The sequence below is a fragment of the Pisciglobus halotolerans genome (assembly GCF_900113675.1).
Classification (GTDB): Bacteria; Bacillota; Bacilli; order Lactobacillales; family Carnobacteriaceae; genus Pisciglobus; species Pisciglobus halotolerans.
The window spans coordinates 1-57671 of record NZ_FOQE01000004.1 but is presented as its reverse complement, the minus strand read 5'-3'; the positions used below and the strand labels follow the sequence as shown (position 1 = coordinate 57671).

Here is a 57671-nt window from a genome sequence, read left to right as displayed (position 1 = left end):
CCAGACGGCAAAGATGAGAAATCCATCGTCTCGATCAGCAGCCGTGAACCAAAGTCAATCGTACGCTTAGAAAATACACCTGTATCACTCGTAAAACGAAAAGTCTGCCCCAATAAGGTATATGTCCATGTTGACTCGTCGCTCTCTGCATGAGGCTTATTTGTATAATAATGATCTGCCATAAGTTCCTTCCTTTCTTTTTGGTCTCTTTGAACGCAGCTTTCATCGGTTGGCAATTTATTTCTGCAAGAAGTGCTTCGTCTCCTTCCAGCTGGTCACTCATCAACCAAGAATTGAAGCATTCTATATTTAATGTTGATAGAATATTTTAAAAAGCTGCTATGAACTTTCTTTTGGAACCTTCACCAAAAATCATAACATAAGAACTGAAAAAAAGGGATATGTGCCATTGCTGACCCATACCCCTTTATCGTTAAACGTCCTTGAGAAATTATTTAACTTCTACAGCTCCGCCAACTTCTTCGATTTTAGCTTTCAATTCTTCTGCTTCTTCTTTAGAAACATTTTCTTTGATTGGTTTTGGAGCTTCGTCAACTAATGCTTTAGCTTCTTTCAAGCCTAAGCCAGTAGCTTCACGAACAACTTTGATAACTTTGATTTTAGCTGAACCAGCAGAAGTCAATTCTACTGTGAATTCTGTTTGTTCTTCAGCAGCAGCTTCACCAGCGCCACCTGCTACAGCTACAGGAGCAGCTGCAGTTACGCCAAATTCTTCTTCAATTGCTTTTACTAAGTCGTTTAATTCTAATACTGTTGATTCTTTTAAATCAGCAACGATTTGTTCAATGTTTAATGCCATTGTTTGTTTCCTCCATTATGTTCTATTCTTTTTTTTATTTTAACTTGCTTTTGGTGCTTGATAGAAGTTCGCTTTAATTAAGCAACTTCTTCTTTTTGGTCTGCCACAGCTTTGACTGCAAGTGCAGTGTTGCGGACAGGAGCTTGAAGTACTGATAACAGCATAGAAAGCAATCCTTCGCGGTTTGGTAGTTTTGCGATAGCTTGGATTTCATCGACTGAAGATACTTTACCTTCAATAACGCCGCCTTTGATTTCTAAAGCTTCTGCATTTTTTGCAAAGTCTGCAATAATCTTAGCTGGTGCAACGACATCTTCTTTACTGAACGCTACGGCTGTAGGTCCTTTGAATACATCGTCCATACCTTCGATACCAGCTGCTTTAGCTGCACGAGACAGGATCGTGTTTTTGATGACTTTCATTGAAATTCCTGCATCACGTAATTGTTTACGTAATTCAGTTACTTCTTCAACCGTTAATCCACGGTAGTCAACCACAACAACGGATACTGCTTCTTTAAAGCTATCTGCTGCTTTTTCAACTAGTACTTGTTTCTTAGCAATTGCTGCTTCACTCATTGACGTTTCACCTCCTGATCATTTGGCTGGAATTTCCTATTTTCTTTTAAAAAATAAAAAAACCCCATGTCACCTTAGACATAGAGAGAGTGTGTATGCGAACATATCATCCTCGGCAGGACATTAAGGCTGCGCCACCTGCTGTCTTCGGTAATAAGTTAATTCTATTGACTTAACCTAGAAGAGTGTATCAGTTATCCTCTTCCAGGTCAAGCATTTTTTTATGTTAAATTAGAAACTAGATGGATCTACTTTCACGCCAGGTCCAAATGTTGAAGTGATGGACAAGTTTTTGATGTAGATACCTTTAGAAGTTGAAGGTTTAGCCTTCATTACAGTGTCTTGCATTGTTTTGAAGTTTTCAACTAATTTTTCTGCGTCAAAAGAAACTTTTCCGATTGGAGCATGCAAATTACTTTGTTTGTCCACACGGTAAGTTACTTTACCAGCTTTGATTTCGTTAACAGCTTTTGTTACATCCATTGTAACTGTACCTGTTTTAGGGTTTGGCATTAAACCTTTAGGTCCAAGGACACGTCCAAGACGACCAACTTCACCCATCATGTCTGGAGTTGCAACGACAACGTCGAAGTCCATCCATCCACCATTGATTTTTTGAACCAAGTCAGAATCACCAACGTAATCTGCGCCTGCTTCTTCTGCTTCAGTCGCTTTAGGACCTCTAGCAAAAACTAAAACTTTTTGTGTTTTCCCTGTTCCGTTTGGAAGAACAACTGCACCACGAATTTGTTGGTCAGCTTTTTTAGGGTCAACGCCTAAACGATAAGCAACTTCAACAGTTGCATCAAAGTTTGCATAACTGATTTCTTTGATCAAAGCTACAGCTTCTTCTACTGAATAAGCTTTTGAGCTATCTACTTTTTCTAAAGCAGCTAAATACTTTTTGCTTTTTTTAGCCATGATTTATTTCCTCCTTGAATGTGGTTGTAACGGTTTAACCTCCCACTTACTTCCCGCATGAGATACATGCGAGGAGATACTGAGAAGCTTTGAAAGCAGATTAGTCTTCTACAACAAATCCCATGCTTCGAGCAGTACCTTCGACCATTCTCATTGCAGCTTCTACATCTGCAGCGTTAAGGTCTTGTTGTTTTGTTTCTGCGATTTCTCTAACTTGGTCACGAGTAACAGTAGCCACTTTTTTCGTGTTTGGTTCGCCAGAACCTGTTTCAACGCCTGCAGCTTTTTTCAACAAAATTGCAGCTGGTGGTGTTTTTGTTACGAATGTAAATGAGCGATCTTCGTATACAGAAATAACAACTGGAATAATCATTCCTGCTTGGTCGGCTGTACGTGCATTGAATTCTTTACAGAACCCCATGATGTTTACTTGTGCCTGACCTAATGCTGGACCTACTGGTGGAGCAGGACTTGCTTTACCTGCAGGGATTTGCAATTTTACGACATTAACAACTTTTTTTGCCACGAGACATACCTCCTTGATTTAGTCCGTGATGTGGTTTAATGGGGTTAAGATTTCCCCTTCCACTTATGTTGTGTCCAGACGAGTTTGCCTAAACACACTAAAATATCTTATCATCATTGGCTTCAAAGTGCAACAACTAAAATCAGTTTTCGCTTTTTTGTTTTTAGCTGCCGTCCACTGAAAGTGAAAACTCCAGTTATTTTCACTTCTTCTGCCCTTCACTCGGCAGTATTCATCCATATTGGTTTCATTTCTGCTTAGCGGGACTGTCTTTGATTCATTTTCTCAAATCAGAGCGGTATTTGATTGGCTCTTGTTCTTCTACCTTTAGCTCTTCATCCTTTGGTTCTTCATAGACTGCAGATTGAACAGGACGGCTTTTCTTTTTCCTCGCTTTTTTCGGTTTTCGATTTGACGTTGATCTTTTGCCCCATCTTAAGAACTTGAATAAACCATAAAAAGCACCCGCTATGACAGCATAAACAATGAAGAAAACGATAAAGCCCCATAATCCTGCGACAGCATCAGCAAACTCCATATTGCCGCTCTGTGTGACAGCTTGCTGGATCTCAATTGCAAATACAAATACAACCATTAAGATAAAGGCAAAAATAAAAGCAATGATCGTCGTACTGAATTTCAATTGTTGAATGATCTTGACCAATACAAATAAAGCAAAAAAAGTCAGCATACCAATCATACCCACAACAAAGAAATGCAGTTCTTTGTCAGACATCGCAACGCCAACCCAAGATTGCATAGCATCATGAATACGATTCATTGCTTCCGACAATAGTGAAATCATTTCTCTCATTCTTTTTCACTCGCTTTCTATTTCTATTGCGCTTATTATAATGAATTTCCCTTTCATTTACTAGCGAACAAAACAGCAAACTATCAATGCAACAACTGTCCTTCTATAATAAGAGATGAGACAATCAAGACAATTAGCCATCCATTGAAAGGAGCAGCAGCTGATGTGCACTTTAGGATTCCAATTACATCCCGCCGCAACCTATCGTTTTGTATTTGCGGGCAATCGCGACGAAGCTTATGATCGTCCGACAAAAGCTATCCACTTTTGGCCAAACAAACGTCAATTGATCGCCGGTCAAGATCTTCTTCATAAAGGAACGTGGCTCGGATTGACTAGAAGCGGTCGTTTCGCTGTCGTCACGAATATTCATGCACAACAAAAAAAACAAGGCTTTCAAAGGCAAACTTCAAGAGGAAATTTAGTCAAAAGCTTCTTGACTGAAACGGTTTCAGCTGAAGACTTTGGCAAAAAGCTAAAAGAAACGCGCCAGCAATATGCTGGATACAACTTTCTGTTTGGAGATATTCAAAGAGACAAGTTGTTTCATTACAATAATCTAGAAGACAACTTAACATCGGTGTCGCATCATGTCCACGGTATCAGCAATGCTTCTTTGGATACCCCTTGGCCAAAACTTGAAAAAATAAAGGCTGGAATCGCAAATTTAAATAAGACCGATCCTCAGCAAGATGCTGAGTACTTATTTCAACTGCTGCAAAACAACGAAAAAGCCGCTGATGAGCAGTTACCTAAAACAGATCTTCCAATCGAACTTGAACGAGAAGCGTCCTCTATATTCGTTCGTTCTCAAAAATATGGCACAGTCAGTTCATCTGTGATCCTGATCGATCAGCAGTGGAATGTGCTTTTTAAAGAAAAACGATTCGACCAAGATGGCGAAATAGAAGAAAACACCTATACTTTTCGCTTAACCGATACAACAGAGATACTCTGAATAAGGGCATAAAAAAAGAGCTGATTTCAGCTCTTTTTTCGCTACTTCTTCTGATTCATTTAAAAATATTACAGTTTGTCTACTTGATCAAATTCAAGCTCTGTGCTGGTTTCACGACCAAACATTTCCACATTGACTTTGATTTTGCCTTTCTCATTGTCAATCTCAGTGACCTTACCGGACATTCCATTAAAGGCGCCTTCAACGATCATCACTGTTTCCCCTGCTTCAAATGCAATATCTTGATGACGAGCGCTCATTCCTAAGCTGCGGAGAATCGTCTTGACTTCTTCCGGCAAAAGCGGAGATGGTTTGCTCCCTGCTCCATGAGAACCAACAAAACCTGTCACGCCTGGTGTGTTTCTTACGATATACCAAGCTTGATCTGACATGATCATTTCCACGAGTACATAACCAGGAAAGATTTTTTTCATGATTACTTTTTCTTTTCCAGTTTTTGTCGTTTCATGTTCCTCTTCTTCAGGAACCACTACTCGAAAAATATTTTCTTCCATTCCCATGCTGCTTGCACGCGATTCAATGTTTTGTTTGACTTTATTTTCATATCCAGAATACGTATGCAACACATACCATTGTTTTGGACTTTCAACTTGTTCCATTGTACACTCTCCTTAAAAATCGGCTTCGATTAAAGCACTTTTCAGCATAATAAAAAACCCTCTTATCATCTAAGAAAGGTTTCGTACACATCTATTGGTTCTATTATAGCACTTGTCAAATCATTGCGCTAGTTTTAATCAGTATTATCTTAAATCAACAGATCCAACAGCGTTGTTAAGACATAATCCACAGCGAAAAAGAAGACAGCAAAAAAGGCTACAACCGAGAAGACAGTTGGAATGTGTTTGCTCATTTCCTTTTTCGTTGGCCAAGTAACAACTTTCATTTCATGGATCACATCACTAAAAAAGTTTTTCATTTTCCCCATCTTCTTGCTCCTTTTTCTGATCAGTCATGGTATCTATTTCGTTTCACGATGCAGCGTATGTTGGTTGCAATATTTACAGAATTTTTTGACTTCTAAACGTTCTGAACGGTTTCCTTCACTTGTTCGTGCTTGGTAATTTCTTGATCCGCATACTGAACAAGCTAAAGCAGTTTTTTTCGTGCTCATTTTTTCTTCACCCGCACTTTCTTCAAAACTAGCATGTCTTACCTAATTTACCATTGTCGCCCATTCGTGTCAACTACTCAAAACATTTTGTTCACCTTCATTTATGAACAAAAAAGAAAAAATATCGAACGAAACTGTCTTGTGTTTCTTTATCTCACCTAAATCATTGACTGTGATGGCGAAATCAGAAATACCTAAGTCAATACCATTTTTTCTTTCGACAGCTTTCGTTTTTTATCTTCTGATAAAATCAGAAGATAAAAAACGACATAATTTCCTGACTTGTTCTTCACTTTGAACTTTCAGGAGCCGTTAGACTTGTTCTTGAAAAAATTCTTATAGTCTTTGTTCAATTTCTGTTAGGCGTTTGCCAAGCCAGACTGTCTACTTCTTTCAGAAAAGGAAAGCCCTCCTTAAACTGATGCTCTTCACGCAAAGGGACAGAAAAAGCGGAAATAACTGCATGGTCTATTATTTAGTAGTCATTTATTTAAGTTCCTTTTCTGATTGTAGAAACAGCTATCAACTTCATCTATTGTTTTTCTCGAATATCAAAGGACTCGATCGGTGCTGGTCCTCTCATCGTATCTCTTTTTACATTTAAGCCGCCAAGTTCATCTACTTTGATTTTCCAACGAACAAGACGAATCTCACCATTTTGGATTTCGATAGCTGTGATGATCGTTGGATAGACACAACAACCCGTATTAAAATAAGGCAGATCTTTTTCTTTTGGAAATTTAAAGCGATGGGTGTGCCCACAAATCAGCATCATCTTATTCTTTTTGATCCATTTGCTGAAGTTTTTTTCGATTTTATGTCGCTTTGTCACATTTTTTACAGGACTAGAGGGATTCCGAATACCAAATCCATGTAGGAAACGCCAGAAATATTTCAAAGACAGCATCGTAAAGAACCAAAACTGGTCATTAGGCGCATCTCCTTGATGTCCATGCACCGTTAAAATTTCTTGGCCTGTTTCTTTGTGCTTCAGCACTAATCCTTCGATGGGTTGAAGCCCTTTGAGAAAATCAAAAAAGACCTCGCTATATTCGTCATAGTTCGTATAGTAGTTTTCTTCCACATACTTCTGATTTTTTAAGTAAATGTCGTGATTGCCAAATAATCGGATCAATCTGCCCTTGTCAAAAAACTTCTTTATGACATCAAAGACTTCAGGGTGGGCATTTTTAGTATATTTGAAATCAGCGTACTCCAGCAGTTCGTCCCCGTCGCCTGCTTCAATATAGACAAAATCATGTTGATAGTAATATTTCAAGGCATGCAGATAGATATTCCGATTTCGTGCAAACTCATCAGACATGTTGCCATTCCCTCGATGGACATCGCTAAAGAAGACATATTTTGATGTATTGTCAAAGTATTCTGTTCTAGCGTTTTCATAAACATTTGTTAATCGTCTGTCCGTAAACATTTGCGCCACCTCTTTTATTTAACTGCTAGCCATCTTCCTAGCTGCAGATTTTGCTTGATTGCTCCCTACTACTAGTATACGTCATCTGTTTCCGTTACAAAAAACAATTGCCTTCTGAATCATTTGGTTCTATAGAAGAAAGCCAAAAAATAGAAACCGTCATCATTATTAGCGACGACTTCAAATGTCCTTTCACTTGGAAAATGGGTAGGCCTCATTTGAAGCTTGAAAATCTGGAGACTGGACCCCCATACAGCTCCTTGGCTATTATCAGACAAACCTGTCTTCCTGATTGATTTTTTTCAAAGCCCAATATCAAAGAGGACAATACCAAAAAAAACCGCAGCCGCACTCTCTCTTAACAAATGTTACGAGAAAGATCAACCACGGTTTTTATTTTTTGATTATGCCTTAAACAACAAACTAGTGGCAAGCAGAACAACTTCTGCACTACTGAAAGTCACAATATTTTTAATAGCGATCACAAAGGTCTTTTCTTTTATTTGTTCTCGATTAAACAGAGTCAAGTTTTTTCGAATCGGAATGATCGTCAGCAAGATCAGCAGCATGACAGGATGCAGCCAACGGAACAAAACAGCTAACATAATGATCGCATAACAGCCATACACCAACCCGTTAAACAATTGGACAGCTCTTTCCTTCCCAATGTAATAAGGCAGCGTATAACGGTGATTGGCAATATCCTGCTCTAAGTCACAAGTATTGTTCGCCAACATGATATTGGCGATCAGAAAAACGGTTGGCAAAGAAACAAACAAAATCACCAGCAAGGCCGCTAAGTCACCGGTTAAGGTAAACTGCATTCCATGAAAAGCCAGATCTAGCAGCATACCTTCTCCACCATTGATAAATACAGCAATGAAAAAGATCCCGAAGCCCATTGTTATGCCAGAAACAGCTTCTCCTAAAGGCATCCGCGAAATAGGAACAGGCCCAAAGGTATAAAAAATGCCGATCAAAAAACACAGTCCACCCATGAACAACAATAGCAAGCTTGTTCGAATCACCAGTACGATCCCTAATAAAGAAGCCAGCGTTAGCATGCCGAGAATCAAACGGATCACGGTTCTTTCAGCAAGCTGTGTTTGACCAATGATATTGACTTCTTTCTTATATCCCTCCGCTTTTGCTTTTTGATAATCCATCAAGTTATTGATAGCCGTCGTCGTCATATCAAATGTCAACATAGCCGCAAAAAAAATCAAGGTATTAACTAGGTCAAAGGTGTCAAAATAGTAACAGGCAAACAACGTCCCCAGCAAAAATGGAAATAAACTGGCCAGTTTAGTCTGAATTTCAACAAGTTTTAAAAATGTTTTTACTGACATACTCATTCCTCGTTCATTAAAATGAAATCGTCATTGGTTAGCTTGAAATCCTTCAAGCCGTCTGAAAGATAGACTTCCTTGTCTTTTGTTACAAAGATGGCATCCACTCCATCCAACTGGTTGACATAGACCAATCCATCTTTCAAGCCTTTTGCAAATAACGAGGTAGACAAACCATCGCCATCGATCGAAGTATTCGTTACGACACTCACTCCTGCCAATTCATTATCAAAAGGATAACCTGTTTTAGGATCCATCAAGTGATGATAGTTGACACCATCTACTTCTAAGAAACGTTCATAAATACCAGAGGTTACGATTGATTTATTTGTGACAGGCAGCGATCCTATGATTGTCCCGCGTTCTTCAAATGGGTCTTGAATCCCCACATGCCACTTTTCGCTCGTTCCCCGCGGACTGTCGCCCATCACAAAAATATTGCCGCCTAAGTCAACGATTGCTGTATCTACATCGTGATCCTTCAACACCTGTACTGTTTCATCTGTGATAAAACCTTTAGCGATCGCGCCTAAGTCCAATTCCATGCCTTTTTCAGGTAAGTAGACTGTTTTTTCCTCATCATTTAATTGAACTTTACGATAGTCGACGAGCGCCAAAGCTTGGTCGATCTCGGACTGTTCAGGTTTACGAGCATCTGGAAAGCCAATATGCCATAATCTAGTGAGCGGTCCGATCGTTAAGTCGAAACTGCCATCCGTTTTTTCACTATACGCAACAGCTGACTTGATCAAATCATATAGATCTTCCCTCACTGCTACCGGTTCTTTACCAGCAGCATCATTGATCGTTCTGATTTCAGAACTCTCTTGCTCTTCATCGACAGTAATAAAATCCGCCAACTCTCGGATGCGATCAAATGCGGCATCGACCGCCGCTTCTTTATCTTGATTATAAACCGTCACCCTTACAACCGTTCCCATCAAAAATTCTGTTTCTTCATAAGGATCATCTGCCAGCGTTCGTTTTTCTTCTCCGCTTTTTGATTGACAACCGCTCAAGAAAAAGACAGCAGCAGATAAACAACAAATAAATGCAGCTAAACGTACTTTTTTCATAAAAAAACTCCTTATATAAGTGCTGGATACACAAGATTGAAAACAGGTCTTAGAAAGGATTCTAAGACCTGTTGATTCTATACGTTAGTATAACTGAAAGAATTGCTAGAAGAAAGCTTTCATTCGTCAGTTTTTTTAGTTGTCGATTTCAATTGTTTCTGTTTTGCCTTCTTTAGCTGCGTCGATCAATTGTTGTGCGTATTTAATGAAAGATTCAGAAGAATGTGTTGCACCTGAAACAACGTCCACTTGAGAAGGATCTTGTGTTTCTTCTAATTGAGCGTTCAATTCTGGAATGTAGTCAGCTGGGCCTGTACCAACTTTTTCAGACATTGCTTTTTGGTAATCTTCATCTTCAGATTTTAGATCGCCATTTTCATTTACATAGTCATAGTTAGACTCAGTGATTTTGCCATCGCTTACTGTCATTTCATACACAACGCGCCAGCCATTTTCGTCTAAGTTCTTTTCTTCTAATTTATATGAGCCGTCTTGCAAATCTCCAGCAGCTGCTTGATCGCTTGATGCTTCAGATGATGCTGCGCTTGATGCTTCAGAAGTTACTGCGCTTGATGCAGCACTAGATTGTTCTGTTGCTGGTTCGTCTGAGTTTCCACAGGCAGCTAAAACAAAAGCTGAAGCGAATAAAGTCGTTGCAAATTTGACCCCTTTTTTGATTTCCATCTTAATAATACCTCCAAAAGATTTTATTTTTACCGCCAACGTACTGATAACATTCGTCTGCGATATTTTTTACAAGTTCAGTATACCTTTTTAAAATGCGATTGTCTATATATTCACAAATATTTTTTAAAAAAATATCTTTTTATACTTTTTATGACTTTTTAAGATCCAAAGATGGATACATTAATATAGGAAGAAACGAGGCTGTTTCAATCTCTCATTGTTTTTTCATTTATAAAAATTCTTGATAGACTAGACAAGTAATAATGGTTTATGTATAATAAAACCACAGTTAATTGTGAAAAGATTATCAAGTATTTAAATATTGTTTTCACAAGTTACGTTTATTTAGTTTTTTTATTAGGTTAGCAATTATAAAAGGAGTGTACAACATGGCACAAACAAATATTGTTGTTGTTGGTGGAGGGTTTTCTGGTGTTTCTGCAGCAAAATTACTTTCCAAAAAATTAAAAAAGAATACCGATATTGTCATTACATTGATCGATCGGCATCCTTATCATACTTATATGACAGAATTACATGAAGTAGCTGGCGGGCGTGTAGAACCAGATGCTATCCAATATGACCTGCAACGGTTATTTGCACGAAGAAAAAATGTTCATCTGGTAACGGACAACGTGACTGAATTGGATCATGAAAACAAGGTGATCCTCACTGAGCAAGGTCGTTTCCCTTATGATTACTTGGTTCTGGGTATGGGCGCAGAAGCTAATGACTTCGGTACACCAGGTGTTAAAGAAAACGGCTTTACTTTATGGTCTTGGGAAGATGCTTTACGCATTCGCCACCATATTGAAGATACAGTGGCAGCTGCGGCGAAAGAACGCGACTTAGACAAGCGAAAAGCCATGTTGCGCTTTGTTGTATGCGGAGCCGGCTTGACAGGTATTGAAATGATGGGCGAATTGGTTGACTGGAAACCAATCTTAGCTGATAAATATAAAATAGATGCTGATGAGATCGAACTTGTGTTGGTGGAAGCAGTCAGCGACATTCTAACGACGATTCCGCGTGTCGATTCCGATAAAGTTGAAAAGCATTTGCTGAAAAAAGGTGTACGTATTCTTACTGACTCACCTGTAGTGGACGTCTCTCCTACTATTGTTCAATTGAAAACCGGAGAAAACCTACAAACTCATACATTGATTTGGACAGCTGGTGTTAAAGCCAATACAGATGCAGCTGACTTTGGAGCAGAAAAAGCTCGTGCTGGTCGTCTCGTAGCCAACGAGTTTATGGAAGCAAAAGGATTAGAGAATGTTTATGTTATCGGAGACTTAGTTTACTATGAAGAAAACGGCAAACCTACTCCGCAAATCGTACAAGCAGCTGAACAAACCGGACATACAGCAGCAAAAAACATTGTCGCAGCGATTGAAGGCGGCGAAAAACATGCGCATGAATCCAACTACCAAGGTACGTTAGTGTCTGTTGGTTCTAAATATGGTGTGGCTTACTTGTTTGATAAGATTCATTTAAGTGGTTTCTTTGCACTTTTAATGAAACACATCGTCAATTTAAAATATTTCTTTGATATTCGTTCAGGTTATTATATGGTACAATATATTTTCCATGAGTTCTTCCATATCAAACATAGACGAAACATCTTCCGTGGCCATCTGTCACGATACGGGAATGTATTATGGAGCGTACCGCTGCGCGTATTCTATGGTAGCATGTGGCTCTTTGAAGGTCTGAAGAAAGCTTTCGGATTGTTCGGAACACAAAGCTGGTTCGGCGATACGGTCGCTCTTCCTTTCTCTTGGCTGCAAACGCCTGTATCGGGTGCCTCTGAAGCCGTTGAACAAACAGCAGAAGCTGCAAAACCAATTTTCGGATTAAGTTATGCATACGGCGAAGAACCAATGATGGTCTTCAAAGCTGCACCAAAATGGTTCGAAAGCATCATGAAAGTCATGTTGCCAAACACAGATGTTGCTTTGTTCTTCCAAAAATTCATGACTTGTGTTGAGATTGCGATCGGTTTAGCTTTGATCGTCGGCTTGTTCACTTGGTTGCTTAGCGCAGCAACGATTGCATTGACGATCTCGTTTGCATTATCTGGCATGTTCTACTGGGTAAACATCTGGTTTATCTTCGTAGCCATTGCTTTAATGAACGGTGCTGGTCGAGCATTCGGATTAGATTACTATGTCATCCCATGGTTGCAAAAAAAGGTCGGCCATTGGTGGTACGGTAAAGAAAAATCCATTTATTAAAAGTAACATTTGATTAAAAAACATTGAGTGGAGGCGGGAGGACGGACTTGCTTTCACTTTTTTTGATTTTTACGATTCTGAAAGGAGAAAATTATGAAACTTCATCCAATCTGGAAAGCTTATCCTCAGATAGCAGCTGAATTAGAGCAAGTCGGACTGCTGATTGATCGTTCGATCCGTCTGCGCAATAAAGAAATCGAAGCGGTCTTAAAGGATATGCTCCATTCAGGCGGAAAAATGGTTCGTCCAGCTTACACTCTTTTATTTTCAACATTTGGTCCCGATCATGAGCCTGAACGTGCTCAAGCACTAGCAGCATCAGTTGAACTGCTGCATACTGCGACTCTGATCCATGACGACATCATTGATGATTCTCCTCAAAGAAGAGGCAAAACGACTGTACAAGCACGTTACGGAAAAGATGCTGCAGTTTATGCCGGTGATTATTTGTTTACCGTTTCTTTTCGACTCGTTGCACGTTATGCTCGCTCTACGGATCAATTTGAGATCAACACGCGCGGCATGGAGCGCATCTTAATGGGTGAACTGGATCAAATGAATCTGCGGTATAAACAAGATATGACGATTCGCCAATATTTAACCCAAATTTCGGGCAAAACGGCTCAGTTATTCGCACTGGCTTGCTATGCAGGCATGTTAGAAGGCGGATCACCTGAGAAAAAAGCACGCAATGCTTATTATATCGGCAGCCACATCGGGATGGCTTTCCAAATATTGGACGATATCCTCGACTATACGCAAACTGCGGATGGACTTGGAAAACCTGTCTTAGAAGATGTTAAACAAGGCGTTTATACGGCTCCGCTTCTTTTTGCGATGCAAAAGGACGCTGACTCATTTATCACACTACTATCGAAGCGGGAACAGATGACCGATGAAGACACGCGCAAAGTACAACAGCTGGTCGTTGCGTTAGGCGGAGTGGAAAAAGCGCAACATTTAGCTGAAAAGTATACGGAAAAAGCAATGAGACGCATCAATCGTTTGCCTGATAAGTCAGAAAAAGAAACCCTTCGAAAATTGACGCTTCAGCTACTTAATCGAAATCTTTAATAGACTCGTCAAACTAATATAGACTAAAGGATCCAAATAGATAAGGGTGTTGATCATGACAAAAAGCCAGAAAATGATTTATATTTCTTTACTCGCTGCTCAGGCTGTTGTCTTGAGTCTAATCGAAAGGATGATTCCTTTTCCATTTGCTTTTGCTCCTGGTGCAAAGCTTGGGATCGGCAATCTGATCACGATCATCGCTATCTTTACACTGCCGTTGAAAGACAGCTTTACGGTTGTTTGGATGCGGCTCTTGGTGACCACTTTGCTGGGCGGGACTTTTTCTACCTTCCTTTACAGCTGTGTCGGTGCTTTTCTCAGCTATCTAGGCATGCTGCTGGTAAAACTGTTGGGACCAAAACGTGTCAGCATCATTGGCATTAGCGCAGCTGGCGGGATTTTGCACAACGTAGGACAATTGCTTGTGGCCAGTGTCATTGCGCGTTCATGGACCGTTCTCTTGTACTTGCCTGTCCTCTCTTTTATGGGTATCCTAGCTGGTATTGCCAATGGGATTCTAGCCAACTACATGATGGCCCATATCAACACCTTAAAACTTTTTCGCCAAACGCATGAAAAAGAAACCTTATGCCAAAAAGCGGAGTAATACAAAAAAGACAAAAAAAGCTGCGACGTATGATCGCAGCTTTTTTCTGTTAGAACCTATTTTTGATAGGTTTGTAGTTGGTACATATCAAAGTATGTGCCTTGTTCAGCAATAAGGTCCTCATGGGTGCCTTGTTCAATGATCTCACCATTTCGCAAAACTAAAATCAAGTCGGCATCTTTGATCGTCGATAAACGATGCGCAATAATTAAAGACGTCCGATTTTTCCGCATGTTTACTAATCCGTTTTGAATCTTTTCTTCCGTTTCTGTATCAATGTTGGCAGTGGCTTCATCTAGGATCAGGATGCTTGGCGAACGCAAGATCGTTCTTGCAAAGCTGATGAGTTGTCTTTCACCAGCTGAAAAGCTATCTCCTCGTTCGATCACTTTTGCTTGATACCCTTTATCTAATTGGGAAATGAAGGTATCAGCATAAACAAATTCACCGGCTGCCCTGATGTCCGCATCAGAATATTCGTGGTTATACATGCGAATATTATCGGCGATATTGCCGTAAAAGAGAAAGCTGTCTTGTAAAACAAGTCCCATTTTTTTCCGAATCTCTTCAACAGGTATATCTTTTAATGAATGCCCGTCGATCAAAATCTCGCCCTTTTGGTAATCATAAAAACGCATCAAAACATTAATGATCGAGCTTTTCCCAGATCCTGTCTGGCCTACTAAAGCAATGGTCTGCCCGGGCTTAGCTTCAAAGTTGATGTCGCGCAGCACTTGATGCTCACCGTCATAGGAAAAGTTCAAGTTTTTGACTTCGATATGTCCTTCTGTGATCTGACTTCCTGCCTTTTCATTAGAGCGAGGAGCCAGTTCTTGTTCATTTACCAATTCTTGGATCCTCTTTCCAGCTACAATCCCATCTTGCAGCGTGCTCAAACCGTTCATCATTTGTCCGATCGGTTGGAAGAAGGAACGTGAATAAGAAGTAAAAGCATAAATGATTCCAACATCAACTGTATGAGTAACAAAGTCTTGATAACCAAAAATAAGGAGGACCGCCACCAATGCAAAGGACTCGATCAAGTTGATCGCCGGCATCAATAGCAAGGCATTCATACTATACATAGCTCGCCGTGCTTGGACATACGTTTGATTGGTAACGTCAAATTCTTCAGCCAGCCGTTTTTCTTGATGATACTTTTGAATGATGCCCATTCCGCTGATCGACTCATTCAGCTTTGCATTCAAGCGGCTGAGTGCTTCTCGCATTCGTCCATAGATCAAGACACTTTTTCGCTGGTAGACGACCACCAATATCATCATGATCGGCAAGAAAGCAATGAATACTAGTGCCATTTGCCATCTCAGTGCAAACATTGCGATAGAAATAGAAATCACGTTAAACAATCCTGTAGTAAGATTAATAAAAACTGTCCAAAAGTCTTTAATGGTTTCTGTATCGTTTGTCACTCGAGATACCACTGTTCCAACAGGTGTCTGGTCAAAGTACCGCATACCCAGATCGACGACTTTGCCATACAATTGATTCCGGATATTGGCGACCGTTTTTTCAGCTGCCGTATTAAAGAGATAATCTTTGGCATACGTAAAAGCAGCTTTCAAAAGGGTCAACACACCATAGAACACGACCACTCGAATCGTGATTGCCAGTGTTGCTGACTTGGTTGCTAAATAATTGTCAATATAGTGTTGAATAACGATCGGCAAATAAGCAGTGATCGCTGAAATGAAAGCTAGAAAGATGAAAGAGACTAGGAAGGTCACTTTATAAGGCTTTGCATAGCGAAAAAGATGCCGTAAGATGTTCCAAGTGTCTTTCATTGAAACGCTTGTCTTCTGTTTTTCCAATCTCTTACGCCCCTTCCCCATCTAATTTTCTTTCCAATTGTTGTTTTTGGTACATTTCTGCATACCAGCCTTGATAGTCGATAAGCTGATCATGCGTTCCTTTTTCAGAGATTTGTCCTTCATCCATCACGATGATTTCATCTGCTTGCATAATTGAACTGATACGGTGAGCTGAGATGATCGTTGTTTTTTGGCTGCGCTTTTGTTTCAAAGAAGCTAAGATAGCTTCTTCAGTATTGGCATCCACCGCTGATAACGAATCATCTAAAATCAGACACTCTGGCTCGACAGCTAGCGCCCGAGCAATCGCGATCCGCTGTTTTTGTCCGCCTGATAAGGAAACACCGCGCTCGCCGACTGTCGTATCGTATCCTTTTGGAAATTGCAAAATGTCTTCGTGAATATGCGCTGTTTTGGCTGCTTCTTCAATTTCTTCCTGACTTAAAGCAGGGTTCCCGAAACGAATATTGTCGCGGATCGTCGTTGAAAATAAGAAGTTATCTTGCGGCACGATTGCAATGCCTTCTTTTAAAGACTGCAACGCGTAATCTTTAATGTTGATACCGCCATAAAGAATCGCGCCTTTATAAAGGTCATAATCACGAAGCAGCAGTTTATAAATGGTACTTTTTCCAGAACCCGTTCGACCGACGATTCCTAATGTGTTCCCCTTTTTCAAATGAAACGAAACATGGCTCAAAGCGGGTTTGTGCTCATTTGGATAGGAAAAAGATTGGATGTCAAAATCAATGTCTCCATCTAACGGCTTTTTGACAGGTTTTTCAGCTTCCACGATCGATGTTTCGTTTGACAGAAGAAGTTCGACCCGGTCATAAGCAGCATTTCCTCGTTCCAGTGTGTTGATCAAGCTTCCGACAGCTAGCAGCGGCCATTGCATCATCCCAATGTAGCTGATAAAGGCCACTAAATCTCCAATCGAAATCCGTCCCGTTTGCACGTAATTGCCGCCGATCAGCAACGCGATCACATAAGTCAATCCCATGACGATTTCAATACTAGGATTAACACCAGCCTTTAACTTGTACACACCACGGTTTTCTTCCACAACTTTTTCGGTTTCTTTTTCAAATGCATAAAAATCTTCTTTCTCTTCCCCTAAAGCCTTTAAGACCTTTATTCCTGATACACTCTCCTGTACGTGGTTGTTCATCGAAGAAAAAGCCTTTAAGGCGCCGCGGTAACGAGCATGGATCAGTTTTCCTAAATAAGTCGAGATCGCGATCAATATAGGGAACGGTAAAATAGAAAATAAGGTCAGCTTCCAATCAATGAAAAAGAACATTGAAAAAAGCGTGACACCGCCTAATGAGAATGCGTCTGTCAACGTCAACACACCGTCCGCAGCCACAAAACGAATAGCCGCTAAATCGTTAGTGGCATGCGCCATTAAATCTCCCGTACGGTAACGTTGAAAAAAGGCCGCATCCATTCGTGTGAAATGACTGAACAAACGGTTGCGCAAAATCGATTCGATGAGTGTAGAATTTCCAAACAACGCCATTCTCCATCCATACCGCAAACCATACATCACCAAAGCAAAAATCAAAATCAATGATACCCAAAAGATCAGCGTTCGCCAATTCAATGTTCCCGCTACAAACTGATCGATAATCGTGCCGACGATCTTTGGATTCAAGACTTGCAAGATCGCACAAATAATCAGTGCTACTACACCGAACGTATAACTTTTCCAGCGTAATTTGAAGAACCAGTCTAATTTTTTAAATGTTCTGAACATAACTTCTTCCCTTTCTTTTTCATTTCCTTGCTTCTGATGATTAAAGCAAAAAACTTACCGCTTTTCACCCCTCACACTGAAGTCGCACACCTTATTGGCTATGCAACAAAAGCAAGCCACAAGTATGTGTCAATAACTACTAATATAGAAGTTTATTGGCTTATTGTCAAAAATACCTGATTGCAAAAAGAAAGCTGGTTCTTTAGATCCATTAGGAGTTGAAAATCATCTATCATGCTGATCAGAAGCAGCCAAAAAGGATGAGTCCGCTGACTCACCCCTCTTCACTTATTTTTCAACTGATTGTATTCGAAGTAAAACAAAAAGAATAGCAAGTAAGCTGCAGCTGATGCCGTCAGCAACACGAGTAAGGGCGGAAAAACTTTCCAGCTAACCCAGACAAGCAAAACCGTCAACAAAAGACTGGATATCGCATAGATAGGTTTAGCAAATGTCAGCCGCCAAGTTTGTTTCAACTTCCAAACAAAAGACATAGAAAAATGGGCAGCTAAAGGGAAAAATTGCAGTGCAAACATCACGACATACAGCAAAATAATGAACAATATCGTAGAAAGTAAGACGTTTTTAAGGCCTGTCATCATCAGCAAACGAATCAAAAAGCTTCCTGCCACCGTAATAAAAATCCCCATACCAACACTCTCCAAGTAATTCTCTTTAACATAGAAGAAAAAACGTTTAACGGAACCTGTTGAAGGACGGTTTAAAACAATGTCTCTCATGCTGCAAACCAAAGCCTGAAAACTCGGAAAAAACAGTATGGGGAGAAAGAAGATAAAAAGCGGAAACAGAATGACTGGATTCGGTTCTTTTGCAAAAAAGAAGCTGAGTACGAGAAAGATGATCGGCACGTTACAAATCGTCCAATAGATATTTACTAAAAATAGGCTGACGAGAACATCTGAAACCATATAAAGCTTTGCATAGCGTGTTTCTTTTCCTTTCAATCCAACACCTCATTATATCTCATCTTGATCCAGCTTATTTAACCGCTCCTTCAGTGACCCCTGCTACGATCTGCTTTTGGGCAGAAAAGTAAAAAATAATCACTGGGATAATGGCGATCGTTAACCCTGCCAACGCCAAGTGCCACTGCTTCGTATATTGTCCAAAGAAGTAGAACATCTTGATCGGAATCGTTTCGCTGTTGCTGTCCAAAACAAGCGATGGCAATAGATAGTCATTCCAGATCCAAATCGTATTTAAAATCGCTACTGTTACAGAAATTGGTTTGAGCAACGGAAAAATGATTTTCCAAAAAATTTGAAGTTTTGAAGCACCATCGATAATCGCTGCTTCGTCCAGTGTACTAGAGATTCCGGTCATCGCGCCATGGTATAGAAAAATAGATAAGCTGCAGCCGAAGCCCAAGTACATAAAAATCAAGCCCACTTTATTGAGCATATCAGCCATACCAAAAATAGAAACCAGCGGAATCATCACAGACTGGAAGGGAATCAGCATTGCTGCTACAAAAATGAGCAGAATCGTAGCACTCAACCGACTTTTGTTTCGCGCTAGCGCATAACCTGCTAAAGAAGAAAACAGTACAATGACCAAAACACTGACAACAGTGATCACCAACGAATTGAACAGCGACTTCACAAAGTCGAGTTCTACAAAAGCTTTCTGGTAGTTATCATAAGTCATCTCAGCTGGGGGTGCCAATACATCTGTGAAAATCCCTTTTGGCGTTTTGAAACTATTGACCAGCATCAAGTAAAAGGGCGAGATCCAAATCAATCCAATCAAGATACCGATGATCTCCAAAATAATATTGGCTCTTTTTTTCTTTTTCACTATAGATCGACCTCTCTTTTCTTATTGAAGTAGACTTGTGTTAAAGAAATAATGGCTACAATAATGAAAAAGATCACAGCTTTTGACTGCCCATACGCCATTTCGTTTGAGCCAAATGCAGTATCCACAATATTCATTGCCATCATTTGCGTTGAGTTATACGGTCCGCCATTTGTCAAAGACAAGTTTTGGTCGTAGATTTTAAACGAATTCGAAAGGGTCAAAAACATACTGACGGTAAAACCTGGAGCGATCAATGGAAAAATAATATTTTTAAACTTTTGCCATCTTGAAGCGCCGTCGATATCAGCAGCTTCTAGCAGTTCGTTTGGTACATTTTGCAAGTAGGCAATATAGATGATCATGATATAACCAGACATTTGCCATACCGTCAGGATCACTAAGCCCCAAAAACCGGTTTGCGTATCGGACAGCCAGCCTTGTAGGGCTTCGATCCCAATCAACTTTCCAACACCGGAGAAAACACGAACAAAAATAAACTGCCAAATAAACCCTAAAATAAGACCACCGATCAAGTTCGGCATAAAAAAGACCGTTCTTAAAATGTTGCTTGTTTTAAGTTTAGAAGTGACGAGCAATGCCAGCCCTAAGCCAATCACGTTCAGCAAGATGATCGAGGCCACGGCAAACTTTATCGTAAACCAAAGTGCGCTTTTAAACTGCTGATCGCCCAGCAGACGTTGGTAGTTTTCAAAGCCGACAAAGTTTGTAAAAGTCAATCCATTCCAGTTTGTAAACGAATAATACGTCCCCAACAGCAACGGTAAAATCACAACGATCAATAAGCTGAGCAAAACTGGTGTGATAAATAACCAGAAGGAGAATTCCTTATTTTTCATTCTTTTTCATCCTTTCTTTTAAACTTTTATCTGAAAAAAAGAGGCTATCAACAAAAAGATGATAACCTCATTACCTGGTTTATTTACGAATCGATGCCCATGCTTCTTTTGATTGATCGATGGTTTCTTCCCAAGTCATCGTACCATCTAAATATTTTTGGATGTTTGGTCCAAATGAATCTTGTTCCCATCCAGCTGGATAACCATTGAAGACCCAACCAATCGTTTCTCCAGACTGAGAATAGTCATAGACTGCTTTTGATAGCGGATCGGTGATCTTGCTGCCATCATAGTTTTCATAGGCAGGTACGAACTTAAATTCTGTCAGCACAAAATCTTTTCCTTCATCTGATAAGTTCATCCAATCTAGGAACTTTTCAGCTTCCTTAATGGTTGCATCGTCGCTGTTTTTATTGATAGCCCAGTAGTTTGGCACGCCAACCGGCAATTTGTCTTCTTCCCCTTCAACCGGGATCGGCATCATGCCTACATCATTTTCCGCAAAATCTTCATCCATTTGTTGGAGTGTAGGATAGACCCAGTTCCCTTGTTGGATGATCGCAACTTGACCCAAAGAGAAATACTCTTCTACTTGCTGAGAATAATCCAAACTTAAGACTGGCTGGACAGAGAAATCATTTTGAAGATCCAGCATTTTTTGATATTCTTCACTCTTATCAAATGCGACTGTTGGCGATTCATAAGCTTTTAATGCATTATTGTCAAATTCAGAAGCTAGGAATGTATTCCCCAAGTGGTTGGTCATGACCCAAGTTTCTTTTCCTGGCAAGGCAAAGACTGCTTCGATCCCCAACTCCTCTTTTTGACTATCGATTTTTTCAGCGGCGGCTTTCAAGTCTTCATAAGTATGAATAATTTCTGCGTCCACTCCCGCTTTTTTAAAGATATCTTTATTATAGATCAATCCATAACCTTCCAGATTATACGGAATACCGAGGATTTGATCATCTTCGACCGTCACTGCGTCCAGCGTTCCTTCTAAAGCTGCATCAACAGAATCCATATCAGATAGATCTGCCATGTCATCTTTGAACTGCTCGAGTTCACTTGGACCGGCCACACTGAAAATCTCCGGCTCATCACCTGAGGCAAATTTGGTTTTCAGCTGCGATAAGTAATCCGTTCCTCCACCGACAGATGTGATTTCAATTTTTACATTGGGGTTTTCGTCCATATATTTTTTCGCTAATTCTTCAAACTGGGTATTGAATTCGATTTTTCCTTGCATGATCTGAATCGTGACCGGATCTCCTGAACCCTGGTCTCCGCCTTGACCTTGCTGTGAACTGGATGATGAACAGGCTGCTAAAAACAAACTCGACATAAACAAAACAGAAGCTAAACTTCTCTTGATTCCTTTCCTCATCTTCTTTTCTCTCCTTTAAGTGAATTGGCTCTGCAGGACAATCAAAACAGTGCAAGAACGCCTCCTTTCCTTATTTAACCCTTGTTTTAGAAACCGCTTTCTATTCTCATTTTAAGGGAAGGATTTTTTTGTGTCAAAGATTTCACTTTGATGAAGAAATCATGACAAGACAATCAAGCTGCTGCTAAGAATGCAAGAGGTTGTCTTGATTCCTAGCAGCAGCTTTTCCTGATACTCTTAAATTTGTACTTTTGTTGAATGGTCGTACAAAGCAACTTTTATCAAATATCACAAGAATTGCGACTTCTTTGATAAGCCTAAGTTAAATCATTCCCAGCATTTTGCCCAGCCCAAAGACGATCACACAAATGATCACAAGATAAATCGCAAAATACTTAAAGACTTTTTTCGTGATCGCACCTTCTTGGCCGATCAATCCGGTCGCTGCTGTAGCCACGGCGATGCTTTGCGGCGAAATCATCTTGCCGGCTGTAGCACCAGCTGCATTTGCTGAAGCTAGCCAAAAGTCATTGGCGCCTAACGTTTGAGCAGCTTGTACTTGCAACTCGCCAAATAAAATGTTCGCATTCGTATCGCTACCAGTAATAAAGGTTCCCACGGCACCGATCAGCGGTGAGATCAATGGGAATAGAGCGCCTGTAAAGGTTACGAGGGAAGCTGAAAGGACGCTGATCATGCCGCTGTAGCCCATCAACTTAGACAAAGCAACGATCGCACTTACCGTGATAGCTGTATTTTTCAACTGCTTGACCGTATCCCAAAGGATGTGTGTGATCTTTCCAAATGATACCCCTTGCATCAACCCACCTAAGTAAGTCGCTAGAATAATGAGCGTGCCCGGTGTGGTCAGCCATTTGATCGTGTAAGGCTGTGCGCCTTCTCCTGAATAGATCGTAAAGGAAGATTGCACACTGCCTAACGTTTGGCTGATTGGCGGGAATAAGGAAGAAGATAAAATAATGAAGAGAAAAACCAGAATATACGGCAGACAAGCTTTAAACGCTACTGCAAAGGTAATCGGCGCTTCTTGTTCGGCTGCTGAAGTTGAAGCCGCTTGTATTTTTTCTGTTTCATCCAATCCTGTTTTTCCAGCTAACTGAACATCTGCCCCGCTTTTGACTAAATAAGGGGAGTCGGCAGGTGTTTTGACTAAACGTGCAGCCCAGATCATCACAACGATACAAACCAACGAACCAATAACGGCTGGCAATTCAGGCCCGATATAACGGGCAACAAAAATTTGTGGCAATCCAAAGGCGATCCCTGAAAGCAGGGTAACGAGTGTTGCGCCTTTCAACGCTTTAAAACCGTTACCAGACAAGATCACTAAAATGAACGGTACGATCAAAATCAACGGAAGCAGCTGCAAAGAAACCATATAGGCTGTCTGCATCACATCTAATCCTCCTGCTTGCGCCAAAGAAGTGACCGGCAGACCGATCGCACCAAATGCTGTTGGTGTTGTATTGGCGATCAAACAGATCACTGCAGCCATGATCGGATTCATCCCTAGCGCCGCTAGTATACCAGCCGGGATCGCTACGGCCGTTCCAAAACCAGCGATGGCTTCCAAAAAGCCGCCAAAGCCCCAAGCAATCAACAGCACTAAGACCCGCATATCTTTAGAAACACTCGTCAGCATGCGATTGATGATCTTCATACTGCCTGAGTACGTCGCTAAGTTGTAAGTAAAAAGTGCAGCAATAATAATATAAACAATTGGCCATAGACCATTGATGATGCCTTCCAGAGTGCCCGTCAATGCATCTGTCAACGGCAAGTCAAAGCCTAATATACTGATGGCAAAAGTTCCGACTAGACCGATCAGACAAGCCTTTGTCCCCGGCATTTTCATGACGCCCAACGCAAAAATCAACCAAGCGATCGGTATAATAGCAAGTAATGTTTGTAAACCCATATGCGTAAAATCCTCCTAATAAATTGAATAAATACATCCTGCCTAATGAATCATAAATCATGCATTTGTTTCCGTTTAAAACAAATGAATAAACTATGCCTATTTAACGAATGCGCTTGCAGTATTTTCTAAAAAAATAATCTATACTGTCCTCACCCTATTCTTCTTTTATTCAACAGGTATGTTCTAAAAAAGTTGCTAAAAAAAAGCCGCCTCTTCGTCTGTTATGATGACGAAGAGGATAGCTCGTCTTATTCGTTAACGCTTTTGGTTGATTAAGCCCAAGGATAATTGCTCAATGTCGCTTTTTTGATTTCTTCTACATTATGCGTACCAGCCAGTTGCATGGTCTTAGCCAATTCTTCTTTAAAGAAGTCAAAGACTTGTTTAACCCCTTCTGATCCGCCTAAAGCCAATGAATATAAGACAGGACGTCCGATAGCTACTAAGTCTGCTCCTTGCGCAATCGCTTTGAAGACATGCGTTCCACGGCGTACACCGCTGTCAAATACAACCGGTACCTGTTTGTTGACCGCTTCAGCCACTTCACTCAATGAGTCAAAGGCTGGACGTCCGCCATCTACTTGGCGTCCGCCGTGGTTGGTCACCCAAACACCGCCGGCACCAGATTCCATTGCCACATGGGCATCTTCCGCACATTGTACCCCTTTAACGAATACGGGTAATCCAGAATATTCAGCAATAAATTCAACATCACGCGGACTTAATTTTTGTTTAGAAGAACCGTAAACGGCATCCATGTTTTGACCTACGCCTGATTGGTAAGCCGATACGATCGGCATGCCTAATGGGAAGACAAAACCTGTCCGTTTATCCATCTCGCGGTTTCCGCCTACTGTTGCATCCGCCGTCAGCACAATAGCTTTCATGCCGTTTGCTTTTGCTTCATCTAAGATATCGCGGTTGATGCCGTCATCTTTACTCATATAAAATTGGAACCATTGCGGAGCCCCTTTGCCGGCTGACGAAATGTCTTTGAAAGGTTTATTGGCATAGGAACTGATCGTAAAGATCGTGTCACTTTCAGCAATCCCTTTCGCTGTAGCTACTTCGCCTTTCACATGTGCCAATCCGTGAGAAGCTACGGGAGCCATGATAACCGGCAACGACAGTTTATCCCCAAAAATTTCCGTCGACATATCTGGGTGTTCAATATCCGCCAATACTCTTGGTACGATCACTTTATGATTGAAAGATTTAATATTTTGCTCAATCGTCCATAGATCCCCTGCTCCGCTGGAAATGTAACCATATCCGCCTTCAGGAATCACTTTCTTCGCCATATCTTCCAAGTCATACAGATTGACGAAATTCACTTTACCTTCCGCATCCGGTGCTTGATACATCATTTTTTGTACTTCATCCATAAACATTTCCTCCTTAAAACCAACGCATTATGTATGCGCTTGCAACGTCACATTATCATTATATAACTTTTTCTTTATAGTTGCAAAAAAATTTTATAAATTTTTTTATTTTAAGAATAAAACTAAATAAAACGCTATAAAATCTACTATTAACTACTGGAAAGTAAAAAAATAGACACTCAGATTGCGAGTGCCTACTTAGCTTTTATGAGGAGATATTTTATAAAACGCTTACAAATTAAGAATTAAAATATTGCTTCATTTTTCTTTTACAACGATCTAAAGCATGAACTACTTGTAACTCTTCGCAACATAGTTCTTCAGCAATTAAATCTGTTCCCTTACTGCTTAAGTAAAGCGTAAAGACTTGGTGTTCCAACTCAGATAGAGAACTGAAATATTCAGGAATGGTTTCCTTTACTTCTAATGTTTCTTGGAAAGAAAAGTCTTTTCCAGAAAAACTTGTTAGAGGAAATTTACCTGTTTCTATCAAAGCTTCCAATGACTCAGAAAACTTTGCTGCCCTTCTCTTTTTGGCTGTATCCTTTCGAATCAGACTAAATAGATGATGTTTCAACATTAACTTGTAATAGTTGCCGAAGCTTAATCCTCTATCTTTATCATACTTTTGAATCGCAGAATTAAAAACAACCCGAGCTTCTTGAAAAAAATCATCGTTCTCATATCCATACAAATAATAGCTATGAATCAACTTCTTAACCAGTGGTCGGTAACGCAAAAATAGAGAATCAAAGGAACTGTCATCACCGCTTCGTATCATTAGGATCAATTCTTCATCTGTATAGTTGTTAAAAAAGCCATCTTTTTCCTCTATCAACTCTTCACACCCATTTCCAAATTTTTTTGTTCTTTTATTAGAAGCTTGTTTTTTATCTTGCTAAAGTCTTTGATTATTATTCATTCCTTTTCTCCACCTTTTTCCAGTCTTCGATTTGCAGATGAATCTGGGGAATATTACATCTGTGATGTTATTATGTAGCATCATTTCTATAACTGCAATCATTATTTCGATTATGAGATAAGTTTTAGTTCACTCGTTCTTTTTTTCTTGAAAAGACTGGATTAAGTCACTATTCCTATTTTTGCACTTCTGAAATCCTTCCTTTTCTTGTCAAAAAAACTACTTTTGACTCGTTTTAATCATTTAGGGTGGAGTTTGGCTTTTCATTTAGTGATGAACAAACATATGACGTACAAATAACAGCTCGTTTCTCACTCATTGGGCCACAAACAGAGGTATGGCTGACAAGTAGGCCTTTTATGCAAAGTGAGCTTTATGAATCTTTGCTTCTCTTTTATTTCTTACTATTTAACACTACCATGAACGCTCTTTAGAAAGCAGTCTTCTCTTTTTGGGTTCGGTATATAGGCTAATGGATTTTAGAAAGATTCTAGCAGACTATATTTAGCAGCTCAAATTGAATGCTATTGTGCCACAACTCGTTTACAGATCAGGTTGCTGTGATCAAGTTCAGAGCGTAAAACTTGCAACTCGTTCACAGACCAGACTTCTGTGATCAAGTTCAGGGAGTAAAACTTGCAACTTGTTTACAGACCAGGTTGCTGTGATCAAGTTCAGAACGAAAAATCTTCAACTTGTTCATAGACCAGGTTGCTGTGATCAAGTTCAAAGAGAAAAATCTTCAACTTGTTCATAGACCAGGTTGCTGTGATCAAGTTCAGAGAGTAGAATCTTCAACTCGTTCATAGCCCAGGTCTCTGTGATCAAGTTCAGAACGAAAAACCGCAAACTCGTTCACAGGACCGATTATTATGCAGTTTTGCAACAAATTGGTCCTGGTGCGATAGGAAAAAGCGAAAAAGCCTTTAATGGTGCAAAGTCTCAGTGCAAATAAAAAAGGGAAGAACTTAATCTTCCCAGAGTGTTACAGAGCCGTTTTGTCTTGTGCGGTTCATGTCGATGATTCTTTGGTTCCAGCTGCCGCGGAATTTGAGTTTGCCGGTCGTGTCGAGTTGTTCTTCGATGAATCTTCCGTCTACTAAGATATCGACTTTGTCTAACATGTCCTTTTGTTTTTTGGAGTTGAGCGTGTCGCAGGCGATGGATTCCAGCAGCTCTTCATACGTATAGCCTGTCCATGACCAAATGTCTTTTGTATGACCAAATTCTGCTCTCAACCGATTGATCAACGATAGGCAGACGTTTGTGTTCAGGAAGGGTTCGCCTCCCAGCAGCGTCAATCCTTGGACATAAGGTTGCGCGATGTCTTTGATGATCTGATCTTCTAATTCTTTTGTATACGGCACGCCTACGCCAAAGTCTTGGATGACTTTGTTGTAGCAGCCTTTGCAGTTGAAGATGCAGCCGCTGACGAACAAGGCGCAGCGAAAACCTTCTCCGTCTACCATCGTAAAGGGCTTATAGTCTGACACAAGCCCTTTTGAACGGTCGACTTGTGCCAGCTTTTTAATATCGATTTGACTCATGTTAAATATGCTTCTTTCTATTGGCGATTTCGACTTGTCTGCCATGAACCATCGGCCGCTGCATCGGATTGCCTAAATAACCGCATGTTCTTCTGACCACGTCACACTTGTCTGGATCATTGTTGCCGCAATGCGGGCATTCAAAACCTTTGGCAGTCGTTTTAAATTCCGCTTCCGAACCGCACACATAGCATTTGTCGATTGGCGTATTCGTCCCTAAGTAGCCGACTTTGTCATAGGCATAATCCCAAACAGTTTCTAGTGCTTTGATGTTATGTTTGACATTTGGATATTCAATATAGTGAATAAATCCGCCGCTTGCGTAAACCGGGTAATCTTTTTCAAAGTCGATCTTCTCAAATGGCGTCGGATTTTTGCGGATGTCATAATGGAAACTGTTCGTATAGTAGTCTTTGTCTGTAATGTCTTCGATGCTGCCGAATTTAGCTTTGTCTAGTTTGCAGAAACGGTCGGTCAAACTTTCAGACGGCGTACCATAGACGGAATACCACACACCTTCTTCATCCGACCATTGCGTGCTGAGATCCTTCATGCGTTTTAAGATGGATAAAGTAAAACTTCTAGCTTCTTCTTGATCTTCCCAATCCGCACCGTAAAAGACTTTCCCCACTTCATACAAGCCAATATATCCAACTGATATGGTCGCTCTTTGATCCAAGAACATTTCTTTTGCCAAGTCGGCTTCATCTGTTAAGTTCTTTCCAAAAGCTCCATCTTTATATAAAATCGGTGCGTTTTCTGGCAAAGCTTCAAAAACGCGTTTCTTTCTAAATTGCAAGGCTTCATGCAGCACGTCCATCCGCTGCTCAAAGATTTCCCAAAAGTCATCTCTGTTGCCATTGGATTGGATCGCGATTCTAGGCAAATTCAGCGTAACCACGCCTAAATTCATTCTGCCGTCATTTACTTCTTGGCCTTGTTCATCTTTCCATCCTTGGAGGAACGAACGGCAGCCCATTGAACATTTAAAACTGCCCGTCAAACGAATGATCGTGTCATAATTTAAAATATCGGGATACATTCTGTTAGCGGCACATTTGAGCGCCAATTGCTTCACGTCATAATGAGGATCACCTGGTTTTAAATTCACCCCGTCTTTGATCGTAAACAACAGTTTAGGGAAAATAGCTGTTTTCTTGTCTTCACCTAAACCGTTCAAACGGACATTTAAAATAGCCTTTTGAATTTCTTTGCCAAAGAAGCTCTCGGCTAAACCAAAGCCGATCGTTGTAAAAGGGGTTTGCCCGTTAGCCGTGTAAAGGGTATTGATTTCATATTCAAGACTTTGCATCGAATCGTAAATGTCTTTTTTTGTTCGCTCAGTCGCATAAGTCTCACGATCTGGAATCTGGTATTTTTCAGCTTCTGCTAGATGTTTGTTGTAATTTTTGTATGCATAAGGTTCCAGTATTTCATCGATTCGATTGATCGAAGTGCCGCCATATTGGTGACTGGCTACATTTGCAATGATCTGACTCGTTTGAGCTACCGCTGTTTGAATCGACTTTGGCTCACCGATCATGGCATTCCCCATATTGAAGCCTGTTTCAAACATGTGTTTCAAGTCGATCAAGCAGCAATTCGTGTACGGCAAGTAAGGGCTGTAATCTAGGTCGTGAAAGTGCAAGTCTCCTCGCAAATGTGCCTCTCTGACCTTTTTCGGCAGCATTTTTAGCCCTTCTGCTTTCGCGACTTGTCCAGCCATCAAGTCTCGCTTCGTTGAAAACGTTCTGGAATCTTTATTCGCATTTTCGTTTACAACGGACTTATCTCCATTGACTAAATTATTGATGCGCTTGTTTAAATCCATTTCTGACTCACGCAACGTTTTGCGCATCGTCGCATATTCGATGTAAGATTTCGCTACTAGCGGCATTTTATTGATCAGAGCCAATTTGACGATCTCTTGAATTTCTTCAACGCCATAAGCTGCCTGATCTGTTTCTTGAATTACGCGCTCTACATCTTCAACCACATCTTGAATTGCTGATGATTTGCTGATACCTTTTTGTGGCATTGGCTGTTCCGTTTCATCATAAGCCTTTGCTATCGCGTTATAAATTCTTTGGACGTCAAATGCAACTACTCGTCCGTCTCTCTTATTGATGTTCACTTTTAAAATATTCATTATAATCTCCTTTATTAAAAAAAATCACAATACAGCTTAAAAATAAAAATGAGATCCTTTGCACATGACTGATAACGAACGACTTCACTTTTTTCAGGGATTTTTCTGCGACAAACCTGTTCTTTTTTTGATCAAAGCTGACAGGACAGCTAGAAAAGTAACGTTTGTGCGTTATTTATGTATTTTTCCGCTTTTTAAAAAAATTTTGCATCAAACCGAATGACATTTTCCTCTACTATTCATAACAAGATAGGAAGAGGAAGTCAACTATTTGGACACCAAATCTTCTGCATTCGATCACTTATTCACATAAGTTTCTTCTCTTATTTCTCCCACTTTTCCAGCAGCAGTGTACGCTAAAAAGCCTAACTGCCAAGCCATAGTTTTCTTGGCAGTTAAGAAGGTTTTAAGATTTTATCAGGCAAATAAAGTGACCTCTATCTACTCTTCATGATACTCGTTTTCTGCTCAGTTGTCACTCAATCTTTCTCTCAATTTTTCCAGTTCTTCGATTTGCAAATGGGTCCAAGGCGAGTTGCGTCTGTAATCCTTGCTATGTAGTGTTCTGGCTTCAGCTGCGATTTTCTTTTTAGATCGCTGCACGTCTTTAAACAACTCATTTGCCGATTTCCGCAACGCACCTTTTTGAAAAACCATCCACTGCTCAGCCAAATCACTGGTCGCTACAGTAACCTGCGTGATCAAGAAATTTTCTTCCCCTACCACACGCTCAATGTAACTATCTGCCGTTTCGCCTTCTTTTGTAAAAATAACATCTAAATGATACTTCTTGTAGCTCTTTTGGATACCCGGAACAAATTGAGCATCGAATACAACGCGCACTTCAATGCATTCATACTTTGAATAATCAGATAACTCGTGCAGCAGACGATCCCGTGCATCTTCCATTTTATCTTTGTTTTTTAAAGCGACTAGCTCTGGCCAAGCACCGATCATATTATAGCCGTCCACGATCAATAAATCTTTTTTCATTGTATCCGACCTCCTTTATTCCCCATAAGATATACGTTGCTTAGGTAAAATACTTTTTTTCTGCTTTTTTTATTGAATATTTACCAACTCAAATACACTTGTGCTCTCGAGACTGTTGTTATCTTTCCTTTATTGCACACTCAAACGCATTCGCACTCCCGAGACTGCTGTTATCTTTCCTTTATTGCATACTCAAACACATTTGCACTCCCGAGACTGCTGTTATCTTTCCTTTATTGCATACTCAAACGTATTTGCACTCCCGAGACTGTTGTTATCTTTCCTTTATTGCATACTCAAACGCATTTGCACTCTCGAGACTGCTGTTATCTTTCCATTTTACTCACGCCCACGGTAGACTTCGTACATCAGTAAGCTGGCAGCAACAGATGCGTTCAAGCTTTGCACATGTCCAGTCATTGGAATCGTCAGCATCCCATCCATTTGCTCCTTGACGAGTCGAGAGATTCCTTGACCTTCATTACCGATCACTAAACCGATCGGCAGTTTTGTATCCCATTTGCGGTAATCTTGGCCTTTCATATCCGTACCATAGAACCATAAGCCGTGATTTTTCAGTTCTTTGATCGTTTGAACGAGGTTGGTCACGCGAACGACTGGAACGTGCTCGATCGCGCCGGTGGATGCTTTGGCAACAGTGGCCGTCAAGCCGACTGCACGCCGCTTTGGAATAATGATGCCGTGCACGCCACTGGCATCAGCTGTCCGCATAATAGAACCTAAGTTATGAGGATCTTCTACTCCATCTAAAATCAGAAAGAAAGGATCTTCTTCTTTTTCTGCAGCAGCGGCAAATAAATCATCGATAGTGGCATATTGATAAGCAGCTGTACCGATCACAACGCCTTGATGATTCGCGCCATCCACTAATTGATCGAGCTTAGATTTTGGCACATAAGAGATCTGCACTTGGCGTTCTTTAGCCAGCTTGTGGATCTCATTCATCTTAGATCCGCTGAGCCCTTCTTGCAAAAAAACTTTATTGATGTCACGTTCTGACTTTAATACTTCAATAGCCGGCATGCGCCCCATGACCAGATCACGTTCTTCTTGTTGTGCCGGCTGCTCATGTTGCAGGTCTCTTTTCTTTGCCGGTCGTTTGCCTGCCGGTCTATTCCGTTGCTGTTCTTTACGATTTCTTGGCATTTTCTTTTTCCTCCACTTTTTCTATACACCAGTAGATCAGTTCTTCCATGCGCTCCTTTTGCCCAGACAAATGCAGATACCCCATCAGTGCCTCAAAGCCGGTCGAGGTACGATAAGTGGTAATGTCAGCATTTTTAGCAGACGTATAGCTTTTGGCATTTCGCCCGCGCTTATACATCGACTCCTCTTCTTCCGTCAAAAGACCTTCATCCATCATTGCATGCAGCAGAAAAGCTTGAGCTTTCGCTGAAACAAAATGTGTCGCCATGCGGTGCAACTGATTCGGACGCGTTTGCCCTTTCTTCACTAAATGATCACGAATATAAATTTCATAAGCGGCATCCCCTACATAAGCCAAAGCCAGGCCATTGAGTAACGCCCAATTCTTTTCAGTCATCTTATCCTCTTCTCCATCTTGTTCCTTGCGGTGTATCTTCCAGCATGATGCCATATTCTTTCAGCAAATCGCGAATCTCGTCGCTGCGTTGAAAGTTCTTTTCAGCACGCGCTTGGTTTCGTTCATCGATCAATTGTTCGATTCGTTCATCCAGCAGTTCCTCTTCTGCAAATGTAATCCCGAAAATAGCCATCCAGTCGCTTAGCTGCTGCTGCATTTTTTCAAGAACGACTTTAGAAACGGTCTTTTGTTCGCTGTAAATATTCATCTGCTTGATCATTTCATAAATCACTGTGATCCCATTAGCCGTATTGATGTCATCGTCCATTTCTTTGATGAAAGTTTCTTCAAATGTTGCTAATGCCCGCAAATGAGTTTCATCATCTGGCAGCTGATCGACCGCGTCTTTTAAGCGATAAACGATATTTTGATGAGCCGTTTTGATTCTGTTCAAATTCGTCTGTGCTTCTTCGATCGTGTCCATGCTGTAACTGATCGGACGTCGGTATTGTGTGGTAGCCATAAAGAACCGCAAAATCTGCGGGTCAACTTCTTTGATAATGTCATGCACCAGAACAAAGTTGCCGAGTGACTTGCTCATTTTTTCATTGTCCAATGTCACGAATCCATTGTGCATCCAATACCGTGCAAAAGGATGTCCAGTTTTGGCTTCACTTTGCGCAATTTCATTTTCGTGATGCGGGAATTCTAAATCTTGGCCTCCTGCGTGAATGTCGGTCGTATCCCCTAAATATTTGGTTGCCATCACAGAGCATTCAATGTGCCAACCTGGTCGACCTTTGCCCCATGGTGAATCCCAGCTGATTTCTTCCGGTTTAGCCGCTTTCCATAAAGCAAAATCAATTGGATCTTCTTTCTTTTTGTTTTCATCAGCATTCAATCGATTACTTGCGCCTACTTCCAGCTCGTCTATCGATATGCCGCTCAATTTGCCATAGTCTTTGAATTTACGGGTACGATAATAGACATCTCCGTCAGCTGCATATGCATAGTCCTTATCGATCAAAGCTTGGATAAATGTAATGATATCCGGCATATTTTCCATTACGCGCGGGTGATGCGTTGCTGCTTCAATGCCTAGAGCTGTTGTATCTTCGCGGTAAGCAGCGATAAAACGATCAGCCACTTCTGGAGCAGACAATTGCAGTTCTTTAGCAGCTTTAATGATCTTATCGTCTACATCTGTAAAGTTAGAAACGTAATCGACTTGATAGCCGCGAAACTCTAAATAACGGCGGACTGTATCAAATGCAACAGCACTGCGCGCATTCCCAATGTGAATATAATTGTAAACCGTTGGACCGCAAACATACATTTTAACTTTACCGGGTTCAAGCGGCGTAAAAGTTTCTTTTTGACGGGTTAAGGTGTTGTAGATTTTCAGCATGCTTTTCTCCTCTTTTCTGCTTCAGTTCATTTTTCTATTGATTAATCGTTCTTTTTGATACTCGTTGATTTTCCTGCTCTTCTGACTACTTTTGCCGGTATCCCGACTGCTGTTGTGTCTGCTGGAATAGAGTCGAGTACCACTGCTCCTGCACCGATTTTAGCATGATCCCCAATCGTCACAGGACCTAAAATTTGTACATGCGCCGAAATCAGTACGCCATTTCCAATCGTTGGATGTCGTTTTCCTCTTTCCTTGCCCGTCCCGCCTAATGTGACGCCATGATACATCGTCACGTCATCACCGATCTCTGCCGTTTCACCGATGACAACTCCCATTCCATGGTCAATGAACAGGCGTTGGCCGATTCTTGCTCCGGGGTGGATTTCAATCCCAGTAAGCCAGCGAGAAAAGGTAGCCAGTACTTTCGCAAATAAATACCACTGATGCCGATACAGAACATGAGCCGGTCGGTGAAACAATACAGCATAAAATCCTGGATAGGTCAGGAGCACTTCCAACGTACTTCTGACAGAGGGATCATTTTTCTTAATGACTTGAATCGTTTCTCTGATCATCTTCATTCTGCGACTCCTTTACTGATAGGTAACTGAGTTGTAACAAACAATGGGTCAAATAAGGAACGACCTTGCTTCACACTATACAATGAACTTTGTAAATGCTCTATTAGTGCCTACCGAATGAATCATTCATGCAATTGTTTCCACTTCTTCTGTCCCTATACGTGAAAGGCACCAGACAAACTTAAGGATTTGCAGGCTCCTTGAGCTTGAGTTTGATTGATATCATCAATCTTAGTGTGAAATAGTACAAAGCGAGCGAAGCGAGACTTTGCACCATTAAAGAATTTTCAGCTTTCTCTTACTACGTCAGGAACGATTTGTTGCAAAATCACCTGGTAGCCGATCCTGTGAACGAGTTGAAGGTCCACACTCTGAACTTGATCACAGAAGCTTGGTCTGTGAACGAGTTGAAGGTCCTACGCTCTGAACTTGGTAACAGAAGCCTATCCTGTGAACAAGTTGAAGATTTTATGCTCTGAACTTGATCACAGAAGCTTGGTCTGTGAACGAGTTGAAGGTCCTACGCTCTGAACTTGGTAACAGAAGCCTATCCTGTGAACAAGTTGAAGATTTTATGCTCTGAACTTGATCACAGAAACCTAGTCTGTGAACGAGTTGCAGCACAACAGCTTTCAACGTAGTGTTAAATACTAGCTAATCATAACAAAACAGCGCCTTTTATGTGACGAGCACAATAAAAGACGCTGTTAGCGTGGTTCCACTTTTTTTCGCTATGATCTCAGAATACTTTTCAGAATGCCCTATCGACTCTTTCGACCTCGTTCCGCTTCCTGGTAGTTGAGCTGCACGAGGTAGAGTCTCGTTCCGCATCCTGGTAGTTGAGCTGCGAAACACAGAAAGCTTTGTCTATCTTATCCTGTCCGCACAACCGCTTCGCTGGGTTGCTTGCGTCAGGATGACGATAGTCTTCGCTTTCTAACCGTGTTTCTCCGCATCCTAGTTCATAGCCTTGTTGTTTTTTATCGGTGACAAGCCGGCAGGGTCTACTGGTTTGGTGTTCGACGCTGCAGCTCAAAGAGGCACTTCGCTGAAGTTCCGTCATCTGCTTCCACCTTTGCAGACTCTCTGTGGACGTCTCCTTTCAGTTACTTTCTCTTATCTTCGCTTTTTGTTTTATTCATTTGTCAAAGAAGATAGAGCTTCTTCTAAATGGCGTTTTGTTTTTTCACGTCCTAGTAGTTCGATGGTATCATTCAATGATGGACCATGTACTTCTCCAGAAACGGCTACACGAATCGGCATAAACAGATTTTTCCCTTTGATGCCAGTTTCTTTTTGAACAGATTTGATGCCTTTTTGGATTTCTGCTGCTTCGAAAGGTTCGATTTCATCGATCACTTTGTCAAATGCAGTCAAGACTTCGACAACCGTTTCGCCTGCCAAGACTTCTCTTGCTTCATTGCCTAAAGTTGGCACTTCTGTAAAGAACATTTCAGCTAAGTCAACGATTTCTGCCCCATAACTCATTTGTTCATGGTACAAGCTGACCAATTTTCTTACCCATGCTTCTTTTTCAGGAGATGGATTTTCTTCCACATAGCCGGCTTTGATCAGTTGTGGTTCAGCCAAAGTTACTACCCTGTCCAAATCAGCCTGTTTCATATATTGGTTGTTGATCCATTCCAATTTCTTCGCATCAAATGCAGCTGGAGATTTGCTTAAACGGTCAGCATCAAACATTTGAATCAAAGCTTCCCGGTCAAAAATTTCATCTTCTCCAGTTGGTGACCAGCCAAGCAATGTAATAAAGTTGAACATCGCTTCAGGTAAGTAACCCAATTCACGGTATTGTTCAATAAACTGCAAAATGCTTTCATCACGCTTGCTGAGCTTTTTACCCGTTTCAGAGTTGATGATCAATGTCATATGACCGAATTTTGGTGCTTCCCAGTCAAATGCTTCATAAATCATCAGCTGTTTTGGTGTATTGGCGATATGGTCGTCTCCACGCAAAACGTGGCTGATTTTCATGTAGTGGTCATCAACCGCTACAGCAAAGTTGTAAGTTGGGAAACCATCACGTTTTTTGATGACGAAATCACCGCCGACACTTGCTGCTTCAAAAGAGATGTGCCCTTTCACTAAGTCTTCGAATTCATACGCGTTTTCTTTCGGCACGCGGAAACGAATCACTGGTTCTAGACCAGCATCTTCTTTTTCTTGTTGCTCTGCGGCAGTCAAATGAGCACATTTCCCGCCATAATGAGGCATTTCGCCACGTGCGCGTTGCGCTTCGCGTTCTTCTTCCAATTCTTCTTCTGTACAATAGCACTTATACGCCCGATTGCTCATCAGCAATTGATCAACTAACGGATCATAGATATCTTTCCGTTCTGATTGGCGGTAAGGGCCATATTCGCCAGGTTTGTCTGGACTTTCATCCCAATCCATTCCTAGCCATTTCAAGTTTTCCAACTGACTTTCTTCTCCGCCTGCAATATTCCGTTTTTGGTCCGTGTCTTCAATCCGGATAATAAAGTCTCCATCATGATGGCGTGCATACAAATAATTGAATAAAGCAGTCCGTGCATTTCCGATATGCAAGTGTCCTGTTGGGCTTGGAGCATAACGAACGCGAATTTTTTTCGTCATTTCTTTCTCCTCTTTTCTAAGATGTTAGTTAAAAATGTTAGTTTTTTTAGCAGAACAGCCGATGTTAAGTCAGCTGTTCTCTTATCCATTTAACGGTAACACGCAAAGACCATTTTGACAATCATTTGCGTCATTTTTTTGCTGTTTCTCTACCGGTTTTGCTCTTCGCTTTCTCGCCAAGAACTAAGCAGCATTTCACCGATGATCAAATCTTCGGCTGTTGTCATTTTCAAGTTGTCATAGCTGCCTTCTACGATCAAAATATCTTCAAAGATCTGCTCAACAACTGCCGCATCATCTGTGCCAAAAAAGTCCTGTTGCAATGCCCGTTCATGTGCCGCAATAGCCAAGCTGCTGCTGAACGCTTGCGGCGTTTGGGCATGCCAGACCGTTTGGCGCGGGATCGTCTGCTTTACCTTACCATTTGTACTAAGTTTGATCGTATCTTTAGGCGGGACAGCTAAAATCGCTCCGCCTGTTCGTTGCATCTGTTCATTCAGACGATCGATCTCTCTTTGCTTGATAAAGGGACGGGCAGCATCGTGGATCATCACATAACCGTCTTTTGGCTGTTTCAAATATTGCAGACCGTTATAAGAACTGTATTGACGCTCGCTGCCGCCAATAACGATTGAAACCGGTGTATCATTTGCTGAAAATTCCTTGTCGATCAGCTCTTTGATGATCAGCTGTTCATCAGCATTGACGGTTATAATGATATGTTTGCAGTAAGAGTCTGCAAAAAACGGGCGCAAAGTATGCACAATCATCGGTTTATCTAGAAGCGGCAGCAGCACTTTGTTTTTAACCGCGTGCATTCGATTTCCTTGACCCGCTGCCAGCAGAATCAATTCATAATCTGTTTTCATCTAGACGCCGCCTTAATGTTTATCTTTGATTTTTTTCTGTGCATTTTCGGGTTTGGCAAAAATCATGCGACCAGCAGCCGTTTGCAGAGAACTCGTCACCACGACATTGAGTTTTTGATTCATATAGTGCTGTCCTTCTTCGACAACGACCATTGTGCCATCATCCAAGTAGGCGACCCCTTGCGTCCGTTCTGTACCAGACTTGACGATTACGACTGTCATTGTTTCACCTGGAATCACGACCGGTTTGACGGCATTTGCTAGTTCGTTGATATTCAGTACCGGTACATTTTGGAACTCACTGACTTTATTAAGGTTATAATCGTTAGTGACGACCACACCATCTAGTAATTTCGCCAATTTGACCAATTTGCTGTCCACTTCTTCAATATCTTTGAAATCTCCGTCATACATTTCGACTTGCAAACCTTCTTCTTTTTGCAACGCGTTCAAAATGTCTAACCCTCTGCGTCCGCGTACGCGTTTCAAGCTATCAGAAGAATCCGCAATGTATTGTAATTCTTGGAGCACAAAATTAGGGATCAACAAGGTTCCTTCTAGAAAACCTGTCTGGACGATATCATAAATACGTCCATCAATGATTACGCTCGTGTCCAAGATCTTGTACTTATGAAAATTGTCGTCTGCGTAACGCTCCAGAACTTCTCCCTTGGTTGTTTCGTCTTCTGTTTGCTTGTCTCTAGACTGGAACATTGAACGAATTTCTTGTCTTCTAGTAGTTCCCACACGAAACCCTAAATAGGCAAAGACGACCGTCACGATGATCGGCAATACGTCACTGACAAAAGGCCAATCCAAACTGATCAAAGATAAATTGATCAGCCAAGCCAGCAACAGGCCGATAATGATCCCCACACTCCCAAATAATAAATAACCTAAACTCAACTTGCTGAGGGCTGTCTCAACTTTGGTCATGGCTTGTTCAACGTAATGCACAGTAGGAATAGAAATAAGATAGAAAATAATAGCGCCTAAAAGAGCATTTGTGATTACGTTGTCTAGAATTGGATAGGTTAATCCAATAGCTTTCCAAAGCAGCGGCAGAACCGGTACGCCGATACTGATGCCAGCAAGAACAAAGATAGCTGTAATAATCTTTTTCTTCAAAACACTTCCTCCTTTTTAATTAAATGTAACTTGGGAGCCTCTGAATGATTGACTCCCAGTTCTTTGATGGGTCCTGCTGCAAACCTTACAACTAGATGTGCTAATTTCGCAATTGCGCTTTTTGAATACAATCTGTGATCGTAGCTACACCGATGACTTCGATCCCTTTCGGAAAATCCCAGCCGCCAATGTTGTTTTTAGGAATAAAAATGCGCTTGAAGCCTAGTTTAGCTGCTTCATTGACCCGTTGCTCGATTCGGTCGACACGGCGTACTTCTCCAGTCAGGCCGATTTCACCGACAAAACAATCGGTTGAGTTCGTTCCTTTTTCCTGATAGCTGGAAACGATGCTGATGGCGATCGCCAAGTCGATGGCAGGTTCACTTAATTTCACACCGCCAGCTGCTTTTAAATACGCATCTTGATTTTGCAGCAACATGCCGGCTCTTTTCTCTAGCACAGCCATGATCACTGAAACCCGATTATAATCTACTCCGCTGGCTGTTCGTCTGGCATTCCCGAAAACAGTCGGCGTGATCAAAGCTTGAATCTCAGCCAGTATTGGGCGCGTTCCTTCCATCGCTGCAACAACCGCTGACCCATTTTCTCCGGCCAGTCGTTCTTCCAAAAACATCTCAGAAGGGTTCAGCACTTCTGCTAAGCCGCCGTTCCGCATTTCAAAAATGCCGATCTCATTGGTTGAACCATACCGATTTTTAACAGCACGCAGCACGCGAAAAGACTGATGACGGTCGCCTTCAAAGTAAAGTACGGTATCCACCATATGTTCCAACATCCGCGGACCAGCCAAGGCTCCTTCTTTTGTAACGTGGCCAACAATAAAGATCGCAATATTGTTGGTTTTTGCGATCCTCATCAGATCAGCGGTACTTTCTCTCACTTGTGAAACACTCCCGGCTGCACTCGTTACATCCGGCTGATTCATTGTCTGAATAGAGTCAATAATGACATAATCCGGCTTCAACTCTTCAACCGTTTGACGGATCGCACTCATATCTGTTTCAGGGTAGATATAAAAATTGCCGCCATCGACCCCGAGCCTTTCTGCCCGCAATTTGATCTGTGTCGCACTTTCTTCTCCTGATACATACAGTACTTTACCGCCTGTTTCATTTAACTGTGCGGATACTTGCAGCAGCAGAGTCGATTTTCCGATCCCTGGGTCCCCGCCGATCAAAACGAGCGAACCAGGAACAACGCCTCCGCCGAGAACACGATTGAGTTCACCTAGTTTTGTTTTGATACGCGGTTCTTTGGATACGGTGATGCGTTGGATCGGTTCAGCCTTTGCCGCTACCCCCGTCATGCTGACGCGACTTCTGCGATCATTTTTATCCGCCACTACTTCTTCGACCATTTCGTTCCAACTGCCACAGTTTGGGCACCGTCCCATCCACTTCGGAGACTCATACCCGCAAGCTTGGCAGACAAACTTTGTGGATTTCTTTTTGGCCAATCTTTCAGCCTCGCTTTCTCATAAATATCATCGATTAAACATTTGATTACTTTTTTATTTCTTGTTTGTCCCTTGTTGAAAAACAAAAAACAAGTTGCTTCTATTTTACCATAAAACCAACCATCTTAAGGGTTAATTCTACCACAAAACTTTTAAATAACCGTTAAATTTGCGCTCTTGAATCTAAAGTACGCAAAATCACTTCATTCCGTCTGCAGAAATAAAAAAAGCCGCTCATGATGAGCAACTTTTTTTTCCTATTTAACACTGCAACGAACACAATAAACTGTAAATGAATAACTGCTGAAGTAGACCATGCAGTTATTTCCGCTTCTTCTGTCCCTTTGATCTGCAGGTCATGTTTACCGGCCTGAAGAACCAAATCCGCCTGTTCTTTTAGCAGATCCTTCTGCTTCATGATCAACTTTTAAAAAGGACATAAAGATCCCTTGTCCGATTCGTTCGCCTTTTTTAATCACATGATCACGTATCCCATAATTTACAAATTGGAAATAGATGTGTCCTTCATTATCTTCATTTCCATAATAGTCGGCATCAATGATCCCTACTCCATTCGGCATCGTCAATTGATTTTTGATCGGGTTGCTTGAGCGATTGGCCAACTGCAAGTATTCATCGTCTTTCATGTAAGCTTTGATACCCGTTGGAACCAACGTGGATTTTAAAAAGCGCTGGTTTTCTTCAGGAAGCGAAAAAGATGCTATCTCTTCTTTCGCCTTATGTGTTCTATTCTTAAACAACGCTTTCCAGATAGACGGCACGACTGTATCCTCCGCCGCTTCAAAATCATATCCTGCTGCATGGGCTGTCGCTCTTTTCGGCAAGTTTATTTCTTTCCCTTCATAAGATGACACAATTTCAAAACCTCTTATTCTACTCATCTACTTCGTTTCCTTTCCAAATAATCTCCCATTATTTTAACATATTTTAAGAAAGCCATTCATAAAAGTAATACGAATCACTTAATCGCTCTTGTATTATCGTTGTAACCGTTTCTTTCTTATTAAATTGAATACGTTCTTTTTTAATTAAACAGTAAAGTTAACGACTTCTTTTGTATCTATGTCCTATTATCCATTCTTAATCATAAATTTCCTTTTCTGTTTATGCTAATGCAGCCACCAAAAAAACAGCTGAAAACAAGGTTTTTATGTGTTTATGAACAAAATAATAAGAATGGATGAAATGATTGAAAATAAAGTGAAATGGGCGCATAATCGGAAAAGGTATGAAAACAAACAGTCAATCGAAAACGTCGCTTTAGGTTATGATATAGAAAGAAGAGAAGTGAAAATATATGTGTGGTTTTGTAGGTTATTGCAATACAGGTTTTTCTGAAAGTAACAATCAAAGAATCATCAAAGAAATGGCCGATACGATCAAGCACCGCGGACCTGATGATGAATCTTATTACATAGATGATTCTATGGTATTTGGTTTTAGACGGTTAGCCATTATTGATCTCGAGCACGGAAAGCAGCCGATGACGGATACGATTACAGAAAGAGTGCTGCAATTCAATGGCGAAATTTATAACTATCAAGAGATCCGTGCCTTTCTAGAAGAAAAAGGATATGTTTTTGAAACTGAATCAGACACAGAAGTTATTCTACGCGGCTACGATTACTTTGGCGAAAAGATCGTCACCCAATTGCGCGGGATGTTTGCTTTTGTGATTTGGGATAAAAAAGCCAATAAACTGTTTGGCGCACGTGACCATTTCGGCATCAAGCCGCTTTATTATTACCAAGCAGATGGAGAATTCGTTTTTGGATCTGAGATCAAAGGACTGCTGCCGCATCCTAAGTTGAAGAAGGCCTTTAACGAAACGATTCTAGCAGATTATCTCAGCATGGAATATACAACAGATCAAACGACTTTCTTTAAAGACATTTATAAAGTGATGCCAGGACATTACTTTTGCTATGACTTAACAAACAAAGAAATGTCTACCACAAGATATTTTGATCCTGTTTACCCTATTCAAAAACAAACGCGCGAGGAAGAAACCAGAAAAATTGAACAAGCGGTTGAAGAATCTGTTTCTGCCCATTTGATTGCAGACGTTGAAGTCGGCAGTTTCTTATCAAGCGGTGTTGATTCTAGTTATATTTTAAAAACAGCATCAGAACAACAAAACATTCAATCATTTTCTGTCGGTTATGAAGAAGAAAAATTTAGTGAACTGTCTTATTCCACAGACTTTTCTGATAGCATTGCCGTAAAAAATACCAGCAGAAAAATCTCGGCAGATGATTTTATGAACGCTATTCCAAACATTCAATATCATATGGATGAACCTTTGTCTAATCCATCTGCTATTCCACTCTATTTTGTTGCCCAAACGGCTTCAGAAAAAGTAAAAGTGGTGTTATCAGGTGAAGGAGCAGATGAGTTGTTTGGCGGGTACAATCGTTACTTAGACGCCATTCCTTACAGCAAATACGACAAAACACCGCGCCGTATACGGGTCAGCTTAGCTAAGTTAGCTAAAAAAATGCCGGCAATGAAAGGGAAACGTTTCTTAGTTCGAGGAGCTTTGCCGATCGAAGAAAGAAACTTCCGAATCGATTACGTCTTTTCCTTTAATGAACGCAATCAACTGCTTAAAAACCAACAGTTGAACAAAGATCTTCATCAAGAAACAAAGAAAATCTTCGAAAAGGCCCCTATGAAAGACGAAATCCATGAAATGATGTATTTTGATTTTCATACTTGGCTGCCGTATGACATCTTGTTGAAAGCTGATCGGATGAGTATGGCGAATTCTTTGGAGCTGCGTGTTCCTTTCTTGGACAAAGAAGTGATGAAAGTCGCTGCTACACTACCTTCCAAAGACTTGATCCAGAAAAATAAAACAAAGGTCGCTTTAAGAGAAACGGCAAACAAAAAACTAGCGGAACATGTCGCCAATAAACCAAAGCTAGGTTTTCCATCTCCTTTAGCAGAATGGATCAAACGCGAAGACATTCGTGCGGATATCCAATTCGCTTTCCATACAGACTTCGCAAAAACTTACTTTGATCAAGCTTATTTAGATCAACTATTAGAGGATCACTGCGCAGGCAAAAAAGCCAACATGCGCAAAATCTGGTCTGTCTATACTTTAATCGTATGGTATTACCAGTTTTTTGATTAATCAATTCCCCTTCCTAACAGTAAACAAAACGATCAAAACCAGGAGAAATATCTCCTGTTTTTTTTGTTCTATCATAGAATAAGTCATTCAACAAACAGACTTGTTTTTTCTTTCCTATCTTCGATAAAGAAGATTGTAAAGTTTGACCAGCTGGTTTGCTTTCAAATCGTTTTTAATTTTGTTATTCTAATCATAGTATGAGACAACAAACAATTGTTTCATCAGATCAACGAAAGAAGGAATAAGAAATGAAAGCTATAGTGATTGAACAATATGGTTCTGCTGATCAACTGAAAGAAAAAGACATGCCTCTTCCTGAATTGAAAGATCATCAAGTTTTAGTAGAATTGCATGCTACTTCTATCAATCCAGTTGATTGGAAAGTACGCGAAGGATACTTGGCAAGTATGCTGCCATTTACATTTCCAGCTATTCTCGGTTGGGACGCTGCCGGTATTATAAGGAAAATAGGAAAAGGCGTTCATGATTTTCAAGTAGGCGACAAAGTTTTTGCTAGACCTGCGACAAATAATCGCGGAACTTATGCTGAATTTGCAGCAATTGATGAACACCTTTTAGCAAAAATGCCGAATAACACTACTTTTGAAGAAGCAGCCGCAATTCCTCTTGCCGGTGAAACAGCATGGGTTGCATTAGTTGAAAAAGCAAATATCAAAAAAGGCGATCGCGTTTTGATTCATGCGGGCTCAGGCGGTGTAGGAAGCTTAGCCATTCAAATCGCCAAAAGCTTTGGTGCTTATGTTGCTACTACTGCCAGTGAAAAAAACCGCGATTTTCTTAAGTCTTTAGGGGCCGATCAATTCATTGACTATACCTCACAAGATTTTGAATCATTGCTGTCAGACTATGATATCGTCTTTGATACTATAGGAGGCGAAGTCCAAGAAAAAAGCTTCAATGTCCTGAAGGCAGGCGGCATGCTTGTATCCATCGTTTCTCCTATAGATGAACAGCAAGCAGCAGAAAAAGATGTTAAAACTGGTTATTTCTTTTTGGAACCTAATGGGCAGCGCTTGAAAAAGTTAGCTGATTTAATGGAGAAAGATCTATTGAAAGCAGTGGTTGGCGAGACTTATCCATTGACTCAAGAAGGCTTGCGCACAGCCCACAAACAGAGTGAAACACACCATGCCAAAGGCAAGATCGTCATTAAAATCAAGTAATCCGCCGATAAATCCAATACGCTCTTTTTAGTTTGCAAAAAAAGCAAGCCGGTTCTCTGCTGGATCTGTAAGAGAATGGTTTGCTTATTTTGCGTCTTTGATTTTCTTACTTCTTATCATAGCCAACCGCTGAATCCGTTTATCGTTGACAACTATTGATCGACTTTTAGGCAACTTGCACAAAAATGAGGCAGGATTTTTATGCACTCTTCTATTTGAAAAAGTGAGCGTTTACATTATACTGGTTTTATGGATGAATGATCACTTAGTTATAAAGGAGAAGATACTTATGGTAGAAATGGCTTTAAAAGATATTTATAAACGTTATGACAATGCTGAAAACTATTCTGTAACTGACTTTAATTTAAACATCAAAGACCGCGAATTTATCGTTTTTGTTGGTCCTTCTGGTTGCGGGAAATCAACCACTCTTCGTATGATCGCTGGATTGGAAGAAATCACAGAAGGCGAATTATGGATCGGCGACACAATGATGAACGATGTGGCACCAAAAGATCGCGACATTGCGATGGTTTTCCAAAACTACGCACTATATCCACATATGACCGTGTTTGATAATATGGCATTTGGTTTGAAACTGCGTAAATATAAAAAAGATGCCATCAAACAACGGGTTGAAGAAGCTGCTGATATCTTAGGATTAACTGAATACTTAGACCGTAAACCAGCTGCTCTTTCTGGTGGGCAGCGTCAACGGGTTGCTTTAGGCCGTGCCATCGTTCGTGACGCAAAAGTGTTCCTAATGGACGAACCTTTGTCAAACTTAGATGCTAAGTTGCGGGTTGCGATGCGTGCCGAAATCGCAAAACTGCACCGTCGCTTGAACACAACTACGATCTATGTTACTCATGACCAAACAGAAGCAATGACGATGGCGGATCGGATCGTTATCATGAAAGATGGTTTCATTCAACAAATCGGTTCACCAAAAGAAGTTTATGATACGCCAAACAATGTGTTCGTTGCCGGATTTATCGGTTCTCCAGCCATGAACTTGTTTGAAGTGACATTAGAAGGCGATCGGATCACGAATGGACAAGGTCTAAACATTAAGATCCCAGAAGTCAAAGCAAAATTATTACAAAGCCGCGGCTACAACGGTAAAAGAATCGTCTTTGGTATTCGTCCAGAAGATATCCACGCTGAGCAAGTTGTTCTGGATGCTATGCCAAATAGCATTGTTAAATCAGAAGTTGTGGTTTCAGAATTGCTGGGTGCTGAAACGATGTTGTATACAAAAGTTGGCGATACAGAGTTTATCGCTAAAGTAGACGCTCGTGATTACCACAAACCAGGTGATGTAGCTGAATTAGCATTTGACATGAATAAAGGACACTTCTTCGATCTAGAAACGCAAGAAGTAATCCGCCAAGACACAGCTGTTCCAGCAAAATAATACTTTCAAACAATAATACTTTAGCCCCCTTTCCTATAGAGAGGGGGCTTTTCTTATAGAAATAAAGCAAATAAATATTGCGCGATCATAGATGGTATTAGAGAGTCGGCGAGTAGATGAGTTGCTTCATAAAAAAACGCCCCCCCAAAAAGTTATATGTTTGGTCTAACTTCTGGGGGGAGGCTCAGTTTAATCTTTTTTGTGTTTCACGATAATAGGGCTGCAAGTACTCGAAACCGGTCAGAATCTCATTGACCAAATCATTCGGATCGTCAAAACGCTTGATCTTTGGAATATCAACTTTGACCAGTACTTTTCGGATAGTTCCATTTTTAATCTTTTCTTCCAGCTCCTGTTTGTTTGCTTCACCACTAGAGATATTTTGAGTTAGGTCTGCTCCTCGAAGTGCATAATAAACAGGATCTTCGAGTGGAACAGCTAGTACTTGGTTTTGAAGTCGAGGGGATTGGTCTGTCGCATAACGTTCAACAAAACTCAACTCAACCGACAAACCGGCTTCTCCCTTTTCATCCAACAAGCGGATAGCAAATGTTGGTTCATGTTTAGCAGCATGGTGGAAAAAGAAATAGCAAAAAAATAAAGGTGTGCCCATTTGCGCTTGATTCATCCAACTGCTCACCCTTTGCGGCTCCATTTGTTCAAAATGTGCAGCGACCAGCTTGGCGATTTGTTGGAAAGCTGTCCGAGCTTTTCTTCCCTTTTCTTTAAACTGTTCCATTTCCTCAGCTTGTTCCCCAGCTTTTTCAGGCGCTTGATAATTTTTTCATCGAAAAGGCAAATAACTCTCCAAAGCTCCATAATCAGTAGATTTCAATTGATTACTCCTAAGCATCTTTGTCTCTAATCTCTCAAAAGAAGGAATACTTGCATTTGACATTGACTAAACGCTTCAATCTGAATAAAATTTTTTATTCAGGCACGTCCTGCTTTAAAAATTTAACAGAAATAATATCTTTAAAGAAGCCAATGAAAGGTCCGACAAGAAAAGCCATGACGATCGTTCCTATTCCTACTGTACTGCCAAATAAGAAACCAAGGACGACGCATAAAACATCAGTAGTTATCCTCAAAACTCTGAAAGAAATTTTATTGTGTGTTTGTTCCACAAGGACAGGCGCTAACGCATCATAAGGCGCTATACCTAAGTCTGCGGACATATACATTCCTGCTCCTGCACTGATTAAAACCAATGCTACACCCATTAATAGCAAACGTTGTGGCATAGAAAAATCTTCGCCTAAATATTGGATGATCAATTGAGCAAAAAAGTCTGAAATAAAGCCTACACCAAACATATTGACTACTGTTCCAATACTAATATATTTCTTGTTCGCAAAAAATATAAAAAATAACAGGATAATGTTTGTAATAGCTTGGATCAAGCCAAAAGAAACTCCAAAATATTCGCTAAAACCTATGTTTAGTGTTGTAAAAGCATCCGCGCCTAAATCTGCCAAGCGCATAAAAGAGACGGCCAAACCGATCAAAACGATCCCCACTAACATAAGCCCTACTCTTTTACCTTTATTTTTTGTCATGACAATTCCCCTTTCCAGCCTACAGTTAACACACTTTTATCTTCACTTCGTTGAACTTTTCACTTAAGCAAACAGCTGACGATCAATCCGTTAAAAATGCATCTATTGATGTTTACATCATTCTTATGAAGGCCATGACAAGCTGAACAAATTATAACACATTCGTTTTATCGGCTCTATCATTTCTAATAGGTATACCAAAATAAACTTCTTTTAGAAAAAGTGAACTTGTCAGCTCGTTGCTTATTCTTTAAACATGAAATAGCAGCAAACGATTAAAAAGACGAAAAGTTCTTCTTAGAGAAGCGTCTTTTCGTCTTTTTTGAGAATTATTCCCTGTTTACAATACTTGCAAAAATATGATTATTTGATCAATGTGTCTATTTTAGCTAGCAAAGGCTTCATTGTATCCACTACCTTACCGCTAGACGTATCTTCCATCATGGCTACCATCATGTAGCGGCTGCTTTCAGCATCAAACGTTAGTAAAAAGCCGTTCGTTTCTTTTTCGCCGTTTTCTTTTTCAACTGTTTCAGCAGTCCCTGTCTTAGCTGCCATCGGTAAGTTCAAATCAGCTAGTTTATGCGCTGATCCATGCTCATTTTCAACGACTTGAATCAGATCCTTTTTCACGGTCGCCACAGCATCCGCTGTTACTGCTTGTTTCGGCTCAGCTGTTTCTTGGTCATCTGTCAATTTCGGATAAACCAACTTACCATCATTCGCAAATACAGAATACATCGCAGCTTGTTGGATCGGTGAGATCAACAGTTGTCCTTGACCAAAACCTGTATCGGCCAATAAGGCTTCTGAGGCTAATTTGCCATCATTAGAGATCTGTGCCGGTTTCATTGCCATTGGTAGCTTCAAATCTTCACCGAAGATAAACTTGTCCAAGCCAGCAAGGAATGTTTTTTCTCCCATCTTCAAGGCTTCTTTTGCAAAGAAAATATTATCGGAATAGACATAAGCTTGTTCTAAGTTGACACTTGGCACATCAGCTACACGAGTGACAAAATAATTGCCCCAAGAGGCATCTTTTTGCCATTTCAACCCATTCACTTTTGATGTATCTTCCGGTTTGGTTGTGCCGGCATCTAAGCCAATTGCGCCCGTAATGGTTTTAAAGGTTGAACCTGGTGCATATCTAGCGGTATAACGAGTTAAGAATGGGCTGTCTGAATCATCAGCATAAGCTTGGTAGTCTTCTGAGCTGATGCCTGCTGTCATTTGATTGACGTCATAAGAAGGTGAGCTGACCAACGCTAATAAGTCGCCATCGGAAGGATTCGTAAAGACAACTGAACCTTTTTGTCCATTCAATTGATCAAAAGCCGCTTGTTGCAAGTCTGCATCGATCGTGAGAGTGATATCTTTTCCATCTTCCATGCGATTTTCTTGCAGTACTTCTTTTTCATTGCCTTCGCTGTCTTTAATGGCGATTTTACCACCTTTTTTGCCACGCAGCTGCTTGTCAAAAGCTTTTTCCAAGCCCACTTTTCCAATCACATCTCCTGTTGAAAGTGTCGGGTCTTTTTCAATATCTTCTGCAGAAACTTCACCAACATAGCCAGTGAGATGAGCTGCGGCTTCGTTCAATGGATACGTCCGTGCTGTCGTTTCTTGATACACTATCCCTTTCAGTTCTGGTCTATCTTCACTTTCGCTGATCGTCGCAAATGGCACAAAGCTGTCTTCCGTTACCCAGTCGGCAGAAAGTACTTTTTCCAACTGCTCAGCCGTCACGCCAAAAGCTTCAGCAGCGGCTGACAAGTTTTTCTTTCGCTCTTCACCTTCGCCTAACGCAACTGGATACAAGCCTACTTGCCAAGCTTTCCCTTCCGTAGCTAATGGTTTTCCATCTTTCGCCAACAGCTCACCGCGGTTGCCTTTTGTTGTTGAGACGGCAACTTTGTCATCTGCTGCCATTCCAGGGAAAATCAAGGCAGTATTCCAATCTAATTGATAGCTGTCTTCGCCTTTTTCCAAAGTTGTTTTATATGTTTGCTTTTTCAACTGACCTAAAGACGTGACCATATCGACTGTATAAGATACTTGATAGTTTCCTGCATCTGTCCCTTTTTCTTTTTTTATATCCGAAACTTTGATGTTAGAAGCACCGATTCCTCCATAAATGTTCTCATAGCGCTCTATCATCTGTTCTTTCGTATAGCCGATTTTTTCTAGAGAAGCGGTTGTCACCATCTTGCTCATAGCAGAATAATCTTGCTTTTCCAGTGCCTGAGTGTAATCTTCAACCGCTTTTTGGGCTAACTTTTCATCGTGCTGCTTTGACCAAAAGACATAGCCTAGTCCCCCTGCAGCAATCAAAACGACTACTAATGCGATGATTCCCCAAGTAGGAAAGGTTCTTTTTTGATTTTGCCTCATGATTTTCATTCCCTTCATTTTTAGCTGCTTTTATTGTTTTATTTTAATGGATGTGAAACTGATGCTACAATACCACAAACTTGCACAATAAAAAAGCACTGAGGTTCTTTTTCAGTGCTTCGTGCTATTCGCTTGTTTCCTTTATAAAAGATGGCGGTCAGTCGACTGTTGCAGCTCAACCAATTCTTGGTAGTACTCAGCAAATTGCCGGCTCAACTTTTGGTATAAGGGAAAAGTTTGTCGATAAACCTCACTATCACGAGCATTCGGCTGATACGTTCGTCTTGAGCCAACCATCTCTTTAACGGCATCAATGCTTTCAATGAAACCAATACTCTTCAATCCCAACACAGCTGCACCCAAACAAGAACTTTCATAACTTTCCGGCAAAGTAATGTCTTGCTGAAAAACGTCCGTCAACATTTGCCGCCAAACAGCTGACTGTGAAAAGCCGCCCGTCGCCAAGATCTTTTCCGGCTTTCCAGCTAATGATAAGATTTCAGTCAAAACATCATACACATTATAGCAAATCCCTTCTAGAACCGCGCGCAGAAAATGCTGAGATTCATGCATCATATGAATACCAAAAAACGAACCGCGCGCATCTGCATCCCATAAAGGTGCTCGCTCGCCATTTAAGTACGGATGAAACAATAACCCATTTGAACCAGCTGGCACAGTCGCAATCCGTTTCATAACAGCTTCATAACTTTCTGCTTCGCCTTTTTCAGCAAATCGTTTTCGTGCCCAATCGAGCACGACTCCACCATTGTTCACAGCGCCACCGACCACCCAGTGTTTTTCGTCTAACACGTAGCAAAATGTTCGTCCTTCTAAGTCGATGTACGGTTGGTCTGTGACCATTCTTACTGCACCGCTTGTACCGATCGTAACAGCTGCTGCACCCGGATCAACAGCACCTACGCCGAGGTTAGATAAGCAGCCATCATTACCGCCTAATACAAAGGGCGTATCTGTTCGTAAGCCAAGTTCAGCTGCCATTTCTTCTGACAAGCCACTTACTTTATCAGTAGGGCTCACTGCTTTTGAAAGCTGTTCGCTTGTGATACCTGCTTTTGCCATTGCCAGCTTATCCCAAGCCAATTTGTGGATATTGAACAAACCTGTACTAGACGCAACTGAGTAATCCACCTTATATTGACCAAATAATTGATAAAAAACATATTCTTTTACACCAATAAACTTATCCGTTTGAGCAAACAGCTCTGGCTGCTCTTCCTTGAACCACAAAATCTTGCATAGAGGAGACATCGGATGAAGGGGTGTCCCTGTACGATGATAAAGCTCAGCGCCGCCAAATGCTTTTAACCATTCCGCATAAGCAATAGAACGATTATCCGCCCAAGTAATACTGCGCGTCAGCGGTTGGTTTTCTTTATCCATCAAAATCAAACTATGCATCGCACTTGAAAAGCTAACACATAAAACTTGTTCCGGCTCGGATTTTGCCTGCACAACCACTTCTCGAATCGTCGAACGTACTGCTTGGTAAATATCTCCCAAATCTTGTTCAGCCAACTCCGGCCTTCCCTTGATCAAAGGATAGTATGCATACGCTGTTTCCACTACCTCACCATTTAGCCGAAACAAAACAGCTTTCGTACTCGTTGTTCCTATATCAACACCAATCACATATTGCTCCACTTCACTTGGTCCTCTCCTTTATCGATCTTTGATCACTGCATGCCCGCCAAATTCGTTCCGCAAAGCAGACACCACTTTGCCGGCATACGTATCTTCCTCTAAAGAACGATACCGCATCATCAAAGACATTGCAATCACTGGGGTCGGAACTTGCAACGCTAAGCCTGTTTCAACTGTCCATTGTCCTTCGCCCGAAGCTTGCATCACACCTTTGATCTCTTCTAAATGATGATCCTTCTCAAACGCCTCTTCTGCTAGTTCCATTAACCAGCTGCGAATAACTGAACCGTTATTCCAAACTTTGGCTACCGCTTTTGAATCAAAGTGAAAGAGACTCTTCTCAACCAGCTCAAAACCTTCTCCCATTGCTTGCATCATACCATATTCAATGCCGTTATGAATCATTTTTAAAAAATGTCCGCTGCCAGATTCCCCAGTATACAAATAGCCGTTTTTTACACAAATATCTTGAACAACAGGCTCGATCACTGAAAAAGCAGCAGCCTCACCGCCGACCATCATACAAGCCCCATTACGCGCTCCGCTCACTCCTCCAGATGTACCAAGATCCATAAAATAGATCCCTTTTTTCTTCGCTTCTTCAGCATGTCGCATAGAATCTTTGTAATTCGAATTTCCGCCGTCTACTAAAATATCTCCTTCACTCAATAAGCCGGCCAAAGTAACCAACACATTTTCCAAAGGAGCTCCTGCTGGCACCATCATCCAGATCACTCTTTGCTTCGACAAGTTTGCTGCCAACTCCTCCAAACTCCTTGCTACCTCTAACCCTTCTTCAGTCGCGATTTCGCGTGTTTCTTCCACTGCATCATAACCTATGATCCGGTGCCCATGTTCTATCATATTTAATGCCAATTGAAGCCCCATTTTCCCTAACCCAACGATTCCTATTTCCATAGAAAAAACCATCTCCTTATCTTTTCACTAAGCTACTTTCTATTGCCTTGGTTTATCCTGATTTTTTCAAAAACAAAGGCAAGAGAAGCTACTTCCTCTCTTCCCTCGCCTTTAATGATTTTTAATAGTATTTACTTCAACTCTGGCCAAAAATCTTTGTTGGCTTCAATCAAATCATCCAAAACATTTTTAGCGACTTCAGCACTTGGAATTATTTTCGACAATGTCAAAGCTTGCCATAACGTTTGGTAACTACCTGTAATGTAGGCTTCCACTACTAACTTTTCAACCGTAACTTGTTGATGCATCAACCCTTTTTCAAAAGCCGGAATTTTTCCTTGAGTCAACGGTTCTGGACCATCACTTCCAACGATACATGGAACTTCAACCATGGCATCGTCATCAAAGTTAGCAATTGCGCCATTATTTTCAACGATCATCAGCATTCTTTCGTGTGTATTAAAAGCAATCGCTCTAGCTAGATCAACAATAAATGAAGCATGACTATCTATTGTAAAGCCGCTGTTTTCTGCAGTCCCTTTTTCGATGATTTTCTTAGCAGCCGTAAATACAGTTTTTTCTCTTCCTTCCATTACTTCATTTGCACGTGTATAAGAACAATCAGAATGTTGCACTTCATAATCTGGATACAAGTAATATTTCAAATACGTGTTTGGCAGGAAACGAGGATCAATAGCCAATAAATCTTTTGCCTTTTTGTGTGTCTCTTGCCAGCTTTTGTCCATGTGCTGTGTATCTACTTCTACTTGTGTTAAGTAACCATTTTCTGCTACATAATCACGAATTTCTGATAAATATTCATGTCCCTCTTTATCTTTAACACTTGTCCACCATCCAAAGTGGTTTAACCCAAAGTAACGTACTTCTAAATCTTCAGGTTTCTTGTTAATAATTTGAGACATTCTTCTTAATGTACCTACTGGCATATCACAAATGTTCAATACTTTTGCATTAGGACGCATTCTTCTGCAAGCTTCTGCCACAATAGCTGCAGGATTCGAGTAATTGAGCATCCAACAATCAGGAGAATATTTTTCCATATAATCAATGATTTCCATCATGCCTGTAATACTGCGCATTCCATAAGCAATTCCGCCGGGTCCGCAAGTTTCTTGTCCTACTACTCCATGCTTCAATGGAATTTTTTCATCTTGTTCCCGCATAGCATATTTTCCAACCCGAATATGTGCCATACAAAAATCAACATCTGTAAAAGCTTCTTCTGGATCAGTAGTATATGAAAAGTTGATATGCGGCGCTTGTTCTTTTAATAAAATTTCAAGTGCCTCTCCTAATATGCCTTGTCTTTCGCCATCATTATCATATAGTTTTAACTGACGAATAGGAAAACGGTCTAAATTATCTAACATCATCATTACGATTCCTGGAGTAAAAGTACTTCCTCCACCTGCAATTACAATAGAAAACTCTTTCATTTTAAAAACTCCTTCTTCCATTTATTCTTCTTCACTGATTCCTAAATACTCATCTACCGACTTACGGATGCCATTCACTTGTAATCCATATACAACTTGAACATTATGGTCTTTAATAATAATGCCACTTGCTCCTGTTTCATTCTTTAAGATATTTTCATTAACCTTATCTGGTTGATTCAATGTCAATCTCAAACGTGTGTAACAATTCGTTACCGATTCGATGTTGCTTGAACCTCCTAAGGCATCTACAATAATGCCTGCCAATGAGTATTCTCCAGCTGACTCTGTTTGTGGTGCTGTTTGACCGTTCTTACTATCTTTATAGTCTTTTTTAGAATATAGTTTTGTTTCTTGTCCTTCATCTTCACGTCCAATTGTTTTTAAGTTCAATTTCGAAATTAAGAAACGAAATACCACGTAATAAATGGCAAAGAACATTAGACCAACGACAATATACATGATCCAATTGGTTTTAGCTTGCCCAAGCGGAATATTATATAATAAAAAGTCGATAAATCCATTAGGGCCAATTGCTCTAACATTCAATATGTTTAGCACGACCATGCTTAAACCGCTAAGAATAGAATGCACAACAAACAAAATAGGCGCGATAAACATAAACGAAAACTCAATTGGTTCCGTAACACCAGCAATAAAAGAGGTAACAGCTGCTGGAATCAAAATGGCTTTTGCTTTTTGTTTATTTTCTGGTTTAGCTGTTTGGTACATCGCTAAACAAGCTCCAATCAATCCAAACATTTTAGAAATACCGCGTGCATCCCAAATGACACTCTTAGAAAGCATAGAAACACTTGAATCTGCTATTTCTGCAAAATAAATATTTCTTGCACCTTCGTAGATCTGTCCACCAACTTCTTGTACTCCACCAAGAGATGTATAAAGGAATGGCGTATAAACCAAATGGTGTAACCCTGTTGGAATCAATAACCTTTCCAACATGCCGTAGAGGAAAATACCAAAGTTTCCGCTTTGGTTGATCAAAGTGCCTAAGCTGTTAATACCACTTTGGAAAAATGGCCAAATATAAGTAAAGAGAACAGCTAAAAGTACAACTACTGGAATCAATACGATGAACACAAAACGAGAACCGCCGTAAATTTGAAAAGCATTATTCAGTTCTTTTTCACAATATCTGTTGTGGATGATTGCAGTAACGATTCCTAAAATAATCCCAAGAAAAACACCCATGTCTAAGATTTGAACGCCTAGAACGACTGCTTGCCCTGTTCCTTGTAAAGAATCAGCAGAAATCAAAAGTCCTCTTAAATCCATGAATTTATTCATGGCGTTAACAAAGACCAAGTATCCTAATAATGAAGTAAATCCTGCTTCTGCTTTCTTTTTCTTTGCTAAGCCTATTGCCAATCCAACACAAAAAATGACACCTAAGTTATTTAAGATTGCTACTAATGATCCAGAAAGAATCATTCCAAAACCAGTAGTAACTGGATTATCTAAAAAGGGAACGGTTTCAATTAATCGTTGGTTTGTAAATAAATTTCCAAAAGCAATTAAAATACCTGCTATAGGCAAAATCAAAACAGGAATAAACATAGCTTTAGAAAAACGCTGCAACCCATCCATTATTTTTTCTCTCATCTTATTCTCCTCATCTCTTTTTTATCATTGCTTGTTGACAACTATTAGTTTAAATTGAAAGCCCTTTAATGTACAGATTTGAAACAACATAAAAAACGTGTTTCTCCGTATTGAAACACGTTTCATTTTTATTCCTCTATTTTTAATTTCTTTTGATCCAAAAATACTTTAAACAAGTATTCAAATAATAGTAATAGATTTGGAAAGAAAGTATTAGGTAATATATTTCTATCATCTAATTCATTATTATCTACCAACTTAAAGTTTAAGTCAGATACATTTGCTATGCGGTTAGGTTCCTCTTTTGTAAAAGAAACAGTAAAAATGCTCTGTTCATTTGCAGAGAGCAATTTATCCATCACTTGTTGAGTTTCCCCTGATTTTGAAATAACTATAAAAATCCCTATATCTTCTAAATTACTTTCTACAATACCAATAGAATCGGTTCCTGTTGCAATAATTGTCTTTTTTCCTAAAACTAGCAGCTTTTTATACAAGTATTCTGCTGCTATTGCAGAAAATCCAGTAGCATAAATAAAAATATACTTTTGCTTTAAATGCAGTATTTTTTCAACGAAAAAATCGATGTCCTTCTTTTGATTCTTTTTTAAAATATCAGATAAACTATATTTAAATATTTCTTCATCAACATTCAATGATTGATGCTCAGTTTTTTTTACTTTCGGCAGTAAATGGTAATACATATCTACAAAACCTGTATAACCTAACTTTTTGGATAAACGTATGACTGACGCTGGAGAGGTATAATTATTTTTAGCAATTTCCCTTACTCCCATTTTTAAAACCGTATCAATATTTTCTATGATGTATTCTAATATACTCGTTTCTAGCTCAGTCAAATGCTTACCAACCGTCAACTTTTTTAAATCCATCAATTCAATCTCACCAACTTTACATTTCTTGCTCATTTCTCAATAAACACATCTTCTAACATCAATAAGCGTTTCTTCATAGGTAAGCCATTGCCGTAGCCAGTTAAACGACCATCTTTGCCAATAACTCGATGACAAGGAACAATAATTGAAATAGGGTTACTTCCGATCGCCGTTCCGACTGCTCTGACAGCTTTGGGATTACCAATTGCCGTTGCGATTTCACCATACGTTTTTGTTTCTCCAAAAGGAATTTCTTTTAGTGCTTCCCAAGTACTTATTTGAAATGGTGTACCTGATACATCTAATGGCAAATCAAAAACGGTTCGTTTTCCTGTAAAGTATTCTTCTAATTGCTGCTGGAATGGCTTCAGCTTTTCTGTATTCTCTTCCAACTCAGCACCCTTTCGATGCTTTTGCACCCAGTTAACAATACCTTGGTAACCGTCCAATTCTCCTCCTACATAAACCAATCCTTTATCACTGGCAACCATAGGATAATCATTACCATCAAAGTGAACAAATGTATAATAAAGTTTTTCCATGCTTCTCACCTTCCTATAGGCATATTATAACGACAAACGAGAAACAAAAAAAGTGAGTTCGTACAGAGATCGACTCTGATGAACTCACTTTTCATTTTGCACGGCAACGTCCTAGTCTCACAAAGGGAAACCCTTCACTACCTTCGGCGCTAAGAAGCTTAACTGCTGTGTTCGGCATGGGAACAGGTGTGACCTTCCTGCCATCGTCACCGCACTTATTTGATTGAAAGCACGTTGTACTCTCAAAACTGGATCTGTCTTTTCACATTCGTTCAGTTACCGGATCGCACCGTTTAAAACTTGGTTAAGTCCTCGACCGATTAGTATTGGTCCGCTCCGTACATCACTGCACTTCCACTTCCAACCTATCTACCTGATCATCTCTCAGGGGTCTTACTCACTGACGTG

The 57671-nt window shown here is 40.5% G+C and carries 50 protein-coding genes, 2 rRNA genes and 2 other annotated features (1 of these 54 running past the window's edge); of the genes, 7 read left to right on the top strand and 45 right to left on the bottom strand.

What is annotated here, in order from left to right; all coding sequences use genetic code 11:
* From BM057_RS02360 to BM057_RS11620, 6 genes are all read right to left on the bottom strand, one after another.
* Window positions 1-182, bottom strand: the 5' end (the start) of a protein-coding gene (locus BM057_RS02360) for a class I SAM-dependent methyltransferase (RefSeq protein WP_092091258.1). The gene continues 460 nt to the left of window position 1, outside the view; 182 of the gene's 642 nt are visible here — the first part of the coding sequence; it begins with the start codon at window positions 180-182; the stop codon falls past the left edge of the window.
* A 269-nt stretch (window positions 183-451) separates the two neighbouring features.
* Window positions 452-820 carry a 50S ribosomal protein L7/L12 gene (gene rplL, locus BM057_RS02355; protein WP_047393148.1) on the bottom strand — a complete coding sequence of 123 codons (369 nt, stop codon included), beginning with the start codon at window positions 818-820 and terminating at the stop codon, window positions 452-454.
* Window positions 821-897: 77 nt separating this feature from the next.
* Window positions 898-1398 carry a 50S ribosomal protein L10 gene (gene rplJ / locus BM057_RS02350; RefSeq protein WP_047393146.1) on the bottom strand — a complete coding sequence of 167 codons (501 nt, stop codon included), beginning with the start codon at window positions 1396-1398 and terminating at the stop codon, window positions 898-900.
* 46 nt (window positions 1399-1444) lie between these two features.
* Window positions 1445-1567, bottom strand: a sequence feature (ribosomal protein L10 leader region).
* 62 nt (window positions 1568-1629) lie between these two features.
* Window positions 1630-2319, bottom strand: coding sequence for a 50S ribosomal protein L1 (gene rplA / locus BM057_RS02345; protein WP_047393143.1), 690 nt, complete (start codon window positions 2317-2319; stop codon window positions 1630-1632).
* Between the two features lie 100 nt (window positions 2320-2419).
* Window positions 2420-2845, bottom strand: coding sequence for a 50S ribosomal protein L11 (rplK, locus tag BM057_RS02340; protein ID WP_047393141.1), 426 nt, complete (start codon window positions 2843-2845; stop codon window positions 2420-2422).
* A 277-nt stretch (window positions 2846-3122) separates the two neighbouring features.
* Window positions 3123-3659: a hypothetical protein gene (locus tag BM057_RS11620; RefSeq protein WP_052181926.1), complete on the bottom strand. Its 537-nt coding sequence runs from the start codon at window positions 3657-3659 to the stop codon at window positions 3123-3125.
* Window positions 3660-3822: 163 nt separating this feature from the next.
* Here BM057_RS11620 and BM057_RS02330 point away from each other — a divergent pair, with 163 nt between their 5' ends.
* Window positions 3823-4617 carry an NRDE family protein gene (locus BM057_RS02330; RefSeq protein WP_092091256.1) on the top strand — a complete coding sequence of 265 codons (795 nt, stop codon included), beginning with the start codon at window positions 3823-3825 and terminating at the stop codon, window positions 4615-4617.
* 68 nt (window positions 4618-4685) lie between these two features.
* Here the strand turns inward: BM057_RS02330 and nusG are convergent, their stop codons facing one another.
* The 7 genes from nusG to BM057_RS02295 all read right to left on the bottom strand — a co-directional run bounded on the left by nusG (window position 4686) and on the right by BM057_RS02295 (window position 10296).
* Entirely contained in the window at window positions 4686-5237 is a 552-nt protein-coding gene (gene nusG / locus BM057_RS02325) for a transcription termination/antitermination protein NusG (protein WP_047393136.1), read from the bottom strand.
* Between the two features lie 149 nt (window positions 5238-5386).
* Window positions 5387-5566, bottom strand: coding sequence for a preprotein translocase subunit SecE (secE, locus tag BM057_RS02320; RefSeq protein ID WP_047393133.1), 180 nt, complete (start codon window positions 5564-5566; stop codon window positions 5387-5389).
* 33 nt (window positions 5567-5599) lie between these two features.
* Window positions 5600-5752 carry a 50S ribosomal protein L33 gene (rpmG, locus tag BM057_RS02315; protein WP_047393130.1) on the bottom strand — a complete coding sequence of 51 codons (153 nt, stop codon included), beginning with the start codon at window positions 5750-5752 and terminating at the stop codon, window positions 5600-5602.
* Window positions 5753-6284: 532 nt separating this feature from the next.
* Window positions 6285-7187, bottom strand: coding sequence for a metallophosphoesterase (locus BM057_RS02310; RefSeq protein ID WP_092091254.1), 903 nt, complete (start codon window positions 7185-7187; stop codon window positions 6285-6287).
* Window positions 7188-7591: 404 nt separating this feature from the next.
* The gene (menA, locus tag BM057_RS02305) at window positions 7592-8536 is read right to left on the bottom strand and encodes a 1,4-dihydroxy-2-naphthoate polyprenyltransferase (RefSeq protein ID WP_092091252.1); all 945 of its coding nucleotides are present in this window, start codon (window positions 8534-8536) and stop codon (window positions 7592-7594) included.
* 2 nt (window positions 8537-8538) lie between these two features.
* Entirely contained in the window at window positions 8539-9612 is a 1074-nt protein-coding gene (locus BM057_RS02300) for an FAD:protein FMN transferase (RefSeq protein ID WP_092091250.1), read from the bottom strand.
* A gap of 135 nt (window positions 9613-9747) precedes the next feature.
* Entirely contained in the window at window positions 9748-10296 is a 549-nt protein-coding gene (locus tag BM057_RS02295; protein ID WP_092091248.1) for an FMN-binding protein, read from the bottom strand.
* Window positions 10297-10688: 392 nt separating this feature from the next.
* Here BM057_RS02295 and BM057_RS02290 point away from each other — a divergent pair, with 392 nt between their 5' ends.
* The 3 genes from BM057_RS02290 (at window position 10689) to BM057_RS02280 (ending at window position 14217) form a co-directional block, all read left to right on the top strand.
* Window positions 10689-12536 carry an FAD-dependent oxidoreductase gene (locus BM057_RS02290; protein WP_092091246.1) on the top strand — a complete coding sequence of 616 codons (1848 nt, stop codon included), beginning with the start codon at window positions 10689-10691 and terminating at the stop codon, window positions 12534-12536.
* Window positions 12537-12629: 93 nt separating this feature from the next.
* Window positions 12630-13610, top strand: coding sequence for a polyprenyl synthetase family protein (locus tag BM057_RS02285; protein ID WP_092091244.1), 981 nt, complete (start codon window positions 12630-12632; stop codon window positions 13608-13610).
* Between the two features lie 55 nt (window positions 13611-13665).
* A complete protein-coding gene (locus tag BM057_RS02280) occupies window positions 13666-14217 on the top strand; it encodes a Gx transporter family protein (RefSeq protein ID WP_092091242.1) in 552 nt (183 codons plus the stop codon).
* A gap of 56 nt (window positions 14218-14273) precedes the next feature.
* Here the strand turns inward: BM057_RS02280 and BM057_RS02275 are convergent, their stop codons facing one another.
* The 21 genes from BM057_RS02275 to BM057_RS02165 all read right to left on the bottom strand — a co-directional run bounded on the left by BM057_RS02275 (window position 14274) and on the right by BM057_RS02165 (window position 41353).
* Window positions 14274-16046 carry an ABC transporter ATP-binding protein gene (locus tag BM057_RS02275; RefSeq protein WP_177186154.1) on the bottom strand — a complete coding sequence of 591 codons (1773 nt, stop codon included), beginning with the start codon at window positions 16044-16046 and terminating at the stop codon, window positions 14274-14276.
* Window positions 16047-16050: 4 nt separating this feature from the next.
* Complete coding sequence (locus BM057_RS02270) at window positions 16051-17805, bottom strand: ABC transporter ATP-binding protein (protein ID WP_092091238.1); 1755 nt, start codon at window positions 17803-17805, stop codon at window positions 16051-16053.
* A gap of 284 nt (window positions 17806-18089) precedes the next feature.
* Window positions 18090-18770: a DUF624 domain-containing protein gene (locus BM057_RS02265; protein ID WP_092091236.1), complete on the bottom strand. Its 681-nt coding sequence runs from the start codon at window positions 18768-18770 to the stop codon at window positions 18090-18092.
* Between the two features lie 34 nt (window positions 18771-18804).
* Window positions 18805-19623, bottom strand: a complete 819-nt coding sequence (locus BM057_RS02260; RefSeq protein ID WP_245741777.1) for a carbohydrate ABC transporter permease — start codon at window positions 19621-19623, stop codon at window positions 18805-18807.
* A complete protein-coding gene (locus BM057_RS02255; RefSeq protein WP_092091234.1) occupies window positions 19623-20483 on the bottom strand; it encodes a carbohydrate ABC transporter permease in 861 nt (286 codons plus the stop codon). Before BM057_RS02255 ends, BM057_RS02260 begins: the two co-directional genes overlap by 1 nt.
* Window positions 20484-20562: 79 nt before the next feature.
* A complete protein-coding gene (locus tag BM057_RS02250) occupies window positions 20563-21870 on the bottom strand; it encodes an ABC transporter substrate-binding protein (RefSeq protein WP_092091232.1) in 1308 nt (435 codons plus the stop codon).
* Between the two features lie 322 nt (window positions 21871-22192).
* Window positions 22193-23809, bottom strand: a complete 1617-nt coding sequence (locus BM057_RS02245; protein WP_092091230.1) for an L-lactate permease — start codon at window positions 23807-23809, stop codon at window positions 22193-22195.
* 275 nt (window positions 23810-24084) lie between these two features.
* Window positions 24085-25197 (bottom strand): alpha-hydroxy-acid oxidizing protein, encoded by a 1113-nt coding sequence (locus tag BM057_RS02240; protein ID WP_092091228.1) that lies wholly within the window; start codon window positions 25195-25197, stop codon window positions 24085-24087.
* A 238-nt stretch (window positions 25198-25435) separates the two neighbouring features.
* Window positions 25436-26035 carry a sigma-70 family RNA polymerase sigma factor gene (locus BM057_RS02235; protein ID WP_245741776.1) on the bottom strand — a complete coding sequence of 200 codons (600 nt, stop codon included), beginning with the start codon at window positions 26033-26035 and terminating at the stop codon, window positions 25436-25438.
* A gap of 1052 nt (window positions 26036-27087) precedes the next feature.
* Complete coding sequence (nrdG, locus tag BM057_RS02230) at window positions 27088-27666, bottom strand: anaerobic ribonucleoside-triphosphate reductase activating protein (RefSeq protein WP_245741775.1); 579 nt, start codon at window positions 27664-27666, stop codon at window positions 27088-27090.
* A 1-nt stretch (window position 27667) separates the two neighbouring features.
* Window positions 27668-29815 carry an anaerobic ribonucleoside-triphosphate reductase gene (nrdD, locus tag BM057_RS02225; protein ID WP_092091224.1) on the bottom strand — a complete coding sequence of 716 codons (2148 nt, stop codon included), beginning with the start codon at window positions 29813-29815 and terminating at the stop codon, window positions 27668-27670.
* Between the two features lie 468 nt (window positions 29816-30283).
* On the bottom strand, window positions 30284-30808 hold the full coding sequence (locus BM057_RS02220; protein WP_092091222.1) for an NYN domain-containing protein: 525 nt from the start codon (window positions 30806-30808) through the stop codon (window positions 30284-30286).
* A 339-nt stretch (window positions 30809-31147) separates the two neighbouring features.
* Window positions 31148-31861, bottom strand: a complete 714-nt coding sequence (rlmB, locus tag BM057_RS02215; protein ID WP_047393271.1) for a 23S rRNA (guanosine(2251)-2'-O)-methyltransferase RlmB — start codon at window positions 31859-31861, stop codon at window positions 31148-31150.
* Window positions 31862-31958: 97 nt separating this feature from the next.
* Window positions 31959-32372, bottom strand: coding sequence for a Mini-ribonuclease 3 (locus tag BM057_RS02210; RefSeq protein WP_047393066.1), 414 nt, complete (start codon window positions 32370-32372; stop codon window positions 31959-31961).
* Window position 32373: 1 nt separating this feature from the next.
* Entirely contained in the window at window positions 32374-33780 is a 1407-nt protein-coding gene (gene cysS / locus BM057_RS02205) for a cysteine--tRNA ligase (protein WP_092091220.1), read from the bottom strand.
* A gap of 41 nt (window positions 33781-33821) precedes the next feature.
* Entirely contained in the window at window positions 33822-34364 is a 543-nt protein-coding gene (gene epsC, locus BM057_RS02200; protein WP_047393060.1) for a serine O-acetyltransferase EpsC, read from the bottom strand.
* Between the two features lie 694 nt (window positions 34365-35058).
* Window positions 35059-35496 (bottom strand) — a binding site (T-box leader).
* Between the two features lie 2 nt (window positions 35497-35498).
* Window positions 35499-36977: a glutamate--tRNA ligase gene (gltX, locus tag BM057_RS02190; protein WP_092091216.1), complete on the bottom strand. Its 1479-nt coding sequence runs from the start codon at window positions 36975-36977 to the stop codon at window positions 35499-35501.
* Between the two features lie 149 nt (window positions 36978-37126).
* Window positions 37127-37846, bottom strand: coding sequence for a 2-C-methyl-D-erythritol 4-phosphate cytidylyltransferase (gene ispD / locus BM057_RS02185; protein ID WP_047393052.1), 720 nt, complete (start codon window positions 37844-37846; stop codon window positions 37127-37129).
* Between the two features lie 12 nt (window positions 37847-37858).
* Window positions 37859-38974 carry a PIN/TRAM domain-containing protein gene (locus BM057_RS02180; RefSeq protein WP_092091214.1) on the bottom strand — a complete coding sequence of 372 codons (1116 nt, stop codon included), beginning with the start codon at window positions 38972-38974 and terminating at the stop codon, window positions 37859-37861.
* Window positions 38975-39074: 100 nt separating this feature from the next.
* Window positions 39075-40451 (bottom strand): DNA repair protein RadA, encoded by a 1377-nt coding sequence (gene radA, locus BM057_RS02175; RefSeq protein ID WP_047393047.1) that lies wholly within the window; start codon window positions 40449-40451, stop codon window positions 39075-39077.
* Window positions 40452-40813: 362 nt separating this feature from the next.
* Entirely contained in the window at window positions 40814-41353 is a 540-nt protein-coding gene (locus BM057_RS02165) for a dCTP deaminase/dUTPase family protein (protein ID WP_092091210.1), read from the bottom strand.
* A gap of 416 nt (window positions 41354-41769) precedes the next feature.
* Here BM057_RS02165 and asnB point away from each other — a divergent pair, with 416 nt between their 5' ends.
* From asnB to BM057_RS02150, 3 genes are all read left to right on the top strand, one after another.
* Window positions 41770-43611, top strand: a complete 1842-nt coding sequence (asnB, locus tag BM057_RS02160; RefSeq protein WP_092091208.1) for an asparagine synthase (glutamine-hydrolyzing) — start codon at window positions 41770-41772, stop codon at window positions 43609-43611.
* 248 nt (window positions 43612-43859) lie between these two features.
* On the top strand, window positions 43860-44795 hold the full coding sequence (locus BM057_RS02155; protein ID WP_092091206.1) for an NADP-dependent oxidoreductase: 936 nt from the start codon (window positions 43860-43862) through the stop codon (window positions 44793-44795).
* Between the two features lie 289 nt (window positions 44796-45084).
* Window positions 45085-46212 (top strand): ABC transporter ATP-binding protein, encoded by a 1128-nt coding sequence (locus BM057_RS02150; protein ID WP_092091204.1) that lies wholly within the window; start codon window positions 45085-45087, stop codon window positions 46210-46212.
* 184 nt (window positions 46213-46396) lie between these two features.
* Here BM057_RS02150 and BM057_RS02145 read toward each other — a convergent pair whose 3' ends face one another.
* The 11 genes from BM057_RS02145 to BM057_RS02095 all read right to left on the bottom strand — a co-directional run.
* Window positions 46397-46951 (bottom strand): hypothetical protein, encoded by a 555-nt coding sequence (locus BM057_RS02145; RefSeq protein WP_092091202.1) that lies wholly within the window; start codon window positions 46949-46951, stop codon window positions 46397-46399.
* Between the two features lie 190 nt (window positions 46952-47141).
* Window positions 47142-47771, bottom strand: coding sequence for a YczE/YyaS/YitT family protein (locus BM057_RS02140; protein ID WP_092091200.1), 630 nt, complete (start codon window positions 47769-47771; stop codon window positions 47142-47144).
* A gap of 363 nt (window positions 47772-48134) precedes the next feature.
* Window positions 48135-50162: a penicillin-binding protein PBP4(5) gene (pbp4, locus tag BM057_RS02135; protein ID WP_092091199.1), complete on the bottom strand. Its 2028-nt coding sequence runs from the start codon at window positions 50160-50162 to the stop codon at window positions 48135-48137.
* A gap of 141 nt (window positions 50163-50303) precedes the next feature.
* Window positions 50304-51827, bottom strand: coding sequence for a gluconokinase (locus tag BM057_RS02130; protein ID WP_092091197.1), 1524 nt, complete (start codon window positions 51825-51827; stop codon window positions 50304-50306).
* 18 nt (window positions 51828-51845) lie between these two features.
* Window positions 51846-52745: a phosphogluconate dehydrogenase (NAD(+)-dependent, decarboxylating) gene (gnd, locus tag BM057_RS02125; RefSeq protein ID WP_092091195.1), complete on the bottom strand. Its 900-nt coding sequence runs from the start codon at window positions 52743-52745 to the stop codon at window positions 51846-51848.
* 131 nt (window positions 52746-52876) lie between these two features.
* Window positions 52877-54202 (bottom strand): 6-phospho-alpha-glucosidase, encoded by a 1326-nt coding sequence (locus tag BM057_RS02120; RefSeq protein ID WP_047393267.1) that lies wholly within the window; start codon window positions 54200-54202, stop codon window positions 52877-52879.
* Window positions 54203-54223: 21 nt separating this feature from the next.
* Window positions 54224-55825, bottom strand: a complete 1602-nt coding sequence (locus tag BM057_RS02115; RefSeq protein WP_092091191.1) for a PTS transporter subunit EIIC — start codon at window positions 55823-55825, stop codon at window positions 54224-54226.
* A 128-nt stretch (window positions 55826-55953) separates the two neighbouring features.
* Complete coding sequence (locus tag BM057_RS02110; RefSeq protein ID WP_245741774.1) at window positions 55954-56718, bottom strand: MurR/RpiR family transcriptional regulator; 765 nt, start codon at window positions 56716-56718, stop codon at window positions 55954-55956.
* Window positions 56719-56750: 32 nt separating this feature from the next.
* Window positions 56751-57263, bottom strand: a complete 513-nt coding sequence (locus BM057_RS12025) for a methylated-DNA--[protein]-cysteine S-methyltransferase (protein ID WP_092091189.1) — start codon at window positions 57261-57263, stop codon at window positions 56751-56753.
* A gap of 98 nt (window positions 57264-57361) precedes the next feature.
* Window positions 57362-57477: ribosomal RNA gene (gene rrf, locus BM057_RS02100) — 5S ribosomal RNA — on the bottom strand.
* Between the two features lie 86 nt (window positions 57478-57563).
* Window positions 57564-57671, bottom strand: a 23S ribosomal RNA gene (locus BM057_RS02095); the annotation flags it as partial.

Coding starts and splice junctions, on each gene's coding strand:
- rplL (WP_047393148.1), bottom strand. CDS start 820: ATGGCATTAAACATTGAACAAATCGTTGCTGATTTAAAAGAATCAACA.
- rplJ (WP_047393146.1), bottom strand. CDS start 1,398: ATGAGTGAAGCAGCAATTGCTAAGAAACAAGTACTAGTTGAAAAAGCA.
- rplA (WP_047393143.1), bottom strand. CDS start 2,319: ATGGCTAAAAAAAGCAAAAAGTATTTAGCTGCTTTAGAAAAAGTAGAT.
- BM057_RS11620 (WP_052181926.1), bottom strand. CDS start 3,659: ATGAGAGAAATGATTTCACTATTGTCGGAAGCAATGAATCGTATTCAT.
- BM057_RS02330 (WP_092091256.1), top strand. CDS start 3,823: ATGTGCACTTTAGGATTCCAATTACATCCCGCCGCAACCTATCGTTTT.
- nusG (WP_047393136.1), bottom strand. CDS start 5,237: ATGGAACAAGTTGAAAGTCCAAAACAATGGTATGTGTTGCATACGTAT.
- secE (WP_047393133.1), bottom strand. CDS start 5,566: ATGGGGAAAATGAAAAACTTTTTTAGTGATGTGATCCATGAAATGAAA.
- rpmG (WP_047393130.1), bottom strand. CDS start 5,752: ATGAGCACGAAAAAAACTGCTTTAGCTTGTTCAGTATGCGGATCAAGA.
- BM057_RS02310 (WP_092091254.1), bottom strand. CDS start 7,187: ATGTTTACGGACAGACGATTAACAAATGTTTATGAAAACGCTAGAACA.
- menA (WP_092091252.1), bottom strand. CDS start 8,536: ATGTCAGTAAAAACATTTTTAAAACTTGTTGAAATTCAGACTAAACTG.
- BM057_RS02300 (WP_092091250.1), bottom strand. CDS start 9,612: ATGAAAAAAGTACGTTTAGCTGCATTTATTTGTTGTTTATCTGCTGCT.
- BM057_RS02295 (WP_092091248.1), bottom strand. CDS start 10,296: ATGGAAATCAAAAAAGGGGTCAAATTTGCAACGACTTTATTCGCTTCA.
- BM057_RS02290 (WP_092091246.1), top strand. CDS start 10,689: ATGGCACAAACAAATATTGTTGTTGTTGGTGGAGGGTTTTCTGGTGTT.
- BM057_RS02285 (WP_092091244.1), top strand. CDS start 12,630: ATGAAACTTCATCCAATCTGGAAAGCTTATCCTCAGATAGCAGCTGAA.
- BM057_RS02280 (WP_092091242.1), top strand. CDS start 13,666: ATGACAAAAAGCCAGAAAATGATTTATATTTCTTTACTCGCTGCTCAG.
- BM057_RS02270 (WP_092091238.1), bottom strand. CDS start 17,805: ATGTTCAGAACATTTAAAAAATTAGACTGGTTCTTCAAATTACGCTGG.
- BM057_RS02255 (WP_092091234.1), bottom strand. CDS start 20,483: ATGAAAAATAAGGAATTCTCCTTCTGGTTATTTATCACACCAGTTTTG.
- BM057_RS02250 (WP_092091232.1), bottom strand. CDS start 21,870: ATGAGGAAAGGAATCAAGAGAAGTTTAGCTTCTGTTTTGTTTATGTCG.
- BM057_RS02245 (WP_092091230.1), bottom strand. CDS start 23,809: ATGGGTTTACAAACATTACTTGCTATTATACCGATCGCTTGGTTGATT.
- BM057_RS02240 (WP_092091228.1), bottom strand. CDS start 25,197: ATGGATGAAGTACAAAAAATGATGTATCAAGCACCGGATGCGGAAGGT.
- nrdG (WP_245741775.1), bottom strand. CDS start 27,666: ATGAGTCAAATCGATATTAAAAAGCTGGCACAAGTCGACCGTTCAAAA.
- nrdD (WP_092091224.1), bottom strand. CDS start 29,815: ATGAATATTTTAAAAGTGAACATCAATAAGAGAGACGGACGAGTAGTT.
- BM057_RS02220 (WP_092091222.1), bottom strand. CDS start 30,808: ATGAAAAAAGATTTATTGATCGTGGACGGCTATAATATGATCGGTGCT.
- rlmB (WP_047393271.1), bottom strand. CDS start 31,861: ATGGGGCGCATGCCGGCTATTGAAGTATTAAAGTCAGAACGTGACATC.
- BM057_RS02210 (WP_047393066.1), bottom strand. CDS start 32,372: ATGACTGAAAAGAATTGGGCGTTACTCAATGGCCTGGCTTTGGCTTAT.
- cysS (WP_092091220.1), bottom strand. CDS start 33,780: ATGCTGAAAATCTACAACACCTTAACCCGTCAAAAAGAAACTTTTACG.
- epsC (WP_047393060.1), bottom strand. CDS start 34,364: ATGAAGATGATCAGAGAAACGATTCAAGTCATTAAGAAAAATGATCCC.
- gltX (WP_092091216.1), bottom strand. CDS start 36,977: ATGACGAAAAAAATTCGCGTTCGTTATGCTCCAAGCCCAACAGGACAC.
- ispD (WP_047393052.1), bottom strand. CDS start 37,846: ATGAAAACAGATTATGAATTGATTCTGCTGGCAGCGGGTCAAGGAAAT.
- BM057_RS02165 (WP_092091210.1), bottom strand. CDS start 41,353: ATGAGTAGAATAAGAGGTTTTGAAATTGTGTCATCTTATGAAGGGAAA.
- asnB (WP_092091208.1), top strand. CDS start 41,770: ATGTGTGGTTTTGTAGGTTATTGCAATACAGGTTTTTCTGAAAGTAAC.
- BM057_RS02155 (WP_092091206.1), top strand. CDS start 43,860: ATGAAAGCTATAGTGATTGAACAATATGGTTCTGCTGATCAACTGAAA.
- BM057_RS02150 (WP_092091204.1), top strand. CDS start 45,085: ATGGTAGAAATGGCTTTAAAAGATATTTATAAACGTTATGACAATGCT.
- BM057_RS02145 (WP_092091202.1), bottom strand. CDS start 46,951: ATGGAACAGTTTAAAGAAAAGGGAAGAAAAGCTCGGACAGCTTTCCAA.
- BM057_RS02140 (WP_092091200.1), bottom strand. CDS start 47,771: ATGACAAAAAATAAAGGTAAAAGAGTAGGGCTTATGTTAGTGGGGATC.
- pbp4 (WP_092091199.1), bottom strand. CDS start 50,162: ATGAGGCAAAATCAAAAAAGAACCTTTCCTACTTGGGGAATCATCGCA.
- gnd (WP_092091195.1), bottom strand. CDS start 52,745: ATGGAAATAGGAATCGTTGGGTTAGGGAAAATGGGGCTTCAATTGGCA.
- BM057_RS02120 (WP_047393267.1), bottom strand. CDS start 54,202: ATGAAAGAGTTTTCTATTGTAATTGCAGGTGGAGGAAGTACTTTTACT.
- BM057_RS02115 (WP_092091191.1), bottom strand. CDS start 55,825: ATGAGAGAAAAAATAATGGATGGGTTGCAGCGTTTTTCTAAAGCTATG.
- BM057_RS02110 (WP_245741774.1), bottom strand. CDS start 56,718: ATGGATTTAAAAAAGTTGACGGTTGGTAAGCATTTGACTGAGCTAGAA.
- BM057_RS12025 (WP_092091189.1), bottom strand. CDS start 57,263: ATGGAAAAACTTTATTATACATTTGTTCACTTTGATGGTAATGATTAT.